General features: G+C 48.3%; 44 protein-coding genes and 1 pseudogene (1 of these 45 running past the window's edge). 29 read left to right on the top strand and 16 right to left on the bottom strand.

Going from position 1 to position 57,671, the window contains the following annotated elements; all coding sequences use genetic code 11:
* Window positions 1-96 precede the first annotated feature (96 nt).
* The gene (locus AC5JBY_RS24980) at window positions 97-690 is read left to right on the top strand and encodes an RNA polymerase sigma-70 factor (protein ID WP_495907397.1); all 594 of its coding nucleotides are present in this window, start codon (window positions 97-99) and stop codon (window positions 688-690) included.
* 336 nt (window positions 691-1,026) lie between these two features.
* Here the strand turns inward: AC5JBY_RS24980 and AC5JBY_RS24975 are convergent, their stop codons facing one another.
* The gene (locus AC5JBY_RS24975; RefSeq protein WP_495907396.1) at window positions 1,027-1,269 is read right to left on the bottom strand and encodes a helix-turn-helix domain-containing protein; all 243 of its coding nucleotides are present in this window, start codon (window positions 1,267-1,269) and stop codon (window positions 1,027-1,029) included.
* 610 nt (window positions 1,270-1,879) lie between these two features.
* On the opposite strand from AC5JBY_RS24975, the gene AC5JBY_RS24970 reads away from it, so the two are divergent.
* Window positions 1,880-2,632 (top strand): hypothetical protein, encoded by a 753-nt coding sequence (locus tag AC5JBY_RS24970; RefSeq protein WP_495907395.1) that lies wholly within the window; start codon window positions 1,880-1,882, stop codon window positions 2,630-2,632.
* A 394-nt stretch (window positions 2,633-3,026) separates the two neighbouring features.
* On the opposite strand, the gene AC5JBY_RS24965 is transcribed toward AC5JBY_RS24970, so the two are convergent.
* Entirely contained in the window at window positions 3,027-5,468 is a 2,442-nt protein-coding gene (locus AC5JBY_RS24965) for a histidine kinase dimerization/phosphoacceptor domain -containing protein (RefSeq protein ID WP_495907394.1), read from the bottom strand.
* Between the two features lie 168 nt (window positions 5,469-5,636).
* Here AC5JBY_RS24965 and AC5JBY_RS24960 point away from each other — a divergent pair, with 168 nt between their 5' ends.
* The 7 genes and pseudogenes from AC5JBY_RS24960 to AC5JBY_RS24930 all read left to right on the top strand — a co-directional run bounded on the left by AC5JBY_RS24960 (window position 5,637) and on the right by AC5JBY_RS24930 (window position 22,362).
* Window positions 5,637-6,356, top strand: coding sequence for an outer membrane beta-barrel protein (locus AC5JBY_RS24960; protein WP_495907393.1), 720 nt, complete (start codon window positions 5,637-5,639; stop codon window positions 6,354-6,356).
* 73 nt (window positions 6,357-6,429) lie between these two features.
* The gene (locus AC5JBY_RS24955; protein WP_495907392.1) at window positions 6,430-8,403 is read left to right on the top strand and encodes a DUF8202 domain-containing protein; all 1,974 of its coding nucleotides are present in this window, start codon (window positions 6,430-6,432) and stop codon (window positions 8,401-8,403) included.
* 12 nt (window positions 8,404-8,415) lie between these two features.
* A complete protein-coding gene (locus tag AC5JBY_RS24950; RefSeq protein ID WP_495907391.1) occupies window positions 8,416-16,950 on the top strand; it encodes a SpvB/TcaC N-terminal domain-containing protein in 8,535 nt (2,844 codons plus the stop codon).
* Window positions 16,951-17,114: 164 nt separating this feature from the next.
* Window positions 17,115-17,315: pseudogene (locus AC5JBY_RS24945) on the top strand (two-component regulator propeller domain-containing protein); the annotation flags it as partial.
* Window positions 17,316-17,327: 12 nt separating this feature from the next.
* Window positions 17,328-20,213, top strand: coding sequence for a sensor histidine kinase (locus AC5JBY_RS24940; protein WP_495907390.1), 2,886 nt, complete (start codon window positions 17,328-17,330; stop codon window positions 20,211-20,213).
* A 60-nt stretch (window positions 20,214-20,273) separates the two neighbouring features.
* Window positions 20,274-20,897: a response regulator gene (locus AC5JBY_RS24935; RefSeq protein WP_495907389.1), complete on the top strand. Its 624-nt coding sequence runs from the start codon at window positions 20,274-20,276 to the stop codon at window positions 20,895-20,897.
* A 61-nt stretch (window positions 20,898-20,958) separates the two neighbouring features.
* Complete coding sequence (locus tag AC5JBY_RS24930; RefSeq protein WP_495907388.1) at window positions 20,959-22,362, top strand: TlpA family protein disulfide reductase; 1,404 nt, start codon at window positions 20,959-20,961, stop codon at window positions 22,360-22,362.
* A 1-nt stretch (window position 22,363) separates the two neighbouring features.
* Here the strand turns inward: AC5JBY_RS24930 and ytxJ are convergent, their stop codons facing one another.
* Both ytxJ and AC5JBY_RS24920 read right to left on the bottom strand, forming a co-directional pair.
* Entirely contained in the window at window positions 22,364-22,699 is a 336-nt protein-coding gene (gene ytxJ, locus AC5JBY_RS24925) for a bacillithiol system redox-active protein YtxJ (protein ID WP_495907387.1), read from the bottom strand.
* A gap of 19 nt (window positions 22,700-22,718) precedes the next feature.
* The gene (locus AC5JBY_RS24920) at window positions 22,719-24,863 is read right to left on the bottom strand and encodes an NHL domain-containing protein (RefSeq protein WP_495907386.1); all 2,145 of its coding nucleotides are present in this window, start codon (window positions 24,861-24,863) and stop codon (window positions 22,719-22,721) included.
* Between the two features lie 116 nt (window positions 24,864-24,979).
* On the opposite strand from AC5JBY_RS24920, the gene AC5JBY_RS24915 reads away from it, so the two are divergent.
* Window positions 24,980-25,600 (top strand): GNAT family N-acetyltransferase, encoded by a 621-nt coding sequence (locus tag AC5JBY_RS24915; protein WP_495907385.1) that lies wholly within the window; start codon window positions 24,980-24,982, stop codon window positions 25,598-25,600.
* Between the two features lie 108 nt (window positions 25,601-25,708).
* Here AC5JBY_RS24915 and AC5JBY_RS24910 read toward each other — a convergent pair whose 3' ends face one another.
* The 3 genes from AC5JBY_RS24910 to AC5JBY_RS24900 form a co-directional block, all read right to left on the bottom strand.
* On the bottom strand, window positions 25,709-26,728 hold the full coding sequence (locus tag AC5JBY_RS24910; protein ID WP_495907384.1) for an alpha/beta fold hydrolase: 1,020 nt from the start codon (window positions 26,726-26,728) through the stop codon (window positions 25,709-25,711).
* Between the two features lie 36 nt (window positions 26,729-26,764).
* Complete coding sequence (locus AC5JBY_RS24905; protein WP_495907383.1) at window positions 26,765-27,160, bottom strand: DoxX family protein; 396 nt, start codon at window positions 27,158-27,160, stop codon at window positions 26,765-26,767.
* A gap of 194 nt (window positions 27,161-27,354) precedes the next feature.
* Complete coding sequence (locus tag AC5JBY_RS24900) at window positions 27,355-28,245, bottom strand: DMT family transporter (RefSeq protein ID WP_495907382.1); 891 nt, start codon at window positions 28,243-28,245, stop codon at window positions 27,355-27,357.
* Window positions 28,246-28,365: 120 nt separating this feature from the next.
* On the opposite strand from AC5JBY_RS24900, the gene AC5JBY_RS24895 reads away from it, so the two are divergent.
* The 4 genes from AC5JBY_RS24895 to AC5JBY_RS24880 all read left to right on the top strand — a co-directional run bounded on the left by AC5JBY_RS24895 (window position 28,366) and on the right by AC5JBY_RS24880 (window position 32,908).
* A complete protein-coding gene (locus AC5JBY_RS24895) occupies window positions 28,366-29,142 on the top strand; it encodes an SDR family NAD(P)-dependent oxidoreductase (RefSeq protein WP_495907381.1) in 777 nt (258 codons plus the stop codon).
* A gap of 29 nt (window positions 29,143-29,171) precedes the next feature.
* Window positions 29,172-30,068: a helix-turn-helix domain-containing protein gene (locus AC5JBY_RS24890; protein ID WP_495907380.1), complete on the top strand. Its 897-nt coding sequence runs from the start codon at window positions 29,172-29,174 to the stop codon at window positions 30,066-30,068.
* A 372-nt stretch (window positions 30,069-30,440) separates the two neighbouring features.
* Window positions 30,441-31,577 carry an erythromycin esterase family protein gene (locus AC5JBY_RS24885; RefSeq protein WP_495907379.1) on the top strand — a complete coding sequence of 379 codons (1,137 nt, stop codon included), beginning with the start codon at window positions 30,441-30,443 and terminating at the stop codon, window positions 31,575-31,577.
* Between the two features lie 146 nt (window positions 31,578-31,723).
* Window positions 31,724-32,908 (top strand): IPT/TIG domain-containing protein, encoded by a 1,185-nt coding sequence (locus AC5JBY_RS24880; protein ID WP_495907378.1) that lies wholly within the window; start codon window positions 31,724-31,726, stop codon window positions 32,906-32,908.
* 81 nt (window positions 32,909-32,989) lie between these two features.
* Here AC5JBY_RS24880 and AC5JBY_RS24875 read toward each other — a convergent pair whose 3' ends face one another.
* Complete coding sequence (locus tag AC5JBY_RS24875) at window positions 32,990-34,240, bottom strand: sensor histidine kinase (protein WP_495907377.1); 1,251 nt, start codon at window positions 34,238-34,240, stop codon at window positions 32,990-32,992.
* Between the two features lie 470 nt (window positions 34,241-34,710).
* On the opposite strand from AC5JBY_RS24875, the gene AC5JBY_RS24870 reads away from it, so the two are divergent.
* The 5 genes from AC5JBY_RS24870 to AC5JBY_RS24850 all read left to right on the top strand — a co-directional run bounded on the left by AC5JBY_RS24870 (window position 34,711) and on the right by AC5JBY_RS24850 (window position 37,485).
* Window positions 34,711-35,151, top strand: a complete 441-nt coding sequence (locus AC5JBY_RS24870) for a response regulator (RefSeq protein WP_495907376.1) — start codon at window positions 34,711-34,713, stop codon at window positions 35,149-35,151.
* A gap of 122 nt (window positions 35,152-35,273) precedes the next feature.
* Window positions 35,274-35,654, top strand: a complete 381-nt coding sequence (locus AC5JBY_RS24865; RefSeq protein WP_495907375.1) for a VOC family protein — start codon at window positions 35,274-35,276, stop codon at window positions 35,652-35,654.
* Between the two features lie 141 nt (window positions 35,655-35,795).
* Window positions 35,796-36,149: an ArsR/SmtB family transcription factor gene (locus tag AC5JBY_RS24860; RefSeq protein WP_495907374.1), complete on the top strand. Its 354-nt coding sequence runs from the start codon at window positions 35,796-35,798 to the stop codon at window positions 36,147-36,149.
* A 58-nt stretch (window positions 36,150-36,207) separates the two neighbouring features.
* Window positions 36,208-37,053 carry an arsenite methyltransferase gene (locus AC5JBY_RS24855; protein ID WP_495907373.1) on the top strand — a complete coding sequence of 282 codons (846 nt, stop codon included), beginning with the start codon at window positions 36,208-36,210 and terminating at the stop codon, window positions 37,051-37,053.
* 18 nt (window positions 37,054-37,071) lie between these two features.
* Window positions 37,072-37,485 carry an arsenate reductase ArsC gene (locus AC5JBY_RS24850; RefSeq protein WP_495907372.1) on the top strand — a complete coding sequence of 138 codons (414 nt, stop codon included), beginning with the start codon at window positions 37,072-37,074 and terminating at the stop codon, window positions 37,483-37,485.
* 330 nt (window positions 37,486-37,815) lie between these two features.
* On the opposite strand, the gene AC5JBY_RS24845 is transcribed toward AC5JBY_RS24850, so the two are convergent.
* Window positions 37,816-38,415: an FMN-dependent NADH-azoreductase gene (locus AC5JBY_RS24845; protein ID WP_495907371.1), complete on the bottom strand. Its 600-nt coding sequence runs from the start codon at window positions 38,413-38,415 to the stop codon at window positions 37,816-37,818.
* A gap of 233 nt (window positions 38,416-38,648) precedes the next feature.
* Window positions 38,649-39,419 carry an exodeoxyribonuclease III gene (gene xth / locus AC5JBY_RS24840; protein ID WP_495907370.1) on the bottom strand — a complete coding sequence of 257 codons (771 nt, stop codon included), beginning with the start codon at window positions 39,417-39,419 and terminating at the stop codon, window positions 38,649-38,651.
* A 142-nt stretch (window positions 39,420-39,561) separates the two neighbouring features.
* On the opposite strand from xth, the gene AC5JBY_RS24835 reads away from it, so the two are divergent.
* From AC5JBY_RS24835 to AC5JBY_RS24825, 3 genes are all read left to right on the top strand, one after another.
* Window positions 39,562-40,086: a hypothetical protein gene (locus AC5JBY_RS24835; protein ID WP_495907369.1), complete on the top strand. Its 525-nt coding sequence runs from the start codon at window positions 39,562-39,564 to the stop codon at window positions 40,084-40,086.
* A gap of 107 nt (window positions 40,087-40,193) precedes the next feature.
* The gene (locus tag AC5JBY_RS24830) at window positions 40,194-40,775 is read left to right on the top strand and encodes a D-glycero-alpha-D-manno-heptose-1,7-bisphosphate 7-phosphatase (RefSeq protein WP_495907368.1); all 582 of its coding nucleotides are present in this window, start codon (window positions 40,194-40,196) and stop codon (window positions 40,773-40,775) included.
* A 240-nt stretch (window positions 40,776-41,015) separates the two neighbouring features.
* Complete coding sequence (locus AC5JBY_RS24825; protein ID WP_495907367.1) at window positions 41,016-41,408, top strand: response regulator; 393 nt, start codon at window positions 41,016-41,018, stop codon at window positions 41,406-41,408.
* Between the two features lie 102 nt (window positions 41,409-41,510).
* On the opposite strand, the gene AC5JBY_RS24820 is transcribed toward AC5JBY_RS24825, so the two are convergent.
* The 4 genes from AC5JBY_RS24820 to AC5JBY_RS24805 form a co-directional block, all read right to left on the bottom strand.
* A complete protein-coding gene (locus AC5JBY_RS24820; RefSeq protein ID WP_495907366.1) occupies window positions 41,511-42,017 on the bottom strand; it encodes a molybdopterin-dependent oxidoreductase in 507 nt (168 codons plus the stop codon).
* Window positions 42,018-42,024: 7 nt separating this feature from the next.
* Window positions 42,025-43,134, bottom strand: coding sequence for a cytochrome-c peroxidase (locus tag AC5JBY_RS24815; RefSeq protein ID WP_495907365.1), 1,110 nt, complete (start codon window positions 43,132-43,134; stop codon window positions 42,025-42,027).
* A 153-nt stretch (window positions 43,135-43,287) separates the two neighbouring features.
* Entirely contained in the window at window positions 43,288-45,315 is a 2,028-nt protein-coding gene (locus tag AC5JBY_RS24810) for a TonB-dependent receptor plug domain-containing protein (protein WP_495907364.1), read from the bottom strand.
* Window positions 45,316-45,363: 48 nt separating this feature from the next.
* Entirely contained in the window at window positions 45,364-45,732 is a 369-nt protein-coding gene (locus AC5JBY_RS24805) for a winged helix-turn-helix domain-containing protein (protein ID WP_495907363.1), read from the bottom strand.
* A 118-nt stretch (window positions 45,733-45,850) separates the two neighbouring features.
* Between AC5JBY_RS24805 and AC5JBY_RS24800 the strand changes: the two genes are divergently transcribed.
* Window positions 45,851-46,798: a sugar phosphate isomerase/epimerase family protein gene (locus tag AC5JBY_RS24800; protein WP_495907362.1), complete on the top strand. Its 948-nt coding sequence runs from the start codon at window positions 45,851-45,853 to the stop codon at window positions 46,796-46,798.
* Here the strand turns inward: AC5JBY_RS24800 and AC5JBY_RS24795 are convergent.
* Both AC5JBY_RS24795 and AC5JBY_RS24790 read right to left on the bottom strand, forming a co-directional pair.
* Window positions 46,779-47,687, bottom strand: coding sequence for a glutamate--tRNA ligase family protein (locus AC5JBY_RS24795; protein ID WP_495907361.1), 909 nt, complete (start codon window positions 47,685-47,687; stop codon window positions 46,779-46,781). The genes AC5JBY_RS24800 and AC5JBY_RS24795 overlap by 20 nt on opposite strands.
* 45 nt (window positions 47,688-47,732) lie before the next feature.
* Complete coding sequence (locus tag AC5JBY_RS24790; protein ID WP_495907360.1) at window positions 47,733-48,218, bottom strand: hypothetical protein; 486 nt, start codon at window positions 48,216-48,218, stop codon at window positions 47,733-47,735.
* Between the two features lie 304 nt (window positions 48,219-48,522).
* Here AC5JBY_RS24790 and AC5JBY_RS24785 point away from each other — a divergent pair, with 304 nt between their 5' ends.
* From AC5JBY_RS24785 to AC5JBY_RS24760, 6 genes are all read left to right on the top strand, one after another.
* Window positions 48,523-48,885 (top strand): BlaI/MecI/CopY family transcriptional regulator, encoded by a 363-nt coding sequence (locus AC5JBY_RS24785; RefSeq protein WP_495907359.1) that lies wholly within the window; start codon window positions 48,523-48,525, stop codon window positions 48,883-48,885.
* Entirely contained in the window at window positions 48,882-51,359 is a 2,478-nt protein-coding gene (locus AC5JBY_RS24780; protein WP_495907358.1) for a M56 family metallopeptidase, read from the top strand. Before AC5JBY_RS24785 ends, AC5JBY_RS24780 begins: the two co-directional genes overlap by 4 nt.
* A gap of 124 nt (window positions 51,360-51,483) precedes the next feature.
* Window positions 51,484-53,955 (top strand): glycoside hydrolase family 95 protein, encoded by a 2,472-nt coding sequence (locus AC5JBY_RS24775; RefSeq protein WP_495907357.1) that lies wholly within the window; start codon window positions 51,484-51,486, stop codon window positions 53,953-53,955.
* Between the two features lie 87 nt (window positions 53,956-54,042).
* A complete protein-coding gene (locus AC5JBY_RS24770) occupies window positions 54,043-55,476 on the top strand; it encodes a polysaccharide lyase 6 family protein (RefSeq protein ID WP_495907356.1) in 1,434 nt (477 codons plus the stop codon).
* A 109-nt stretch (window positions 55,477-55,585) separates the two neighbouring features.
* Window positions 55,586-55,930: a DUF488 domain-containing protein gene (locus AC5JBY_RS24765; RefSeq protein ID WP_495907355.1), complete on the top strand. Its 345-nt coding sequence runs from the start codon at window positions 55,586-55,588 to the stop codon at window positions 55,928-55,930.
* Window positions 55,931-56,089: 159 nt separating this feature from the next.
* Window positions 56,090-57,671 carry the 5' portion of a bifunctional YncE family protein/alkaline phosphatase family protein gene (locus AC5JBY_RS24760; protein WP_495907354.1) on the top strand. Its footprint extends 869 nt past the window's final position, so the window shows 1,582 of its 2,451 coding nt (coding positions 1-1,582); its start codon is at window positions 56,090-56,092; the stop codon falls past the right edge of the window.

Here is a 57,671-nt window from a genome sequence, read left to right as displayed (position 1 = left end):
CTGAAATTTTTTCGCCGGATCAGCACAGGTCAGTACAGGTCAGTAGTTCCTGAAATAGCTTGTAGCTTTAATTGCTATAACGTTTAAGCTATCACAATGGCCCGGTACGATTGCTTGAAAGAGAATGAATTGTTTGCTTTGATTAGATGCGGTGACGAGCCTGCCTTTGCAGCGCTGTACAACCGTTACTTTGGGCTATTGTACATACACGCCTTCCAGCGCCTGAAAGATAAAGACGAAGCCAAAGACCTCGTGCAGGATCTCTTCCTGCGGCTTTGGGACCAGAGAGCATCCCTTCCCGATGATATAAATATTACAGCCTATCTATACACCGCTGTTAAAAACAGGGTCCTCAATAAGCTCGCCCATAAATGCGTCGAAAATAAATTCCTGTTTAGCCTCGAAAAGACAACTAATACGGAAGCGATCACTGATCACCTGGTGCGAGAGCATCAATTGGCTACCATCATTGAGAAACAGATCCGCCAGCTGCCACCAAAAATGCGACAGGTTTTCGAGCTCAGCAGAAAGTCTTACCTCACCTACAGTGAAATAGCAGAACGCCTCAACCTCAGCGAGCAATCCGTGAGAAGCCACGTGAAAGGCGCGCTAAGGTTGTTGCGTACAAAGCTGGGACTTTGGTGTTGTGTGGGTTTGTTGATGGTTACAGTATGGTATCTTGCGTCGTGATATACGTTTCTGCAAACGTATCTTATGGTACAACGATGTCAAAATAAATGAATCTCATCACACCAGCATGACAAGAAGCTTGTAAATAAAAACGAATCTTCCACCTAAAGTGGCTTGCTGTAATAATAAGTAAAGTATGTTACACCTTGGAGAGGCGTTGGCTCGTCAGGCCGCGCGGAGCGATCGGGCCTGACTTGATTTTTCTTTGGTTACTTTCTTTGCATCAAAGCCTGTCCCGCTCTGCGGGAGCAAAGAAAGTGACATCAACGCAGGGTGTTGCAAAAGCTGAAAGCGAGAAAAAAAGTCAGGCATTACTGATAATCAAAATTGTCGTTACTACTTAAACAACGGCGATTTAAAAAAATCTTCTAACGGCACACCGGCCAATTTACAATACCTCTTTATTACATAGACAGACGCGCCGTTGCCGGTTTCATACCTGCTCACAGATTGCGAGTCAACGTTAAGTTCATAAGAGAATTGAGTTTGACTCTTTCCGGTTTTTTCTCTTATCTCCCTAAGTCTTGCTGCAATTTGATTTCTAAACTTGAGATCCTCTTTGCTTAGTTTGTCGGCCATCACACAATATGAGAACACTCCAGAAAAAATATTACATCATTAATGTTGGAATTAGTGAAATATGATATATCTTTATAGCACCAACCAAAACAGGCACTCTTTACAAGTCTTGTTCGCAAGGCTGACAAATTATTCGTCGCAACCGTAAGTCAAGTGCCCAATCTCTATATTCACCTATAAGGTTGGGCCTGCTTATGTTTATCCACTAATTCATTACCTCGTTAATCCTGTTTTTGACAATTACATAGCAGTATGAAAGATAGTGCCTGATAGTAGCATTTCCGGCATCTTGCACTTCCCTGAGTGCAAGTACAATTGAAAGACTTCTCACGCAGGTACCAATGGTTTAAGACAGAGGGGCCTCGATCTGTTTGCTCGATGGTCTTTACCGTATGCCATGCTCAGAGCCGTGGGAGCTTTCAATAACATGATCCGTGCCCTTGCTTGTGTGAGGAATACCCAAAGCCGCAAATTCGTTTGCGGCTTTTTTAACGGAAGTAGTTATACGCATTCAGTCAGAAGACTATGTCATAAACTGTAAACACCGTACTTTCATGCCCAACGAAATTAAGTCTTATCAAGAAAAACTTCGGCCCCACAATAAACCTTTATGAAGCCATTCCTTTATTTATCCCTTTCCTTATGCATGATCATTACCTTATTACCTGGTTGCACAAGCACAGAAAAGGCTCCCTATGTCATTGAAATCAGATCAACAGGCTATTCCGGCGGAAACGATTATTACCGCGCTTACTATAATGGAGACTTGCGCATGTATGAGTACCACTATGCTGTCGACTCAGGAGTCGTCGCATTCGATACCACGAAAACGGAAGCCGTCTCTTCCCCAACAAACCGTACTTTACGCACCCGCTATTTCCTTTTTCATAAAGACAGCACCTATGGATACAAATTTGAACAACAGACGTCCATACGGGAAGAGCCGGAGCGCCTGCGTGTCGACTCGATCGTGAAGACAATCGTCTTACAGTCGGCAGGCCTTGAAGAGGCTTTACAGACCTTGCCCGATACAATAGAATGGAGTGGAGGCAGAACAGTACTCAGAGAAGTATACATAGTGAAAGCGGAGAATGGATATCCCGGTTTTACACGCACCCTCTACTATTCCAAAAAGCTAAACCATGTCGGGGAATCCTTTTCCCCAAAGCTCGACAGTGCCAGACAAATGAAACTCTACAAGGTAGAAGCGAAACTGGCTGAATTATACAACTCAACAACCAGTAGCATTTTACCGCCTTCAATTGCAAATGAAATGATAGTCATCCCGATGCCCGATTCATTAAAGGCCATAGGCTATTTTAATGAATACTATAAAATAACGGCTGAAGGAAAGAAGCAGTAGTAGGCAACAATCCCAGCCTTCTAAAAACGGCGTGGACAATTCGGCCATTTTGGTCAAAACGTCCAATAACGGACAGCCACGTTTCATTACACTGCTTTTATTATCTATGTTTGTCCTGAGCTGACAAAAGGGCGTAAAATAGAGATGTGCGTAGTAGCATTGGTAGTTAGACTTGACAGAATGTCAATGAAGCAGATCAGGTAATGATAGAATAGAGACAGGATAAAGCGGGGTTACTCCATAGATGCTCCGTAGATACTCCATAGATACTCCCAGGATAGTGCATATAAATAGCGTACTTGGAAAAATGAGCAGTTTTCACCAAAAACAGCAGGGCAGCTGGCGCACCTAAGTTAGGTCGTCCTACTTTTCAACCTATCAACCTGTTAACTCGTCAACCCTGCCCTCCATATCCCCTCGACAGCTCCTGCCTCGGCGCAAATCGTATGATCACCGAAGTCCCATCATTCGTCACGATTTGCACAGTCCCATTGATATCTTCGACAAGCCCAAAAATAAGTTCCATGCCCAGACCGCCCGAACCTTGCGTAGAGGCTTTTTCCATAGCATAGCCAATTCCATTATCACCGATGCGAAGCTCCGACATCCCGTCATCCATTAGTGCCAGCGATACCCTGATAACAGGATGAGGTATTTGAGAGGGGAAAGCATGCTTGATGGCATTAGTCACCACCTCGTTTACGATGATACCGATAGGTACGGCCTGCGAGATATCGAGGTCGATGGCGGCGATCGTTGATTCAAAATAGATACGCTGGCGCGTTTCAAAAGCATCTTGCAGGTAGCTGAGCAGCTGCGGCAGGTATACCCCCATATTTACAGAAGAACTGCTTTCATCCTGGTATAGCTGTTGATGCAATAACGAAGTAGCATAGATGCGATGTTGGCTTGCCTGAACAGCTGATAGCGGGTCATGCTGAGGCGAATGCATGGGCATTTCCAATAAGCTCACCACAGTTTGCAGGCTGTTCTTCACCCGGTGGTGCACCTCTTTCAGCAGCCATTGCTTTTCATCCACCAGCTGTTCCAACGCTTTATTCTTTTGAGCGATCAGCTGCGCACTCTTGCGTTTGGCGCGGTACAGGTTATAGAGCAGGGCAGCGATCACTGCCAGCAGCACAAGCCCGCCGATCACGATGTTCCGCGTTAGCCGCGTTTGTCGTAGCGCCGTTTCATTAAGTATACCCTCCTGCTGCAGGAACCGGATATCCTGATCTTTCTGCGCCGTAGCATACCGAACGTTCAGTTCCTGCAGTTGCACACGCTGCGCCAGATTAAGCGCGGAGTCACTGTACATCTTAAACAACTGGTGATGCGCGTAAGCATCCTGGTATCGGCCCTCCAAGGAATCCAGCCTGCTCAACAGCCCGTAAGTTTTTTGATAAAAACGTACACCCCCTTTCCCTGTACTCAATGTCAATCCTTTTTCCAGCAATTGCCGCGCTTTTTTATATTGATGTTGGTTGATATAAAACCTGCCGGTCACGAAGTAAAACGTCAGGATATCATTATGTACATGTTCTGGCGGGAAACTCGCTACAGCATTCAAAGCAAGAGTATAATACTTTTCAGCATCCTGCAGTCGACCCATCTTATCATAACAATAACCAGTATTGAAGTCGACCATGATCTTGTCTAATCCTGCCTGCGGTGGATAACGTGCCACAATATCCTGCATCCAGACCAGCACTTTGTCGGCAGCAGAATCATACGCCAGATAGTTGGTCAGTACCGTAAAATTCTTGTACCAGAACTCACGCGGTTCCAGATCTATTTTCATCACCCCCTTTCGGAGCCAGACATAAGACAACGAATCCTGCCCCAAAAATTCATACACCGTCCCCTGTTGTTGGCAAGTCAGGCTATACAGCAGCGAGTCACCGGTTGCAGCCATAATAGCAACACAACTATCCGCATTGCGCAGTGCCGATAAATAATCCGAACGTACAGCATCTATAAACGAGCGTACATAATAATTATCCATAGTATGTCGGTAGCCGATAGCCTGTTCTAATGCCTGTACCTCTGCGAGTTTAGGTAATGCCCGCTGATAGTCTATGATAAAACAATAAGTCACGATATCCGACATCACCTCGATACCTTGCTCCTTCAATCCCAATTGCTGATAATCCTGGAAAGCCTTTTCAAGGTAGCGAAGCCGCAAGCTATCGGCGAAGGAAAGATGTAATGCCCACTGGTGAAAAGCCATTGCTTTCCGCTGACTGGGCACATCACGGGGGAATCGATTAGCTACATCCGAAAAATAACGTACCCCCTCGGCCCGCTGTCCTTGCTGATACAGCAGCTCGCCCTGCCAGGCATCACATTCCGTTTTCCAGAAGTCGTTGTTAGCTGCTTTCCGTGCAACGCTCAGGTACCGCGCCGCACTGTCCAGTTGAGCAGAGTCCCTGCCCGGTTGGTGCACGTAATAGATCACCAGTTCCAATAGCAGACGTATACGTTGATCGCCGGTAGCCCGCTCCGCTGCTGAAGCCACCCGCAACGGCTGACGTGCTTGCAGCCATTGCACAGCCTCAGCAATACTGGCATCATAGACCATTTCATCATAAGGAAATTGCCGGTTGAAACCATATACTTTGCAGGCATATTGCACGGCACTATCCTGGTCCCACTGCCCTTGAAAAGACATATACAGAAAACGCCCAATGTTCTTTGCCAGCAACCTTTTTTGCGCATCATTATACCCTTGGAGCGTCTTACTCAACCGCGACGACTGCATAGGCTGCGCCACCACCATATAACAGCAGCACAAGCAACACAATAAGATCGTGTAGACAGTCAGATACCTTTTCATACAACCAATTTTAAAAGCGGGCACGCGAAGCATAGAGTAGGATTGCCATAAAGCATGGCAGCTGCGGGGGCGTAAAGGTACGGTTTTTCAATTCTCCCATATTCATGGGATTGCCCCTTCCCGCATTTTGACCAACCTTTACACGCAAACTCCCAAAACCAAATGCGGATGAACAGGATAGTTCTTTGCGGGCTGCTATTGATCGGGTTCCACACCACCACCCGGGGCCAGGAATACGACTTCGGCTTCAAGGCCGGTGTCAACTATTCTAAGATAAGCAACCTGTCCACCATCATCCTCAGCGAACCGTACTTTATTAATTACAGCATTGCAGAAACGGGCCGCACCGGTTGGCACCTGGGTATCTACTATGATTACAACCTCGAAGACAAGCGCCTGGGCTTCCAGTCCGAGATCATGTATGCACGGCATGGCGGCAATGTGGAGTTCAGCAACTACGAGCGCGACTTCCATTACAAGATGGAGTTCGCTTACCAATACATCAACCTGGTAGGGCTCGCAAAATGGTTTCCCTTTGAAAAATCCGTGGCATTAGGTGCCGGGCCATTCCTCGGCATCAATGTTGCCACCAGGAATTTGAAGTATACCTCCTGGGGCGAAGGAAAAGAAGAAGCATTTGGTACCGATCTGCAACAACAGCAGCAGCTCCGTAATGTGCTGCGCGGAAAGAACAATTTCGGACTGGCGGTAGATGCGTCATGGCTGATAAAAGATGCAGTGAAAGTAAACGGACGCTTCTACTGGAGCGCCACCAGTGCAGTAGAGACACAGGCCAATTCCTACAACTTCATCGCCACGAAAAACAACAACACAGTGTTTGAGTTTTCCGTGGGCTTCAATATGTCCTCATTTTTCGAGACTAACTAAGAGCCGCCAGCTGTTAAAGACTGACTAAATCCGCATGAGAAAACAGTAGGAAGTCCTTAGATAAGCTCTAAATATGGGAACCACAAGAATCGCACTCTCGGTAGTGCTGTGCTTCTATTATTGTGTTGCAGCGGCGCAAACGCCCAATCCCGGAGGGGTGGGAGGGGCTGTGCATTGGTACGCAGCAGATACCGCTGTGGCTCGTGACGCCATGGTTCGTGTCCCCACGAACCACATCGCTGGCGGCCTGCGCAGCCGTATACCATCCGATACCACCTGGCTCACATTTGAGAATGCCACACTGCAACAATTGAATTACCATCCGGCATTGAAGCTCGATGGCCGCAACAGCATGCCCCTGAACCTCGCCCTGCGCGATTGGCGCAGCGCCAGCATATTCACAGTGTATCAGACCGCTGATACTGCCCACGAAAACAGCATTTGGTACACCACACGAAACACAACCACCGGCCTGGTGCTTACCACCGATCGTATGGCCGATCTGCCGGCCTATCGCTACATGAACTACAATGATGTTGCCAGGCACCAGCCGAAGGTGAATGTATATGTACAGCAGAAAGACAAAGATTCGGCAATCATCGTTCCGCAGTCATTACACATCGGCGGTCAGCCCCTTACCCCCAAAGTTCCGGTGGTCAATTTCAATGGCCTCATTCCGGAGCTGATCATCTATAACCGCGTGTTGAGCAGTACAGAGCGCTTGCAGGTAGCATCCTGGCTGGCATTGAAATACGGCATCACACTTACAGAGCCCGGCGCCACCTACCTCAACAGCGCGGGCAAGCCGATCTGGAAAGGATACGACTATCCCGAATGGCACAACAACATCGCAGGCATTGGCCGCGATGATACAGCAGGGTTCTGTCAATCTATAGCTACCAGCAGCAACACACCGGGTCTACTCACGATAACAACTGCAGACGTATTAGCCAACAATACCTTTTTATTATGGGGCGATAATGACAAACCGCTGATCCCCGCGCCCAAAACGCCCGGCCAGCCAGTGATGCTGCAACGCTCCTGGCTGATGAAAACAGGAGAGAAACCTTCATACAACACCACACTACAAATAGATACGAAGCAAATAGATGCACGCCTGCCGGTGCAGCCATGCTATTGGCTGGTCATCGATCCGACAGGAGAAGGAAAATTCAATACGAAAGAAGCGGCATACATTCCAATGACCACATTGGATAAAAAAGGCATTGCCACATTTGCCGATGTACAGTGGGATGCAGACGCTTCAGGAAAAGACGTATGGACGCTGATCGCCGGGCCGATACTCTTGTTACAAACAAAGATCGAACAACCTACCTGTACACAGCAGAGCGAAGGAAGCCTGCGCACGCGCATCCTTGGCGGCAAAGCCCCATACCAGTTGATCGTGCAAAACATTACAGGCATTATCGACAGCAGGCGCATCACCAGTACAAATACCCCCATTGAACTTTCATCCCTCCCCACGGGCAAATACAAGATCACGGTTACCGACGCCGGCCGTCACACCTATACCGATTCATTTTATATCAACCATACCGATGTACCCCTGCCCGCGTTGAAGGCAGATCAGTATACGTTGCCGGTAGCAGGTGCGCTCACACTCGATGCAGGAGTGGGCTTGGCATCCAGTCTCAGCTGGGAATGGAAAGGCCCGGACAATTTTCAATCATTGAGCTCACAGGTACGCATCACAAAGCCGGGCGTATACACCATACGCTGCGGCACAGCCGGTTGCTACAACCAGCAAGACATAACAGTAAAAGCAATGCCCAACAACACACTATACGACATCAGCATATTTCCCAATCCATCGACCGGCCGGTTTGCCGCACGCGTCACATTAGATGAACCGGCGCCGGTAACCATGACGATATATTCACCCGAAGGCAAATTGATCACGATGCAAAAAGGAGAACGCCGGGCCAATCACCATTTCACCGGCGAGTTGAAAATAGCAGGCATGTACGAGCTGGTATTTACTTCCGGACTATCCAAAACCAGCAGAAGACTGATCATCGTTAAATGATAAGCGCCACCTATGCAAAAGAAACTCACCATCCTCCTGTATTGTTCCGGCGCAGCGCTGGCAGCTGTTTACTTCGGCTGGCAGCAACCACAAATGCCTCTGTTGATACACGAGCCTGTAAAAGAGCAATTCACAACAGCACAAAAGCCTGTTGTTACCAATACCAGTACACCCACGGGTCACAACGCTATGCTTACCTCTGATCCCGTAAACGATTTCATCGGCCTTCCGGAAGAACCATCTACGCAGGGATACGCACCTACATCCATTAAGGATTTCGAAGCGGCCGATCCCGCTACTGGCATCAACATGATACCAGTACCTGCGGCCAATAGCCTCGGCAACGCCGTACTGAATTTCACCATGAACCTGCCCCAGGGGCGCCAGGGCATGAACCCGGACATCAACATTGCTTACAACAATGAAGGCGGTACCTCCTGGATGGGCACGGGATGGAACCTGTTGACGCCTGCCATAAGCATCGATACACGTTGGGGCGTGCCTCGCTTCGATGCTACACGCGAAACAGAAATGTACCTGTTGAGCGGTGAACAGCTCGCACCGGTCAACAACCGCGATTCCTTCGTGATACGCACAGCTGAGAAACGCTTCTATCCACGTGTGGAAGAAGACTTCAGCAAGATCATTCGCCATGGCGACAGCCCCGCCAGCTATTGGTGGGAAGTGGCCGAAAAGAATGGCCGAAAAAATTACTACGGCGGTCGTCCCGGCTCAGGCGTGGTTGATAGCTCTGTGCTCAAAGACGACAATGGCAACATCGCCTACTGGGGCCTCACAGAAACCCGCGACCTCAACGACAACAACATTCGTTACGAATACCAAACCGCACAACATGCGGGCCTCACAGGCGGCACCCAGCAGGGCAGGCAATTGTACTTGCGCCGCATTTATTATACGGGCCATGGCAATGCCAACGGAGTCTACCAGCTGGAGTTCATGCGCAACAATCATGTAGGCGATGTCACTACACGTAAAGATATCGTCATCGATGCCCGTCTCGGGTTCAAACAAGTGAGCGCAGCCCTCCTGCGTAAAGTGCGCATCTTCTACAACACCACCCTCATACGCAGCTACGAATTTCAATACACGGAAGGAGCATTCTACAAAACACTCCTCAAAAGCGTTCGCGAGCTGGACAATAGAGACAGCGTATTCTACAGCCAGGATTTCGATTATTACGATGATATAAGAGACAACAACACCTATAGATCATCAGCTTCACAAGGCCCGTGGCAAATGCCCCGCGACGGTATCAAGGGCGGTATTATCAATCCCATACCACAGTTCGAAGACCATGGCTCAGCCATCAGCGTCGCAAAAGTGAAAAGCGCTGCAGGTGGTCTCGTCATCACCTTCGGCGGTGTTGCAGGCGGCTTGTGGAGCAAAAAATTGACCGTTGGTGGAGGCTTCACCTATGGGCAGGACAACCAGGAAGAAATACTCAGCCTCATAGATATCAATGGCGATAACTTGCCCGATAAAGTATTTAAGCAGTTCGACCTCGCTACGGGCTTGCACCTCTATTACCGGCCCAACCTCGGCGGCACCCTGCGTCGCTTTGGTGAAAAAAAGATCATCAACGGGGTCGTTGATTTTGGTACCAGCAAAACAGAGAGCGTCGGTGGAGGAGGACAAGCACTTCCTTACAGCGGATTTTTCGGCGTTCAACACATCTCATCCTACACAACCAGCAAAATATTCTTTGCCGATTTCAATGGCGATGGGCTCATCGACATTGCAGATGGCGGAACAGTCTATTTTAACCACCTCAATAGCCAGGGCGATCCGGAGTTCTCCACCAACAGTAAAGAAACACCCAGCCCTGTATACCCGGGCAAGCTCGATCCCGAATTCCTGAAAAAAGATACAGCCCGCCAGGCAAAGCAGGAACGCGATTTTCCCTTGCAGGATGTCATGCGCTTTTGGAAAGCGCCCGCAACAGGCACCGTCAACATCACCGCACCCGTGCAGCTGATCGAAGTACCTAATCCAACAGGCTTCATCAACAACAAAAAAGATGGCGTACGCGTAAGCATACAACACGCAGGCGACACATTGTGGAGCACCACCATCGGTCCCAATGATTATACGGTTAAAGCGCCCACCAACGTAAGTGCCCTGCCAGTCACCAAAGGACAACGCATATATTTTCGCGTCCAGTCGATATACAATGGCGATGACGATCTCGTATCATGGGACCCCATTATACAATACACAACCCCGGTAACGCCCCAGTCGGATCAGCACCATAAGACCAGCAACTACTACCGCGCTTCTGAAGACTTTGTCCTCCATAGCAAGAACGCCATCGGTATGGGCAAGCAAGGCGCCATAGAGATCGATGGACGGTTTAAAAAGCAGATCACTACCGATTCCGTATACCTGCAGGTTACCCATTGGCGAAACAATATCCAGACCATCCTGTTTACACAAGGCTATGCCGGCAACGAGGTGGTCGATGAGCCGGTGAAGGCCCCCGGTCAGATGGCTGTAGATACATCCGATGAACTATACTTCACCCTCCTGTCGAAATCGTACATCGACCGTTCAGCCATGCAATGGTCGCCCCATTACGCCTACGTAGCCATCACCGATGGTACCCCCATTACGTCAGCAGGCGGCAAGCCCACCATGGAAGGATACCCCATACCCGACAATTCCAATTACAACCAATGGTTGCGTGAAGCATCGCCAGTTATCGCAGCGCAAAAAGATACAGTCGTATTGCGGCCGCAGGTAAGTGGAGGCGGTAATGGTGGCAATGGCACCCTGTGGTTTACCATCAAAGGAACCGACACGGTATATGCTCGCAGGCGGATATTCCTCAATGGAGGAACCATGAACCCGGTCGATAGCATCAGGCTCATACGAAATCCGGCAGAACCCCTCTTCCTTGAATATGCTACCGACTCCCTCGAATTGGCAGCCCTCCTTGGGCCAACAGAGGTGCGCCAGTATGCAGATTCATCCTTCCTCGATACGGCAACGGCCACCATGAAAGATACACTGGTGTTGAAAAACACATGGGCCGCCAACCTCTATACAAATCCCCCGGACGATTTCCTCGGCGCACAATTTCGCGGATGGGGGCAGTTTGCATTCAAAGGCGATAAAGGCAATACGCCCATCGACGAGAACAAGCTCAACCTCGATGAACTTACCAACAACACAGCGGTCGATCCCAATGCCTTTACCGACACGGCCGACATGAGCAACATACCCAATCCATCGAAGGCCGAATTCGTTACCCTGTATTCCGATCCTGCCCGCCAGCTATGGCTTGGTTACGATACCAGCGTATTCGTTACTCCCAATACCATGAGCAGCTCACGGTTGTACATGCACGATGTATCCGTCGATAGCTTACCCACCGGGGCCGGGGCTATCTACAAAACGAGCAACACCGAAGTAACCAGCTATTCCTTAGGCGTCACCGTCTCTGGTACAGGGCCCAGCGCCGGATTGTCAAATGCCAAAACGTACATCAGTTCCGACATGATGGACCTCAATGGTGACCGGTATCCCGATGCACTGTGTTACAAGGCCGAAGCCCCTTTCCCCAGCTTGGATATCAGGCATGTCATGCAGTACACCATGCCCCATGGCGGATTGGGGGATCACACCGTTGATAACAACACGGGCCTCGCTGCTACCTACGGGTTTCAAAAAGGCGTTGGTTTGGGAGGAGAATACGAACGCGCATTCACCGGCAATAAAACCACCAAAGCAGCCAGCGGTGCACAAAATACTGCCCGGGCAGCTATGGGCCTCTCAGGTAGTTTGAACTTCAACGACGATTACACCGGCAACACCTGGATGGATATAAATGGCGACGGCCTGCCCGACCGTATCTGGGATAATGGCGACGTAATGCTCAATCTCGGCTACAAGTTTGCCCCGACCGAACGGTGGGACTTCAACGACATCGACAAAGCAAAAAGCCTGTCCTACGGCGGAGGCCTCGGCATCAACCTCGACGGCGGGTCATTCGAAGGCGGCTTCGGCATCTCCCGTACAGAAGGCCGCAATTCATTTATGTTCAACGACCTCAATGGCGATGGCCTGCCCGATCAGATGTCGATGGTAGACGACGTAGTAGACAAAGTATACGTTCGCTTCAACAACGGCGCCGGCTTCGGGCCATGGATAGAGTGGAAAGGATACAGCGATATAGCAGCCGTCATGTCTGTAGGCGAATCCTTCAACATGGCCGTTACCATCACCATTCCGATCTACATCATATTCATGAAGATCTGTATCAACCCCAGTGGCAATGGCGGTCAGGGCGTTTCCCGCCAGGAAAAAGCATTCATGGATATCGATGGCGATGGCTATGCAGATTATGTGGAGTCGAAAGACGATGGAGAGCTCATCGCTTCTGCCTCCGCCATTGGCCGCACGAATATGCTGAGCAGAGTACAAGGCCCATTGGCGAAGTCATACTTCACCATCGATTACGAACGCATGGGCAACACCTTCGACATGCCCCAGAGCAAATGGGTGATGAAGAACATAACCGCCTTCGATGGAGCCCCGGGAGATGGCATAGACACCATTCGCCGCCGCTTTGAATACGAAGGCGGCCGGCAGGATCGCCACGAGCGAGAGTTTTATGGCTTCAGCAAAGTCACCACCCGCGAGCTGAACACCGCCGATCAAAACAAAGTATACCGCAGCTTCGTACAACAATACTCCAATACGAGCTTTTACAACAAAGGGCTCATCGCTGCCGAATGGACGGAAGATGCTACAGGCAATAAGTACACACAAACAAAATACATCTACGACATTAAGCCGGTGCAGGATTCTGTTCGCTTCCCGGCATTGAAACAGACTGAGAACTACTTCTATGAAGGTGCCACTACTACCAACGTTAAAAAGTTAACGAGCTACGAATACGATGCACTGGGCAACATCACACGTATAGAAGATGAAGGAGATGGTTCAGCTGCCGGCAGGAACCAAACCACCATTACCTACCACAACAACGACAACCTCTACCTCAAATCAGCGCCGGCTACCGTAGAAATAGGAGATGCCCAGGGAGTTAAACGAAAACGTACCACCACTTACAATGCAGGAGGAGCCCCCATCAAAATGCAATCCTTCCTGGCAGATGGCACAGCAGCCGTCACCGATCTTGAGTACGACGCGTATGGCAACATCACCACATTGACCAAGCCGGCCAACTACAAGAACCAGCGCATGAGCTATACATACGAGTACGATCCGCAGGTACATACCTACCCAACGAAAATAACAGATGCGTTTGGTTACATCACCACCAGCGAATACGATTACCGTTTCGGCCTAGCCACCCACACCCTCAGCAGGAACAACGAACCCACCCGCTACGAGTTCGATAACTTCGGGCGCCTCATACGATTTACTGGCCCTTATGAGTTGGCGGCTAATAAGCCCTATACAATAGCCATCGATTACCACCACAAAGATCCCGTGCCCTACGCCATTACAAAACATTACGACCCCGAATACGATACCAACAACAACAACAGCAGCATTGACATCCTCAACTTTTCCGACGGATGGGGTAGGTCTATACAATTAAAAAAACAAGTCTCTTTATTTAAAGGAGCATCAGTAGATGACGAGGTAACGATGGTGGTGTCGGGCACCGATGAGTTCGATGCATTTGGTCGTGTGGTAAGGTCCTGGTACCCTGTGCTCGAAAGCATAGGCCCCAATACACAAAAGCTCAACGGCGACCTGGGCAAGTTCAAAACACGCTTGGTCTTTGATGTTACAGATCGACTCACAAAACAAGTATACGCAGATAGCGCCACTACCGCCATTGCATGGACCTCGGGCAACAGTGGCCTCAGCATGATGGTGACCGATCCCCTGGGCAACCGTACCGAAAAACTGAGCGATGTATTTGGCAACTTACGGTTGTATAAAACCTACACGACCGGCGGCGTCCTTACCACCCGCTACGATTACAACGCTGTCGGGGAAATGGTGAAGGTGGTCGACAATGCAGGCAATGCTTTCACCGCCACTTACGACAACCTCGGTCGTAAAATAGCAACACAGCACCCGGATGCAGGACAAACCACTTTCGAATACGACCTCGCCGGCAACCTCTTCAGAAAGATCACCGCAGAGATACGGATGAAGATCAAAAACGGAGGAGCCATACAATACCAGTACGACTACGATCGCCTCACGGAGATCGATTATCCCCATCATTACCAGAACAAAGTAAAATATACTTACGGTGCACCAGGCACAGGCGCGAAAGCAGGCCGCGTCACATTACAGGAAGACGCCAGCGGAGGACAGGAATTCTTCTATAGCACGCAGGGACAGGTAGTAAAAACCATCCGCACGGTCATGACCAGCCCCAACTTTGGCATTACCTATGTTAGCGAACAGGAATTCGATTCCTGGAACCGCCTGAAAAAAATGGTCTATCCCGATGGCGAAGCGATCACGTACCACTACAACAAAAGCGGCGCCCTCAAAAAGATAGACGGCCTTAAAAAAGGAAGCACCTATAAGTTCGTCGAACAGTTAGGATACGATGAGTTCGATCAGCGTGTCTACATGCGCTACAGCAATGGCACCGAAAATACCTATAGCTACGACGACAAACGCAGGCGGCTTGCACAGCTCCGTGCCTTGTCGCCCACCGGACAGCCGATGTTGAGCAACAACTACACGTACGATGCCGTAAGCAACATGACAGGTTTTGTCAACGATGCACAGGCCGGCGCCACCCGGCAGGATTATCGCTACGATGCCCTCTATCGCCTCGACTCCGCTACGGGCGTATACAGCGGCGCAGCACACTTTGGGTTGAAGATGGACTACGACAACATTGGCAACATAGTGCGAAAGTCGTGGACCGGCCCCACCAGCACCGGCAATTACAAACACGATTATGTATACGGAGGCACAGCGCCCCACCAGGCCACACAGATAGGCGCCCATCAATATACCTACGATGCCAATGGCAACCAGTTGGGCAATGAACAGGTCGAAAACTTTTACGACGAAGAGAGCCGCCTCATAGGCGTCATCAACAAAGGCGTACTCCACCAGTTTACCTACGATGCCGATGACAACCGCATCGTAAAAAGCAGTGGCGGCATGCAAAGCCTTTGGGTTAATGGAGCCCCGGCTGGCGCGGTGTACCATGATGAAGAGAACTATTCCATAAACGTGAGCCCCTATGTTGTAGCAAAGAAATCACAGTTCGTCAAGCACTATTACATCGAAGGACAACGCATAGCCAGCAAACCAGGCCATGGCAACTTCACCAATATCAACTTCCCGCAAACAGGCCTCACCGCCGGAGGTGTGGATTATAGCAGAAGAGCCGCCCTCATCGAAAAAGCGCGTACCGAATACTATGCATCCCTCGGCGTAAGCCCCGGCCCGCCCACCGATAAACTGTTTTGGGCAAAGCCCCAGAACACGGGCATTGCAGCACCGGTCATTGTCGATACGGCCGCCGCCAATGTGCCGCCCGGCTGGCCCGGCAATCCCTTACCGCCACCCAATGGTCCGCCCATCTTTGTCAACGGCGTTCCTTCGCGCGATTCAGTCAAAGCCGGTTACGGATTTGAAGAAGCAGGACATTTTCCCGAAACCTACTATTTCTACCATGTCGATAACACTGGTAGTACTAATTATGTCACCAACTTTAATGGCGAAGTGATACAACAGGCAGAATATGCTCCAACCGGTGAAATGTTCTTTTACAGACAAACCGGTTCCTTCGAAACACCCTATCTGTTCAATGGAAAAGGCCTGGATGCAGAAACAGGCTATTACAATTACAACACTGCTTACTACGATCCCGCATTGAGCCAGTGGCTCACGGTGCCCGATCCTTTTGGCGATGGGTATCCCGGTTACGGAAGCGGCGTCTATTGCCTCACAGGCAACAATTCAGTAGGAGATATGGTATCCAACCCATCAGTGTCGAAAGTCGGCTACAGCGGATCGACAGACGCAGAGTCCGACCTCGTAGAAAACAAAGCCGACGAAGGATCAAACGACAAAATATCGAAGGACAAGATCAAAAAACTCAACAACAATCCCAAGCGCAAAATATTGGCCAACAGATATGCAAACATCTTGTTGGAAAACAGGTACAACAGGAAGCTGGAAGACAAGGATGATCCGGCAAACGAACTGCGCACAAAACGGATCGTCATGCCCAAACAAACCCTGTTACGGACATTCGATGATGGTGAGGACGATGATGGCATGTGGAGTAACCCGGGAACCTACAAGCGGGATAACAATCCGGTGAGACCGGCAGGCCAAAATCAGGTAGCCGGTAGGCCGGTGCTGGACCGCGGACGCGGGCGGGCCGGTTCACAGATACATCAAAACACAATATCGAATGCGGCGAGGATCCCGGCACGACGATTAGCCATTAGCGGTAACCTGCCCGCAGCCATGCAGATCAAACCACCATTACTCAGGAACACCGGCTTCAGAGGCAGGCTCAACAGCATCAGAACCACCATGCCTCCTTTAAAACGACGATAGAATTTTCCTTGTCAGCCTGAGCTTGTCGAAGGCTTCAAAAGGTGGGTCGCTCTGCAGCGCTGCCAGTGCTGCGTGGCAAGAGCGGCTCACCTTTATCTACGGCTTAGTCAGGCCGCTCAAAGCGGCCAGACAGCCTTTCAAACTCCTCGAAGGCAATTCTGTAAATTGCAGTAATTTTCCACAACCAACCTAACCCCCAGCTGCTGAAAAACATCGCCTTAATAGTATTCCTCCTAATATGGTTCCCGCTATCCATAGCGGCACAAACCAGCTTACAATACACCCGCCTCACAGTAGAAGACGGCCTCAGCAACAATTCCGTCCAGTGCATTCTGCAGGACAAAGCGGGCATACTCTGGTTAGGCACCAACGGTGGCTTGAACCGCTACGACGGCACCTTCTTTATCCAATACAGCATACTAAGCCAACCTGCCCTCAGCAACAGCTCAGTCACTACCATCATGCAGGATGCAAAAGGGTTGATTTGGATCGGCACAGAGAATGGTCTCAACATCCTCGACCCTTGCACCAATACGATCCGCCAATACATTCACCGTGATACAGTTCCTTCATCATTACCCGCAGGCCCCATCCGCTCGATACAAACATTACGAAATGGCCATATCTATGTAATGAGTGAAAAGTGGCTTGTTGAGTTTACAGATGCTCAAAACTTCAGCCCCGTACACATCGACAGCAGCTTGGTACAGGAAAACAATGTAATGGTGGCCATCACCGAAATAAACGACCAGCAGTTGTGGTTATCCTACCTGGATCATCCAACAATACTGGTAAAAAGGAATTCACAGAATGGCCGTTCACAAATCGGCGATCCGGCGCTGAAGCTGAACGACTACTCCAAAATGTACATTGATCCACAACAACATACCTGGGGCATTTCCAGTTACGGCATCGGCAGTTGGAACAATACATCACAACAATATGAAAGCTGGTTAAAAAACCCTTATACGGTCAGCGGCCCAAACCTTCACCTGCGCGCCGCCCACTGCGTAGATGCCACTGGAAACGTATGGCAGGGCAATGACAGAGGAGGACTGGTGAAATACAACATACAGCAACGGCAGGTCACCGATTACAGCAGCCTGCTCACAATGATAAAAGCCTCGATTGTTTTTTGCCTCTACAAGGATAACAACAATACGATCTGGGCAGGCACCGATAATGGCATTATCAAACTGGCAAACCGGGAAGCACCATTCACCAACCTCTCATTCAGTCTGCAGGGCAGTGAACTGAAGAACGTCCGTTGCCGCCGCATCATTGCCGATCGCTACAATAACCTCTATGCCGGCACAGAGAATTACGGATTCCTGAAGCACACGCGCACAGCCACGGGCAGGGACACTACTATTGCCTTGTCCGTTTTCGGTGCTCCTGCAGTCGATGCGCTGCCAGTGGTCAACAACGCCACCCACCTTCGCCTCGATGGTCGCTACGATATTGGATACATCTATGATATGTGGTACGATGGACAGGACTATTTGTGGATGGTAGGATATGGCATCAGCCGCTACAACATACAAACCGGCATGCTCGATATTTACTTCGCGCCGGGCGGAGAAAAAGAAAGACTCAAAAGCATTAACCAGTTCACCATTGCCAATGATGGCCATTTGTTCTGGACGGCCGGGCTGCACAATCTCTACACTTTCGATCCGGCTATCGGCGCCATGCAGCCGTTTCGTGATCCATCCGGCAACATGCCCTTCGATGAACTGCCATGCTGGAGCATCGCCATAAAAGGTGGCTACCTCTGGACAGGAACAGCCAATGGGTTATACAAAGTGAATACACGCACGAGAGAAGTGAAGAAAGAGTCCGTGCATCGCGTACTTGATTTTGGCATCAACGATATCACCTTCGATGACGACAGCACATGCTGGATCAGTACAGCCGGGGGAGGAGTGATCCGGTACAATATATACACCAGGGAAGTAAAACAATATACCAACAAAGACGGACTGAGCAATAACACGGTGTGCGGATTACTGTTCGATAACAAACACAATTGCTGGATCACTACCTACGCAGGATTGAGCTACCTGAACCGGCAAACGGGACAGTTCACGAACTTCTATGCAAAAGATGGATTGAACACCGACGAGTTCAACCGCAAAGCCCTCTGCAAATTGTCCAACGGAAAAATGATCGTCGGTGGCCTGAACGGCTACATGCAGTTCGATCCCGCAAAAGTATTCACGACAGTTCGTCCGGTTACGATGGCCCTCACCCGTTTCAGCAAGATCGACCGGGACGGGATCACCATCGATTCCATCTTCAACCTGCAATCATTTACCAATGCGGTAATAGCCCCCGGCGATAAATACTTCTCCTTCCATTTCATGCTGTCCGATCAATACGATCCGGCGGGCAACCGCTACTTCTATCAACTTCACGGAGTAGACGATGTATGGCATCCCCTCGGCAACCAGCACTTTGTTTCCTTCAGCGGCCTGTCACCCGGTAAGTATACATTGAAGATAAAAGGCAACACAGGCGGCGGATCAGGTAGCATCAACGAACTGACGATCTACATACAGGTGAAGCAGGTATTTTACAGAACGATTTGGTTCATGGCATTACTGATAATGGCCATTGCTGTCATTGCCTGGCTGGTCGTACGCTACCGCATCCGCCAGGTAAAAAAGATACAATACCTGCGTACCCGCATAGCCAGCGATCTCCATGATGATGTAGGTAGCTCCCTCGTGCGCATCACGGTGCTGGCCGATGCAGGCAAGCGCGATGCGGCTGCCACGAACATGGCAGAACAATTGGGCGCCATCTCAGGCATCAGCCGCGGGGCCATCTCCACCATGAAAGATGTGGTCTGGAGCATCGATGCCCGCAACGATACGATGGGCGGCATGATCCAGTACATGCAGGAACACCTGCACAACATGCTCACCCCCGCCAATATCGACTTCGAGCTGAACCATACAGGCATTTCCGACAACGAAAAGCTGCCCATGGAGTTCCGTCAGAACGTATACCTGATATTTAAAGAAGCTATCAACAACGTGGTCAAGCACGCCGGCGCCACCCGTGTGCAGGTAGACATACAAAAAGAAAGCGGGTATTTCGTCATGCAGATAAAAGACGATGGCATAGGGCTGAAAGAAAAGAAGTTCAACAACGGCCACGGCCTCTACAACATGCAGTTACGCGCCGACCGCTTGAAAGCTACCTTTGACATTGTTTCAGACAAAGGAGTGACTATCCTGTTGAAAGTGCCTGTATAATTATCCCCCTTGTATGGGATAGGAGATGTGAAACAGTAACAGTATCTTTAAAATACTACAATGATCAACCTGGCAATAATAGAAGATGATGAATTGGTGCGCCGCCACCTCGCCGCATTCTTTGCCGGTTGCGAAGACATACAATGCAATATTGTCGCCGCCTCCGTAGAAGACTTCTTCAACCAGGCACAACAGGTAGAACAGTTGGACATAGTGCTCACCGACATTGGCCTGCCCGGCCAGTCAGGTATCGAAGGCATACCAGGCATCAAACGCAAATACCCGGATGCATCGGTCGTCATACTTTCCGTATACATGGACAACGAACGCATCTTCAAAGCCCTCTGCGCCGGTGCAGTTGGTTACCTCCAAAAAGATACGGCCCTCGAAGAAATACTGAACTGTATTCAGATCATCCACAAAGGCGGCTCGGTCATGTCGCCCATCATTGCCCGTAAGGTGGTTGATTACTTTGCACCCAAAAGAACTTATAACGAACCCCTCACCGCCAAAGAACAGCAGGTCATCACCGCCATGGTCGATGGGCTCAGCTATAAAATGATTGCCGTTCGCCTCGGCATCACCCTCGAAACTGTCCGTCAGCACATCAAAAACATCTACCGCAAACTACAGGTCAACAGCAAAAGCGAAGTGATAGTCAAGTCTTTGAAAGGCGAAATATAGCCAGGAAATAATATTTATTGATAGCCGTTATGGAAATTAGCCATTCCTGTATCTTACGCGCATGAAATGGTCATTCCTCCTGCTGCTTGCTGCTCTCCGCGTTTCTGCGCAAACGCCTGAACCACCCAAAACAGTAATAGCTGTCCGGTTCAACGGAATCAGCGAAATAATATTCAACGCGATCGACGAAGACCAGGCTTATACCCCTGTTTCTTTCCGCAGCCCCGCCCGCACGGACACCACTGTTAAAAAGCGATTTGCCATAAAAAAGCCCTGGCATATACATTACGCCAATGCCCATTTCAACGACGATACAAAAACATTCACCACCACGGTAGGTAGCCTCCTCGTCCTGCCCGGCGATAGCGTGGTACTCGATCAGAATGGCCGGCATTTTGTATATGGCAGTCACAACCTCGGCTACCTCGATTCTGTCCTGGACCTGACCAATCTGTACTTTCCGGGTTTCCCAGCCATCAACAAAGAACTACAAACCAAAGGGCTGGCAGGAATGATAAAGGAGATACAACAACGGTACGAAGACAATGGACGAAAGATCGTTAAGTTGCAGAAAAATAAACAGTTGACGGAAGCCTTGCACAACTTCAATTACCTCATGAAAGCAAGAGGTGTAATGGATATACCCAAAGAACAGGCAGCTATCCCTGCCGGTAAAAAAATACTTGATAGCTGCTATACGGAGTTTGAGAATAATCTTGCAAAATTTGCAGCCCTGCAATCTTCATTTACCTACCCTTGCGTGTATGATATCATTACCTATCGTACATACGGAGCAGAAAAGCCCGCTAAGAACATTTGGGATTATTGTCTCAAAGCAGATCAGAAAATAGCACAGACAGAGTTATACCGTTCCTATCTGCTCAACAGGTTACATGCCAGTTACAAGGGAGATCTCGATCAGTTGAAGGGCTATATAACACAAATAAAAAAGACCGGCATCGAAGACCCTCGGTATGACTCCTTGTTAAAATCAAAAATAGCGTTGCGCGAAAACAAAGTACTGCAGGCTGTGGCCGATATGAAAGATGTTAAAGGAACAACCATTAACTATTTCGATTTTATAAAGTCACAGAAAGGCAGTTACCTTTTTGTCGACTTTTGGGCAAGCTGGTGCGGCCCTTGCCGTTTGCAAATGCCATATTTGAAAAAGCTCTTGCCCGATTTCGCTGGCAAGAATATCAAATTTATATCCGTCAGCATCGATGAGAACGATAAAGTAGATGACTGGGTTGCAGCCAGTAAAGACGAAGGTGTATACAACAATCCCTACAATTTCCGCCTTGAACAAGGCCCCGGCAATAAGCTGTTGAAAATACTGGAAATAAGTTCCGTACCGAGATATCTATTGTATGATCCCGCCGGAAAATTGATCTCCACCCAGTTCATAACACCCAATAAAAAAGAATTTAAAGAGCAGTTATTGAAGGAGATCAAAACAGAATAACCTACAAATGCTGCGCAATCACCGCAGGGTTGATCGCATGATGCGAAGTAGTATACACAGCCTTTTTATCCTTCACCACAATGATCTGCGGCGACTGATGCGTCACATGCAGCTCCTGCGCGATCAGGTTCGAAATAGGCCGGTAAGTCAGTAGGTCGAGATAATGAAAATCAGCTTTCCCTTGAAGCAAAGAGTAACCCTCTTGCAACCTGTGCTTGGCATGCGCACTGATGCCACAGGTAAGGCTGTCTTTAAATATGATCTGAGTCTTTTCAGTAGAGTCTTCCAGGAGCGAGAAAAAGTCTTCTTTTCTGGTAACGGTTATCCAATCGGTCATCCTGCAAAAATAAGCAATTCTACCTCACCAGCAGAAAGCTGCCTTTATAAGCTACAGACTTACCCTCTTCAGTTCCTGTGATCATGTACACATAATTGCCCGATGGATAATCGCCTCCGTCCCACCCCTTTGTGATGTCGGTGGTCGAGAATATTTTATTGCCCCAGCGGCCATACACCACAAACTCTTTCAATACGAGCGTTACATCAGGCGGAATACGGAAAACATCGTTTTTGTGATCCCGGTTCGGAGAAAAAGCATTCGGCATAGCCAGTTTCTTGATTACCTTGATCTTGGCCTCAGCCATAACAGAGCAGCCATCAATGGTAGTCAGCGTAATACCGAAATCGGAAGAAGAGAACAGCGGCTTGGTGCTTACAGCCAATGCACTATTACCGTTGAGTAAAGAAGCAGGTGTCCAGGATATATTGGTATAGTTGCCTGTAACCTGCGCCGCCAGTCCAACGATCGTACCGGGCGATACCGCCGTATCGGTAGCACGTATACTCACCCGTGGAACCGGGAAAGGTTGTATCTCCAGCGTGTCCGAGCGGAACGGGCCGGGATTGCAGGTTTGATTAGTGGTCACGGCACAGTAGATACGATCGGTCGTTGAACCAATCCTGTATTGATAAATGGTTGTATGATTATCTACAGGCTCACCATTCCGGAACCAGCTGTATTGCATGGCGCCTGTGTAGACAGATTGAGCGGTGATTTCAATCGGTTCCCCCGGGCAGGCCCTGAGCGGTTCAGCAGACAGCGTGATCACCGGAACTTGGCTGTTTGAAAGTGCCACAGTGATAGTATTGCTGGTAGCAGTGGTACTGTTGCCGGCACAGGTCTGCGAAGTGTAAGTACACATGACGATATCACCGTTGCGCAACGAGCTCGATGAAAAGCTACTGGCATGAACAGACTGCTCTACACCGTTCACATACCAGCGATAGACCTCATTTGTGCCGGCACTGGTAACCTGGGCCGTAAAAACGATGTTAGTCCCCACGCAGGGATTAGCAGTAGGCGTCGAGATGGTGACCTTCGGAGCAGAAGGAGGAGCAGGCGGAGCCCCTGTTGAGAGCTTTCTGACGCGATGATTAAAGTTGTCTGCAAAATAGATGTTACCATTCGCATCGATGGTTATTTGCATGGGGTTATATCCACTGGCGCTCAGTGCAGGACCGCCATCACCGGAAAACCCACTCATGCCATTCAGCCCGATCGTATTGATGATGCCGGTTGCCGCATCGATTCGCCGGATCCTCGCCTGATCATATTCGACAAGAATGATATTCCCGTTCTTGTCGATCGTGAGAGAAGACGGATCAAAAAGATTGGCATTCACAGCAGGACCGCCATCACCACTATACCCATACACATTACTCCCGGCAATGGTGGAAATAATACCGGTAACGGCATCTACTTTTCTTATCCTTGAAGTAACGCCACCCCACACTTCAATGAAATAAACATTCCGGGCCTGGTCCACGGCCACTGCCGCCGGGTAGGCAACACGGGCGCTGGTAGCCGGTCCGCCATCACCACTATGTCCCGCAGTTCCATTGCCGGCAATAGTTTTGATAATGCCGGTAGCAGCATCTACTTTTCTCACCACCGAGTTGTAATGGTCAGCGATATAAATATTCCCGTCGTCATCAAGCGTCAATCCCCAGGGAGTATATAAATTGGCACTGGTAGCCGGTCCACCATCACCACTGTAGCCATTGGTACCGTTACCGGCAACGGTGGTGATGATACCCGCTGTATTTATTTTTCGTACGCGCGATCCACTATATTCAGTAAAAAAGATATTATCATTTTTGTCTACACAAATGGCAAAGGGAAACTTCAGCACAGCATCCTTTGCGGGAATATTATCGCCATTATAACCCGAGGCGTCCGAACCCGCTATAGTGGTAATGGTGCCATTGATATCGATCTTCCGGATACGGTTAGAGGAAGCGATATACACATTGCCTTTGCTGTCGACACCCACACCGGAGGGATAGGGGATACCGGCACACACGGCTATGCCTCCATCACCCGTACTGCCATTATACCCACTGCCTGCAATGGTATTGATATAATATTGCGAAAACGAATACCCGCACTTCGTTAACAGGAGGAAGAGAAGACAAAGAAAACGCAGCAGTCTAAGGTTCATACGTCCGGGTATAGATAGTAATAGCGAAATATAAGAAATTATAGGTAGAGTGTAAAATACGGGGACGCTTACACCCCATTTTCCCGGATTAAATAACTTTTTAGTAAAGTTGCAAAGTGGAATTCATACAAATAACAGATATTGAACAGGCACCATTCAAAGCCGCCCTGGATATTTATGAATGTGCCTTCCCAGCCAACGAGCGCCACCCGCTGGAGGTGATTACTGCGCGCGTGGCAGCAGGTCATAACCAGCTCTACGTAGCACACAACGAAAACGAAGTAGTTTTCATGGCCTTGTTATGGCCGTTACAGAATACCCGTTTTATCCTGCTCGATTACATGGCCACCAGTGCTGCCAGCAGAGGGCAGAACATCGGCTCCCGCTTTTTACAACACCTGCAGGCCATGGCCCGGAAGCAGGGAAAATACTATATCATAGAAGCAGAACATCCCGGTTACGGAGACAACAAAGAAGAGAGACAAAGACGTATTATCTTTTACAAAAAGAATGGCGCCAAAGAATTAAAGAACGTTAGATATATACTGCCTGCTTTGCAGGGAGACGCTACAACAGAAATGATCCTGATGATCCTGCCCGCTTACCCCGGCGGAAAAATAGACGCTATAACAGTAAACAACCTTATCCGGCAGATATACAAAGAACTCTACAACCGCGATGCTACAGACGTAGCAACACAAAACCTCAACCCCAACGAACAAATTGAACTGATCTGATGCCTCAATGCCTTTGCCTCATTACCTTCCCTTCAAAAGCAAAAGCCTCTTACAACAAGAGGCTCGCAGCTCACAACTTGTCCCGCCAATGCGGGAGTTCGAAGCTTGCTATTTCGCAAACCCAGCAGCTTCAACAATCGCCTCCGCAAATGCCTTCGGCGCTTCCTGCGGAAGATTATGACCAATGCCACCGGTAAGCGTATGATGCACATACTTGCCCTTGAACCTGGCGGCATAATCAGCAGGTGCAGGGTGCGGCGCACCATTGGCATCGCCCTCCAGCGTTACAGCGGGCACTGTAATAACCGGACCGGTAGCTAACTTCTTTTCAAGCTCATCATATTTGGCTTCACCGGTAGAAAGCCCCAGGCGCCAGCGGTAATTATCGATAGTGATGGCCACATGATCAGGGTTGTCGAAAGCTGCGGCAGATTGTGCAAACACAGCATCCGTAAACTTCCATTCAGGAGAAGCCGTTTGCCAGATGAGTTTCGCAAAGTCACGGCGGTTAGCTTCATAACCCGCTGCACCCCGTTCGGTAGCAAAGTAAAACTGGTACCACCAGGACAACTCCGCTTTGGGAGGCAGCGGCTTTTTGTTCGCTTGCTGACTTCCGATCAGGTAGCCGCTCACACTTACCAGTGCAACAACACGCTCTGGCCACAGTGCAGCAACAATATCAGCAGTACGCGCACCCCAGTCGAAGCCGCCAATAATAGCCTTCTCGATCTTCAAAGCATTCATGAAATCGATCACGTCCACCGCAAGCGCCGATTGTTGACCGTTGCGTGGCGTGGCAGCTTCAAGGAAGCGCGTCGTACCATAACCGCGCAGATAAGGAGCCAGCACCCGGTAGCCCTTCGCCGCAAGTAACAATGAAGATTCTTTATAGCTATTGATATCATACGGCCAGCCATGCAGCAGGATAACAGGCTTGCCATTGGCCGGACCAACCTCGGCATACCCAATGTCGAGTACACCCGCTTTTACTTGTTTAATTTGATCGAAAGAAGAAGACATGTTAGTAGATTGAGCATTTACAGAATACACATTACCAAGTAACGCCGCAGCAAGTATGAAAAGGGTGAATAAAAGACGACGACTGATGATAGCAATATTGAGCGACATAATATTTTAGTTAAGTAGTTGGAGGATGATTGTTTCTTACGCGGTAGCCAAAGCATGAGTAGGGGCCGTATAGAGCTTCCTGAACATGACATACGTTACAGATACCATGATAAAAGCAACGATGGCGTCGGTGGTGGCTGCAAAGCCAAGCACACTCAGTTTGGAGAAGAAGGCGAAAATGATATCGAAAAATACACCGGCGAAAACCCATTCCTTCAACCTCAGCAACCTGTTAGGCGTCAGCAGCACGGCTACGCCGGCCAGCTTTGCAACCCCAAGGATATAAATGAAGTGAGCAGGATAGCCCAGTTGTAAAGTGATGTCCCATACCAGCGCATTTTTGGTCAGTTCACAAACACCGCTGGTTCCGAACCATAAAGAAGTTAAAACAATGCCTGCCCAGTAGATGATCTTTGCTGTTCTTAAGTTCATGATTGTGTTTTTTGAGTGATTTGATACAGCAAAGATGGCGGCTGCTAGGCCGCCCCGTAAACACAATCCCGTGAATTGGACGAATTAACACCCCGGTTAGACAATCGGGCCAGTGAGTACAAAGCTAAAGCCTTCCAATCGGGCAGATGTATATCTATTAGGGAATTACTTGTACATTTCACCTTTTCAACCTATCAACTTTTCAACCTGTCAACCTCTCTCTCCATACTCAACCATATCCCCCCAATCACCAGCACAGCGCCGGCAATTTGCCAGTTCGTAATATGGTCCTTCAGGAAGATCACCGCAATAGTAGCCCCGATCACAGGATCGAGATTGAGGAAGTTCCCAACCTGTGTGGCAGATAATTTTTTCAAAGCGATATTATACAGGATATAACTCAGCGCCGAAGAAAAAGCACCGAGATAAATAATAGCAGCCCATGCCTTGCCGGGAATAGTGGGAAAAGGCTGTCCCCACAATTCAACAATAGGAAGGGGTAGTAGAAAAATAGTTCCGGCGATAGTACTGAGTGCAGGCACTACCAACGGGTCGGCATGATGAACACTTTTGGCAAGCACTGTATAACCCGCCCACGCAAAAACAGATAAGACCATGAGGAAGTTACCTAAAATAGGATTACCAGAGTTGGAAGGCGTATGGATAAAGCCGATCAGGAACACACCAGCTACCGATAAGATGATGCCTGCAATCATTCGCTTGCTTAGCTTCTCTTTAAGGAAAAATACAGCTGGCAGCGCAACAGCCACAGGCATGATCCCCTGGATCAGCGCCCCTGCCGCAGCAGATGTATAGACCAATGCCCAGTTGAAGAAAGTATAAAATAACGTGACACCGGTAAGCCCCAACAAGATGATTTTGGAGAAAGGTACACCCGCCTGCGGTCGCTTTTTTCTGCGCAACAAATACATCGGCAATAAGATGAGAGAAGCCACAAGATTACGGAGGAAAGCCAGCAGGAAAGGAGGAACCACATCTACGGCCACCTTGGTGATCGAAAAAGCACTGCCCCAGATCAACAATACAATGCCAATACAAACCAAGCCAGTCGTTTTGTTACTCATGCCCATGCCTTGAAAATAGGCCCTTTTTTCCATTATCAGAGAAATGTATAATTCTTGTCGTGAAAGGTATAAATGCGACCGCTCTGTCCGGTAGTAGCTTTGAGTTATAAAATAAATGATATGAATACACAAGCACAACAAACAAAGATCGCACTGGTAACCGGCGGCAGCCGCGGACTCGGAAAAGATATGGTGATAAGGCTTGCACAAAAAGGCAGCGACATCATCTTCACCTATAAGACCAGCGAAGAAGAAGCCAAAAATGTAGTAGCAGCAATCGAAGCTCTTGGTCAAAAAGCAGCAGCCCTGAAACTGGACACAGGCAATGTATCATCTTTCCCTGCATTTGTAACTGAATTAAGCAACGTGTTGAAAAGTCATTTCAATGCAGACAAGTTCGATTACCTGGTCAATAATGCCGGCTTCAACTATGTGATCCCATCCTTCGAAGCAACCACCGAAGAAATGTTCGACGACCTGATGAATGTACACTACAAAGGCGTATTCTTCCTTACCCAAAAGCTATTACGCCTCATCAATAATGGCGGCTCCATCGTCAACCTTTCTACAGGGCTCACGCGTTTTGTACACGCAGGCAGCGGCACCTATGCCAGCATGAAAGCAGCTGTACAAACCCTCACCCGCTACCTCGCTCAGGAATTAGGCAGCCGTGGCATCAGAGCCAACGTAGTAGCACCCGGTGCTATCGCTACCGACTTCAGTGGCGGACGTTTGAAAGCAAGCCCCCAAATACAGGAACACATCAAATCTGTAACAGCCCTCGCAAGAGTAGGACAGCCGGATGACATCGGTGGAGTAGTGGCCTTCCTTTGTTCTGATGATGCCCAATGGGTAACAGCCCAGGTAATAGAAGCATCCGGAGGAATGTACCTGTAAACATGTTAACTTAACAGTAAAATGCACCCATGGAATACATGGATATAAAGTCGATTACCGCATTACATGAATTCTTCCGGTACGAGAAACCAAAGCACCCGCTGATATCGGTGGTCGATCTGGCGAAGGTCGATCGCTCTCACCGGAAAGCGGGTGTTCAATATAGATTGGATATGTATACGGCGTCGTGCAAAATACTCAAAGGTATTTTCGGGTATGGACGAACTACCTACGACTTTTCCGAAGGCTCATTGATGTTGACTGCGCCCCACCAGGTATTAGTCCCCGACATAAACAGCCAGATCATTGAAGGGTGGGGGCTTTACATCCATCCTGATTTTCTCAACGCAAGTACTAAGGGACGCAAATTGAAGGAGTTCTCCTTTTTTGGATATGATAACAACGAAGCACTGCACATTTCAGACGATGAGAAAAATACCCTCGAAGACTGCTTGCGCAATATCCAGCGCGAGATCGGCAACAATATCGACACCCATTCCTACAACCTGATCCTTAGTAACCTCGAACTATTCTTTGCCTATTGTGAGCGCTTCTATGGCCGGCAGTTCCTTACAAGAGTAAAAGCCAGCAACGATATTGTGCAGGAGTTTGACAAACTGCTAAGCGATTATTTCAACCAGGAAACTCTGATCGAAGCACGCCTTCCCGACGTAAAATACTTTGCTTCCCGGCTCAACCTGTCAGGCAATTACCTGTCTGATCTCCTCAACAAATATACCGGTAAAACCACCCAGGAGCACATCCATCTAAAGCTGGTCGACAAAGCCAAGGCCATGCTATGGAGCACTGAAAAATCAATCAGCGAGATCGCTTACGATCTCGGCTTCGAGCACCCTTCCCACTTCACCAAACTATTTAAGAACCGCACCGGCGTCTCTCCCAAAGAATACCGCAACCAACATTGAGTATTGGGAATTGAACATGGAGCATTTCAAAAAAAGCATGTCGTTACACCTGAGAGATCGGGTGCTTGTAACAAGTAAAGGATGTTATACTTAATGTGTCTTGCTGTTCGTAATCAGTAATGCATGTTGTGCAATGGAGAGGCGTTGGCCTGTCAGGCCGCGCGGAGCGATCGGGCCTGACTTGATTTTTCTTTGGTTACTTTCTTTGCATCAAGGCAAAGAAAGTGACTACATCGCAGGGCGATGAAAAAGGCCAAAGCCATTGCCAAAAAAGAAGTGATAAAAGTCCAGCGTGCCACGCAAAAAAGTAAGCTTGTATCCCAACCATTTTTTCCCGAGCAACGTATTAACTTGCTAACCCATCAACCCATTATGCGCTTAACCCTCATATTAATCACATTCATAATCCACTTTACAGCAACCGCACAAGATAATCTCTCCACCACCATACAACAACACGCCAAAGAAATAAACACAACAGCCCCCGACTTCAAAGGTTTCTCCTTCCTCGATACCATGCTGCAAAACAAACGCATTGTCCTGCTCGGCGAAAGCAGCCACGGCACCGAAGAATACAGCCAAACAAAGCTACAGCTCATACAATACCTGCATGAAAAACTCGGCTTCAAAGTCCTTCTGTTCGAAAGCCCTATGACAAATACAGCTTATGGGAACCTCGCAACCAATACGCCAGCCAATGAAGTTGTCCGCAACAGCCTCCAATCCTTCTGGAACACCGCCACGGTAGCCCGCTTATTCGATTATAGTAGAAAGAACAACATGCAGCTGGGTGGTTTCGATCCACAATATGTGAGATCGCCGTATCCGGCTTTACTTTATACCCAGGCATTCAGCGACCAGCCTGCCATTAAAAATACCCTGCTGAAACTTGACAGTCGCATAGCTGAAAACCTTACACAACCCCGCCTGTTCCTTTCACTGAAAGATAGCCTCTCTACAGCCTTTGCAACATTGAACAACCAACTGGCAACCTTACAGCTATCCCCATTGCAGCAGTGGATAAAACAAATGGTAACTACCAACATCAGCTATTACGCACGTATCGAAGAAGGCGACCAGCGCGATTCATGCATGGCAAAAAATATTATCTGGCTGGCAGAAAACCTGTATGCCAACGAAAAAATAATCATCTGGGCACACAATACTCATATCGATAAAAAACCTAATCATAAGAAGATGATGGGTAAACTCCTCGCCGCACATTTTAAAGACCAGCTATACGCAGTAGGATTATATATGATCAATGGAACAACCGCTTTAAACAACGGCAAGCCAATAATAGTAAAAGAACCAGGCAAAGGGTCACTGGAAGCGGCGTTGGCGGCAATAGGATTTAAATCCACCTTCATCGAAACAAAACACGCAGTCTTCGATCGCCGCATACCCACTCTCCACATGGGCAAAGACAAACAAGTCCTCAACCCTCAAAAAAGCTTCGACGCCATCATCCTCATCAACGGCGTCCACGCCGCCATCTTTGAACATTGAGAATTTTAGCCTGTCAACATAACAATAATCCCTAATGCAATTAGAGTTGGATTAAAAACTCAGCCACAGGCAATAAGCCATTCTCCATCACCGTTACTGGGCACATTTACTGTCCAAATCCCTATTATTTCATTCAATACCCCTGTATGAACCGCAAACCCTTATTGATTTTTCTCGTATCCCTTTCCCTGTTTGCAGCCTGTAAAAAAGATGAAGCCGGCACACCGCCGCCACCACCCACCACTGAGCCCCTTGCTATAGCAGCAGCCAAACCTGGTGACACATTATTCATCAAAGGAGAAAACTTTAGCGACGTAATAGCCAACAACACAGTAAAGATTAACGGCGTTACAGCAACAGTAGTAGTAGCGAGTAATACCGAATTAAAAGTATTGATACCGGCCAATGCCACTTCAGGACCAATTACCGTTACAGTCAACAACCAAACCATAGAAGTAGGTTCCATTATCATTGCTCCATTCAGATTGTATGCAGTAAAAAATAACTATCAGAATATAGACGCCATACGACAGGTAATAAGCATCGATCCCGCCAATGGCAGTGAAACAGTGATTGCCACACTGGATGATCCGCAGGATTATAAAATGGAGGATATGGTCTACGTCTCGGCCACCAATGAGCTGATAGGCGTGAACCTGAAGCGAGGGCTATTGAAGATCGATGTAGCTACCAAACAAAAGATACGCATCTCGTTAACGGTCAGTGAGAACATCGACTTTGGAGAACTGGTAGTAGATAGATATGGCAACCTCTATGCCGTGAAGCGCGATTTTACCGACCTCAATCATTACAAACATGCACTGGTAAAGATCGATCCCAAAACCGGAACTTATATTGCCATCAAAACATTTGAATACAATCCCTATTGGGAAAGCCTGGTATACCTCGCAGCTACTAATGAAGTGGTAGGATTAGGCAATAGCTCACAGGCATTATTTAAGCTAAATCTCACGACCAAAGACACGGCTACTGTTAAGTTGCAGGGAGCCCTCGATATCGAATACAGAGAACTGGTAATAGACAACCAGTCGAATCTGTATAGCTACAAAGGCAACTATTCCGATCCCAATAACTACATCGGGCAGATCGTAAAGCTGAATCCTGCTACTGGTCAGGAGACACTCGTAAGTACATTGACCGAATACGGAAAGCTCCATGATAACCTGATATTTGTACCCCAGCGCAATGAGCTGACAGGCATCTGGGATCAAACCGGTCTGTACCGCTTGAACCTCGGTACAAAAATAAGCTCCATCTTGCCGCTCACCACGCAGCAAAGCATCACCTACAACGAAATAACAAGCAACTGATAAATATCGACGCAAACGGAATTGCCCGGCTCTAAAGAGCCGGGTTTCTTTATGCACTAACATCTCTGGGCTTTAGCCCAATTATTTTTCTAAAGGAAACACCAGCGAGAAAGTAGAGCCCTGTCCGGGTTCCGAATCCACAAGGATCGTTCCCCCATGTTGCCGCATAATACGTTTGGCCTGCGATAAACCTACACCCAGGCCGGGGTAGTCATCCTTGGGGTGCAGACGCACAAACAGATCGAAGATCTTTTCCTGGTGCGCAGCAGCAATGCCCAGCCCATTATCTTCAAAACAGATGGCGCAATAACTGCCATTATTAAGCGTAACAGGCAGTCGGGTAATCTCATCGACTGTCAGCTCCTTGGAATAGACCCGCACTACAGGAGATACACCGGGACGGCTAAACCGGAGTGCATTATTCAATAAGTTATAAAATACACGGGTGATCTGGCCACGTACGCCCCGCACCTGGTGCAAAGGCTCTACAAGGACCTCCGCATGCTTCTCCTGCAGCAGCAAACGCAATTTGCTCGCTGCCTCCGCCATGATCCAGTTTGTATCTACAATTTCAAAAGCCACAGCAGCATGCAGCTCCGTTGAAAAATCAGTCAATCCGTAGATCATATTACTGAAATCGGTAGCAAGCCCATTGATCTTTTGGGCAATCTGCCGCACCTTGTCATCATTAGGAAGCGTAGCCTCGTGTGCCAGCAGATCAGAAAACACACGCAGCTTGCGTAGCGGCTCCTGTAAGGTGTGCTGACTGATATAAGAAAATTGCCGGATATCATCCAGCGATGAGCTAAGTTGTAATTGCGTCTTGGTCAGCAGGTCTTTTTGCTGCAGTGTCGCTTCCCTCGACTGAAGATGATAAGCGATGAGATCCGCAAAAAGCTTGAATAGGGTGACCATCTTCGACGCCTTCAACGAAAGCGGCTTGGGATCGATGGCGCACAACGTGCCGAAGAACTGACCGTTCTTTAAGAAAATGGGAATGGAAATATAACTCTGAAACCCATATAGCTTAGGCGTAGGGTGATTACAATAAGCTTCATCCGAGCGTACCTCGTCGATCACTACGGGTTGCCCATGTCCGCGGATCTCGTTGCAGATAGTTGTCTCGATCGCCAGTTCGCCACCTGGCGCCAGCCCAAAGTTGAGCTCGTCATGCACTGCGCAGGCAATCCATCGTTGCTCGGTCACGCGGGCAACTGCCGAAAAACCCATACCCGTGGTACGGCAGATTAATTCAAGGATCGAAGGCACAATATCCAGCTGTTGAATATTCTCTACATCCGCAGCAAAAGCAGGCTCCAACTGATGATTCATCGATTGTTACAGAGTGGTGTTTTCCCTTACGAACAAATGTATGCTAATAACACATTTCCGGAACAAACAAATGAAACTAAACTTCTTTACTGTTTGGTGTAGATATTCTGCCTCACTTGAATCGTACTATCCACCCGGATATCATCCTTCTTACAGTGTTTTGCTTATTATTTGCCATAACAATTAGTTAAAGCAGATAAATAGAACATGCATGATTTTCGGCATTATTTTTTAAAGTATCATAGTATGGGCCAGCAAACAGATAAAAGATCAATTGCATACAGGAGTTTTTGCTTCTGTGCAGGTATCATTTCTGTTTCGACAGATTACTGCATCAACCTTTTTGCAATATTCCCGTTATTGATTTGTCTGCAGGGATGGCTGAAACAAAAGACCATACATACATTGAACTGGCATGGTATTTTGAAATAGATTAAAAAGCAAACAAATCAACCGCAATTACTTTTCACATGAATACACTACAGCATGTATTACTGGCAGACGATGATGCCGATGACCGAATGCTATTCCGCGATATTGTTAAAGACCTGGGGCTCAAATTGACCCTGCACACCGTAAATGATGGGGTCGAATTAATGGACTTTCTGAAGGCGGCAAAGCAATTGCCCGATGCATTGTTCCTCGATATCAATATGCCCAAAAAAGATGGCCTCACCTGCCTTCGGGAAATAAAGGCCAGCGAGCAATTACAATCCCTGCCGGTGATCGTCTTTTCCAATTCAGAAAACATTATCCTCGTCGAAAAAATGCTCAATGAAGGCGCAGCCTACTTTGTGCGCAAGCAACACGGCTACAACAAAATGCTGAAACTGGTCAACAAGTTGTTTGCATTCGATAAAAAGTCGCTCCAGCAAAAAAGACAACTAACCGAGTTTGTAGTAGCCGTTTAAAAATGCCAAAAACGCTGGTTCCGGAACTCCCTTGAATAGAAGATTTGTTAACACATAAGGTTATATCCAAAAATAATTGGATATTGGTCTTATCACTTTCTTAATCCTCTAACACGGTAAACATGAAAAAAGTAACGGGACTCGGCGGCGTATTCTTCAAATGCGACAATCCAAAAGAAATGAACGACTGGTACGCCAAAAACCTGGGTATAGCTACCAGCGAATACGGCGCAACCTTTGAATGGCGGCAGGCCGATGACCCGGAGAAAAAAGGCTCCACAGCTTGGTGCACGTTCCCGTCAACCACCAAATACTTCAATCCTTCCACCAAGCCATTTATGGTCAATTACCGGGTAGAGAACATCGTCGCCCTGGTAGAGGAACTAAAACAGAACAACGTCACTATTGTGGATGAGATTTCAGAATACGACTACGGTAAATTCGTGCACATCCTTGATCCCGAAGGAAACATCATTGAGTTGTGGGAACCCAAAGGCGAGTAAGAAAAGGGCAATGCTCCATAAATAATGTATTGCGAATAAACGCTTTAACGCTCTGCGAGGCTGCAAGCCTCGCAGTTCTATTTCCGGGCCTTTGGCCCGAACTACAAGCCGTCTACAGAAAATAATTTTTGAAGTTTCATAATGTATCGTAATATTGCGATAGATATGGGCCTCACGAAATCGGAAATATTTACAGATAAGCAGAACAAGCTCGCACAAATGATGAAGGCATTGGCGCATCCCGCCCGCATTGCCATCATCCAGCACCTCGTCAAGTCACAGGCGTGCGTTTGTGGTGATCTGGTAGAAGAGCTGGGCCTTGCTCAGGCCACCATCAGCCAGCACCTGAAAGAACTTAAAACGGCCGGACTGATACAAGGAACCATTGAGGGAACAAGTGTTTGCTATTGCATAGATCCTAAAGTTTGGAATCAATACCGCACAGCCTTCGATACCTTTTTTGTATCCTACGTAAACAAAGACAAATGCTGCTGAGCATTTTTTTTGCACTAATTGATCGCAATATTGCGATAATACAATAAATAGTAAAGCCATGCAAACAACAGAACAAATCAAAGAAATGGTAAGGCAGAAATACAGTGACATTGCCTTACAAGACAAAACCGAAAATGCAGCCTCTTGCTGTGGCTCCGGTTGCTGTTCTATTGAAACAGCCAACATTATGACGGATGATTACACCACGTTGGAGGGCTACAATCCCGATGCTGATCTGGGGCTGGGTTGCGGCTTGCCTACCCAGTTTGCTAAGATCAAAAAAGGCGATGTGGTCATTGATCTGGGTTCGGGTGCCGGCAACGACGCCTTTATCGCAAGAGCAGAAACCGGTGAGATGGGAAAAGTAATTGGGATAGACTTCACGCCAGCCATGATCACCAAAGCCCGGGAGAATGCAGAGAAATTAGGCTTCCACAATGTAGAGTTCCGGCAGGGAGATATAGAGAACATGCCGGTATCAGCCAACGTGGCTGATGTTATTGTAAGTAACTGCGTATTGAACCTGGTGCCCAATAAAGACGGCGTAATCAAAGACATCTACCGCGTGCTCAAACCCGGTGCCCATTTCAGTATCTCCGATATTGTGCTGGAAGGCAACCTGCCTGCCACTATCCAAAAGGCCGCTGAAATGTATGCCGGTTGCGTATCCGGCGCCATACAAAAGCAAGTCTACCTCGAACTGATCGAAACAAACGGGTTCACCAACATCACCATTCAGAAAGAAAAAGCGATCAACATCCCCGATGATATTTTATCAGGCTACCTCTCGAAGGAAGAAATAACCCAATTCAGGAATGGCAACACGGGCATCTATAGCATTACCGTCTATGCAGAAAAACCAACCAAAGAAACAAGCTGTTGTGGCACTGATTGCTGCAATTAATAAGAAGTATTAAAATAAATGAAAAAGATATTAGTACTCTGCACAGGAAACAGTTGCCGCAGCCAAATGGCCGAAGGCTATTTAAAACATTTTGCTGAAGGTAATGCAGAAATATACAGTGCGGGAGTCGAAGCTCACGGAGTTAACCCAAAGGCGATAGAGATCATGAAGGAAGATGGCATCGATATATCAGCACATACTTCCAACATCATCAACGAATACCGGGATATTGATTTCGACTTTGTGATTACGGTATGTGATAATGCAAAAGAGCGCTGCCCTTACTTTCCCGCCAGGGCTGAAAAATTTCACCACAATTTCACCGATCCGGCCAAAGCTTCAGGTACAGCTCCGGCCATCATGCAGCAGTTTAGAGAAGTGCGTGATGAGATCAAAGCATATTGTCAGGCATTTATTAATCTTCATACCTGAGCTCAATCTCTATAGCCATGTGTGCTGGCTGTTAGCTGGCGCAAGCATGCGGCGCAGATTCGTGTAGAGCGTGCTTGTGCCCTTTAATAAACAAAGCCCCGTATAGAAATACGGGGCTTAACTAATCAAATTCGTTAACCATTAAACCTTATCCTTTTTATTATAACAGGTAAATCGGCTTTTTGTACCAAAGCTTCTACAACTTTTTTCAAAAAACAGGCAATTGCTTGATCCCCGTCAACCGCCTACAGGGATCTTCCCTTCTCAACTAATTCGACTCAACAGTGTATTCCCTTTTAAACCTATCAACTTGTTAACCCATCAACCAGCTTACACCGCCACACTCTCCAATCCCTTTTCCAGCGAATGCTCCATAATGCCGGGAATACCAGCCCCTTCTACACGGTAAGTAGTAATATCAGTAATTCCCATAAAACCAAGAATGAAACGCAGGTAAGGCTCACCAAAGTCAAAAGGCTTCATTGGCCCGTCTGAATACACACCGCTGGAAGCGATGGCGAGGTACACTTTTTTGTTCTGCAGCAACCCTTCCGGTTTACCGGTGGCATAACTGAACGTTTTGCCGGCGCGCACCACGTGGTCCACCCATGCTTTCAGGGCAGAAGGAATGTTAAAATTATACATAGCGATACTGATCACGATGATATCGGCATCCATCAGTTCACGCACAGCCAGGTCACTGCTATACAGTGTGTCCCGTTGCTTGGGCGTTTGCTCTGTGTCCGGCAGCCGGTAGGCAACAGGATGGATCTCATTCAGATGGATATAATTTCTTTCAACAGTATTGTTGATGCTCAGAGAGCTGTCTGGGTAACGCACCTGCAGCTGATCGATGATACGATTAGCCAGCTTGATGCTGTTTGACTCCTCGCCCCTGGGGCTCGAAGTAACATGCAATATCTTCTTCACTATATTTGAGGTAAAGTAGTTAATAAATAATTTTACAGCGTTGAAACTCCTGCGCAGGAATCGTAATGCAAGCTATACAGAATTATGAATGGATTGTCGCTGCTATACTAAAGGTAATCGGTATACAACGGTATAGTGGTATACTCGATGATAGCGCATGCTGTATTCCTTTTCAACCAATTACCTAAACGGTGTATCCCCTTTTAACTTGTCAACTTATTAACTTATCAACATCACTTCACCTCTATCCACACCGGTGCATGATCGCTCGTCTTCTCCCATCCGCGCACATGCTTGTCCACTCCAGCAGCCTTCAGACGGCCTTCAATTTGTGGGCTCAGTAAAAAGTGGTCGATCCGCAGGCCGGCATCACGGCCATAAGCATTGCGGAAATAATCCCAGAACGTATAGATCTTCTCGTTAGGATACAAAGTGCGTAACGCATCTGTCCAGCCCTGCTTGGCCAGCTTGGCAAAAGCAGCGCGCGTTTCCGGACGGAACAATGCATCATCCACCCAGCGTTCGGGTTTATAGACGTCCAGCTCCGTAGGCATTACGTTGAAATCGCCCGCAAGGATCACGGGTTGCTTTTTAGCCAGTAAAGATTTGGCATGAACGGTCAGTCGCTCAAACCAGCCCAGCTTATAATCGAACTTGGGTCCCGGTGCCGGATTGCCATTGGGTAAATAAAGACAGCCGATCAGGATGCCATCGATCGTTGCCTCGATGTACCGGCTATGTGTATCCTCCTCATCACCCGGCAGGGCGCGGCGTACCTCTTGCGGAGGCTCGTGACGGGAGAGAATGGCTACTCCATTCCAGCTCTTCTGTCCATGCCAGATGGCATGATAACCAGCCTCGCGAATAGCTTCCTCGGGGAATTTCTCCTGCGGCGCCTTCAGTTCCTGCAGGCACACCACATCAGGAGCCGACTCTTCCAGCCAGCGAAGCAATACAGGCAGCCGCCCGTTTACACCATTCACGTTATAAGTAGCAATCTTCATAATAATCACTAATTTAAACCAAAATAACGCAACTGCAGGCCGCCACCCCGAATTGTACAACGGCTACACGCATTTAGCCATCGGAATAAACCAGCCCGCACGATAACTTTACAATACACAATACCCCATCCAACAACCCGCCATGCCCACGACTACCATCGATACGATCTTGCATACCTACCAGCCCTACCTTGGCGCCCACTACGAAAAATACAGGAACCATGTGTGCCGCGTCTTCCACAATTGCCGCCACATCGACCCCGATCACAACAACGAAGAAAAGTATGCCATCGTGGCCGTATTCCACGATATCGGCATCTGGACCAACAACACCATCGATTACCTCGAGCCATCCATCGTCCAGCTCGATATCTACCTCAAAAAAACGGGTAGGGGGCAGTGGCTGGACGAATGCAACGCGATGATCAACTGGCACCATAAGACCAGCCCCTATACAGGACCGTTTCAGCAAACGGTCGAAACCTTTCGCAAGTCCGACTGGATAGATGTGTCACTCGGCTTCCGCACCTTTGGGGTCAATAAGCAACACATCAGCCACAACCGGCAACAATATCCCAACCGTGGCTTTCACTGGTTTCTTATGAAAAAACTATTAAAAAATCTATTCATACACCCCCTACGCCCTTTACCCATGTTCAAGAAGTAAACCAGTCAGGCCGCTCAAGGCGGCCAGACCACTGCCTTTCCTTTTCAACCTGTCAACCCATCAACCTTCCAACTTCTCCTGGCACAGCTTTTACAGACAGCACACCTATGAACAGAGCAGTATTTCTTGGTAAGGACGGAACATACAAAAATGTTCCTTGTGAGATAGAGCCATCGATCATTACCCTCGACGACTACACGATCCAGGCTTTGCAGCTATTGCACCAGCAGGATTACACGATGTTTATGATCACCAACCAGCCCGGCATTGCTTTTCGCTGCTTTTCAGAAGCCGATCTCCATACCGTATTTATACAAACCAACAAACAATTAAAGGAACATGGCACCCGGTTACAGGGCTTGTACTATTGTCCCCATCACCCACAGGGGAAACAATGGCCCTACAACACCACCTGTACCTGTCGCAAGCCCCGGCCTGATATGATATGGCGGGCATCGGAGGAATACAATATCCACTTGCCTCAATCCTGGATGATTGGAGAATCCCTGGATGATGTGGAAGCTGGGAACCTGGCAGGTTGCAAAACCATCCTCCTTGACAGTGGAAAAGAGATAATATGGAATGGCGAAGAACTACGTAAACCCGATCATACAGCTGCAAATCTGCTCGAAGCAGCCGAGTTCATTGCAAGACGAACCAGGTATAGCAGGTTTGTAGAACAATTATAAAACATATCTCCTTCATATACAGCCACAGCTCGAACGCGGAGTGCATTCCCCAACTTGGGGAATAAATGCTTTTTGGCCATCTCCCTCTAAAAGCATAGATTTAGTATGCTTTCCGTGATACATGACATTGTCGGTCAACACAATTCTCTCAACAACAGCCATACCTTAGTTCCTTTTTATTAATATGAACGATTAATAAAGCTTGCCCCGTGCCCAATAACCATTCAAACGCCTTATTATATGCAAAAGATGATCATGCTGATAGACGATGATGAAGAAGAGCTATTGATACTGGATCAGGCACTCCAGTTGGCTGGATTGCCCTACAGTTGTGTTTGGGCAAGTACCCTCGATCGGGCCCGTCAATTACTGCAAGAAGTATTGCCCGATTATATTTTCATAGATTACAACATGCCGAAGATAAACGGCATCGAATGCCTCGAACAAGTGAGGAATGAACCAGGCATCGACAAAGTACCCATCATCATGTACTCCAGTGATTTTTCAGAAACGACCCGCCTGCAGGCATTATCGAAAGGGGCCACCGGTTGCCTGCAAAAAACAGCCTCTTTGAAAACGTTGACCCAACACCTCATGAAGATCGTGGGGGAGGCTGATTTGCTACCGGTTTAAGAGCGGTTTTGAAACAAAACTACTGCGTAGCCTCACATTTTGTCATTTCGAACGAAGCGATAGCGAAGTGAGAAATCTGCTGTCGAAGCAAAGGGCTTTCTGTTAATCTTTCGCAAATCGTATCACGAATTCCACTACCTGGTGACAACTCCGCGCCGGTCTGTGCTCTCCCGGTACTACCAGCCTGAAAGGCCCTTTACCGGCAGGCAATGGTTTCCCTTCCAGATCGTCAGCCAGTATCACGCGCCTGTCAGTAAAAGCAGAATCAAGCTCTGCCAGAGAAAACAACACTTCATAACCATCGGCACAACGAACCAGCATATACTTGGAAAGATTTTCTCCACGCAGCTGTCCGCCGGTAGTAACACCCGCCAGGTTCAAAATATCCTGCACATCCACACCCGTATAAGCATGATCCTTACCATCACGGTCCTTTAGCTGAACAGTAGCACGTTTCATCTTGGCGAGGTCGGCAACGGTAAGCTGCAAAGGTTTGGTTACTTCACCGGTTACTTTCACATAAGTTGGCGCTTCCTTTACCTGCGCCTGTGATACGCAAAAAGAAAAACAGGCCAGCAGCAACACACCATAAAAGCGGGATATCGACATAAACAAACTATTTAATAAAAGGATTGGAAAAGCGTTTATCCGTAATAAAAGATGAATCAGTCAACAAATGCAGAAAAGCTACGAGGTCTTTCTTTTCAGCAACCGTTAAACCCAGTTTTGTACCATCCATACCCGGTTGATTATTTTGCAAAAAAGTACTGAGCGTAGCACTGGGTTGAATATGCTCGTTATAATGATCCACCACCTGCTCCAGCGAAGAAAAGCGGCCATCATGCATATAAGGAGCAGTCAGTGCAATATTGCGCAAAGTAGCCACCCGGAACCGCCCCCGGTCGATCGACTGACCGGTGATCTTTTCCCGTCCGGCATCTGTAGCCACACTGTCCAGCCCGTTATTATGAAACAATTCACTGAACGTTTTAGGGCCGCCATGACAATGACCACAAGAGGCGCCTCGCACGTTCCGGGTCATATCCGGGTTGCCAAAGAACAGTGCCATACCATTCAATTCCGAAGCATTGGGTTTATAGGCGCCACGCAGGTATTGATCATATTTGGAATTAGCAGAGATCAGCGTTCTTTCAAACTGCGCCAGCGCCTTCACAATCAGATCGCCGGATACAGTAGCCGTACCGAAAGCTTTATTGAACAGGGGAGGATACAAAGCTGTTTGCTGTAGCTTGCGTGCAGAGGCGACCAGCGCCTGACCCATCTCATGCGGATCGGTGAGCGGCACTTGCGCCTGCGCTTCAAGGCCATTCACCCGGCCATCCCAAAAGAAATTACGTATCCACAGCAGGTTGGCCAGCGACATGGAGTTGCGTGGCGTAGGCGTTCCATCGACTCCCTTGCTGAAAGTCAGCCCATCCGTAAAAGCACGTTCCTGTTGATGGCAGTGCGCACAGGAGATCTGATTATTCGCCGATAATTTCGTTTCATAAAACAGCATTCTGCCCAGCTGCACACCCTCTTCCGTTGTTGGATTATCCGCCGGAATAAATATCCTGTTGCCGAAATACGTTGGATATTCCAGCTTAAAAGGAGTACCTGCCCGCTTGTTGTCAATTGTTGGCCGTAGATCACTATCAACACTTGTAGCTCCCAGGCACACAAGCACTGCAATCACCACAACAATATTGACAAACCGATACTGCATCACTTAGATATTAATCGAAGCAAGAGACTACTGCGTCGCTCTGCGAGGTTCTGTTAGTCAGGCCGCTCAAAGCGGCCAGACTGGTTGCCCCTATCGAAGTAAACGCCTCAACGCAAAAGGTTTTCCGCTCGAAGCTCGTCGCTCACAGCTTTTTTAAAACCTATAAACCACATTCGCGAAATAATTCCTTCCCGCCTCAGGATAACCTTCCGCCAGCGAGTAATTCACGTCAGTAATATTATTGATTCCTCCCTCAACAGAAAAATATTTCCACACCAGCACCTGCGCCCGGGCATTCAGCAAATTAAACGATCCGGCCTTTGCGCCATAACTGGTGCTGAACCGGCTGGAGTTATATTCATAATTCGCTTGTACCGAAACCCACTGCTTCCACTGATATTGCAGAAAAGCAAACACCTTATGCTCAGGCACATCGATAAAGCGGACGTTGGGATTAGTAAGGTTATTGCGTTTTACATACGTATAGTTGGCGCCCCCTTTAAGCGCAGGCACAAACAGGTATTCCACGCCAGCTTCTCCACCCATGTATTCAGACTTCCCGGTATTTTGCAGCTGGCTCAGCCACACCTTTCTTACCGAATCATACTTCACGTTATTGACCATCAGTATGGTGTTGTTGATCTTGCTGTAAAACAGGGCAGCCTGCACCTGCAGGCGGTTGTTGAAATTACCCTTATAGCCCAACTCATAATTCACGGCAAACTCCGCAGCGAGGTCTGGGTTCGGGATGGCCGTGCCAAGACGATAAGAATAGCGGTCCTTGGTAGTAGCAAAGCGTGTTTTGCGTGAAACAGATGCATTGAAAGTATTGCTGGCATCCGGCCTGAACTCCAGACCACCCTGTATATTGAAAGCGTCATTATCGTTCGAAGGATAGTCAGACACCACTTTGGTAGTACTGTTATAGTCCTGCGCTTTAATACTTGTCCGGTTGTTATAGCTGAGGCCGGTCAACAACAATAGTTTCGGAGATACCTTAAACTCATTCTCGATGCCAGCAGTAAAAGTCTTGTCCGACATGGTCCTTATAGGCTCACCCGCGTTATTCTCCCGGTGTACATCCTGCTTGTATTGCACAGTGGCCTTAATGATATCCCTTTGCTGCCACAGACTGCGGCCATACTCTACAATGCCACCAAAAGAATAATCATTATAAAAACTCCTGAAAGCATAAGGACGTGAAATATTGGTATACGTGGCGTCGTCATACGAGTTTAGCTGGTTCTTGAACTTATCGTAATACAAGCGCGTCTTCACATATTGCAGACTGTCGATAGCAGTATTGGAAATGAAATAAAGACTTTGCTTGTCCCAATAAGGCCACTGCCAGAAGCGCGGGTTCCTGAACTGCGCATTCAGCGTATCGGCGCCGGTATATACGGGCGTGCCCTTCTTGCCATGCTGGTAGATGTAGCTCAACGCATACTCTGACTTCTTATTCGGTGTAAAGCCTACTTTGATACTGTATTTCTCATCCGTGCTGTACGAATTGTTGCGCCAGTCGCCATTCTCGGTTTTGCTGGCTTTGAAGTCATTTGCCAGCGGGAAAGAGTCGCGGCTCAGTTTCGAAGCGCCTGCCTGGATATAAAACTTGCCAAGGTTGCTTCCCACATTCACGTTCATGCGATAGCCGCCGGAAAGCCAGCCACTGGAGCCGTACACTTCTAACTTTTTAACAGGCCGGCTGCTCACGAGATTGATGGCTCCACCCATGGCATTGGGACCATAGATCACTGAAGTATATCCTTTGGAAATATGAACAGCTGCAAGATCGAAAGTCGTGAAGCGCGCCAGATCCACATAACCATCATAAGGCACATATACCGGTATGCCATCAATCAGGATAGGCACCTGCCGCAGATCAAACCCTCTTACATACACCATCGCCTCATTGCGCGGGCCAACGGCAGACACATTCACGCCCGGCAGCAGGTTCAGCGCTTTGGAAACATCGTTCCGTGCAAACTCCTGCAGCTTACGCGCACCGATATAATTATTGATGGAACCTTTCTTTTCAGTAATTACCACTTCACCCAAAGTAAAAATAGGTGCAGGTGTAGTGTCTTTCAGGTTGGAAACAACAGGCTGGTCAGTCGATTGACCCTGCGCCCAATTACAAATGCTAACAATGCACAAAGCAGCCAACAGTCTTTTGGTCATAAAGGAGCCGATTTTAAGCGTTATATCTTCAAAGATATAACGATCGGGTCACTTCCCCAATCTCTTCGTTTCCTCCTCCAAAAACTGCTTGAACCGCTCCCGCAGCTCCTTATGATAAGTGATCATCTCCTTCGCCTCAGCAGAAATAGAAGACCCGCCGCCTTTCTCACCACCGGTTGCGGTGATCACCATAGGGTTGGTAGCCATGCCATTCAATCTGTTCACGATCTCCCACGCCTTCTTGTAAGACATGCCCATTTTCTGCGCAGCCTGGTTGATAGACCCGGTAGCATCGATATGGCCCAGCAGCTCCACCGGCCCCGGCCCCCAGAAGCGCGTGCCATCACCCTCGATCCACAGGCTGCCATTGACCTTATACTTGCCCTTCTTTAAAATATGCTTCACCGTTTTTTTCATGATACAAAAGTTGAAACCGTCTATACTGAAAGTAATACAAAATCAATACAACAGATACTATAAACAATAATTCATGGAAGATTAGTAAATTACCGCAACACTAACCAACTACAGTACTATGAAACGGAAGGAGTTCCTTTCCCTCACAACGATGGCTGGCCTTGTGGCCGCAACACCGGCAGTAACATTGGCCGCACAAAACGAAACACCACAACAGGGAAAGCGCTACCAGAAAGGCGTGAGCCCCTGGCCCATATGCCTGGACACGGCTACTATCCGTCCTGCATCCTTAGATGACAAAGTAAAAATAGCCGCCAAAGTAGGCTATGATGCCATAGAACCCTGGGACGGCGAGCTGGAAAAATACGAAGCTGATGGTGGTAACCTTAAAGACCTCGGCAAAAAGATCAAAGACCTTGGGCTGTTTGTGCCCAGCGTGATCGGCTTATGGAATGCTTTACCTCCCGGCAAGGAAGCATTCGAAGCCTCCCTGAAAGATACACGGCGCAGGATGCGCATGGCGGCAGACGTAGGCGCCAAACATATACAAACCATTCCCAATACAGTAGGTGATAATTACGATCAAAAGTATGTTGCCGCCCGCTACCGCGATATCATCGAAATTGGCTTGAAAGAATTTAACATACATCCTGCGTTGGTATTCGTAAAATACTTTCCCCTCAAAACAATGGGTCAGGCGATGGGCATTGCTCTCGATGCCAACCATCCCGGCGCCATGATCATTCCCGATACCTACCACATGTACATTTCTGAAGGAGGATTCGACGGCCTGCCGCTGATCAGTGGCAAGTCCATCGCCATCTTTCAGTTTGGTGATGCACCGGCCACGCCAGCCATCGCGCAGTTGGAAGACAAACACCGTGTGTATCCCGGTGATGGCATTTTACCATTACCGAAGATATTGAAAGACCTCAAGAGCACTGGCTTCACCGGTTGTGTCTCACTGGAATTGTACAACAACGATTATTGGAAAGAAGATTTGCAGAAAGTTGCTGAAACCGGCCTCCGCAAAACACTCGACACCATCAGGAAGGCAGGTGTGTAGCAGGCAACAGGTCTGGTAACCGTTCCGCAAGCGAAGACCAATCGCTAACGGGCTCAGCTATGCCAAGCTGTGCACCGAGCAGGCCGTAAATCGCTGCACGCGAATAACCTTCTTTACGGAGATATTGAATAGAAGTATCGCCCGCAGACTTAGACAGCTTGCTGCCATTGGCGCCGGTGAGCAAAGCATGATGAAAGAAAGCAATGTTATGAAAGTTATTAGCAGGTAACTGCGCAGCCAGATAAAGCTGCGCAATAGTAGAAGGCAGCAGATCAGCACCCCTTACGATGAGGTCTACCCCAAAATGCAAATCATCGACAATAGAACTTAATTGATAAGCTGGAAATCCATCTTTTTTACGCACCACAAAATCCTGCATCGAAGCAGGTAGGGTAGTAGAGATAGTTTCGGAAGGCACCCCTTTAATATTAATAGCTGTAGTAGGATCAGCATACAACCGCCAGTTCACCTGCGCCGCATCCAATGGATAATGTTTGTCACGACAAGTACCGGGATAAGCAACTGTATTTTGCAAAGAGGACCGTGAACAGGTGCAGGCGAAAATCCGGCCGGCTTGTGCCAATGCCTGCAAGGCTTCTTGATACAGCGGCATTCTATGCACTTGGCTATACTGCTGTTCAAATTCGGATACATTACGCGGACCCTCATCCCAGGGCAGCTCCAGGAAGTTGAGCGTATCAAAGATATCCTGCACATACGCTGGCTGATACCGCTCCCGGTCAAGATCATCGATCCGCAGCAGCACCTTCGCTCCTGTACGCCGCGCCCACGCCACCGTGATCACAAACGACAATACATTGCCCAAATGCAAATAACCGCTGGGTGTTGGTGCTATCCGCGTTCTGCCAAAGGAAAGAGACTCACTCATTGGCGCAATAATAAGGCACTTTTCACATAGTCGGGCTGCTCAACTTTACGGGCCACCCAAATTGAGGTCAGTATAAAGATGGTGAGAAGACTTGTCGGGAATTGTTTTATGCTGCCGGCGGGTGCCTCTTTTCGGATGTTGTGTTGCAGGTTGCGCAGAAGCTTTTGCGGTAACCGTTGCACTTTTAGTTACGGTTATCGCGGAGACAGTATACAGCTTAAGCAAAAAATCCAGCACATCTTCTGTTGTCCAGTTATGCTTGAGCCAATACATGGCTGCGCCCGTAATTTTTCGATACAGCGTATGTTGCTTTTTATTTGCCGGAACAGCACTATATACTACAGACCCGATGCGCGATGCTTTGGCCAGCAGGTTGGCATACTCCATGGTCTTCCGGAAGACCGGGTCTTGCAAAACCCGGTCACGGGTGAGCGGATTGCTGGCGCGCATAAAGTACCGGCCATGCATTTGGTAAATGCAGAAGGAACCAAAGGTGCCCGTAAAAGCAGGTATGCCGTCGAATCTCGCCATATTATGAATTGCCTGAAATTACTACATATTGAAAGCGAAGTCAATACCGTAAACCGGGTATTATAGCAGGGATGTCTCAGCCATGTGTCATCCTTGCAGGTTAAAGCGCACTTCAGGCATGGCTGACACATGGATCGGGCCACTTTTGAGCATATCAATCAGTTAATTGACCGTCCCAAAACATCCCGCTCACAGCGCGTAGCCCGCCGTTCGAAGTTATTCCGCCACCGCTCCTCCCAATATTCTCCTAATAAATTAGTTGAACTCCGAATTAATTAGTAGTATTGTTCCATAAAGCAGTACAATGGTAAAACTCGCCAAAAGAGAAGAGCAGATCATGATCGCGTTTTGGGAATTGGAAAAGGCATTCATCCGGGACATCATCCCCCACCTGCCCGATCCCAAGCCACACTATAATAGTGTAGCCACGATGGTAAAGATCCTCGAAGAAAAAGGTTTCCTGAGCCATGAAGCAGTAGGCAACATGTACCGGTATTTCCCCGTCATTAAAAGAGAAGACTACCAGAAACACGCCATCAAAGACATCGTAAGCCAGTACTTCGACAACTCGTACCCACGAATGCTGGCTTTCTTTGCCAAAGAACAAAACCTGTCAGAAGAAGAGCTCAACGAAATCGTCAACATCATTAAAAAGAAGAACAAATGATGCAGTACATCACCAATGCAGGGATCATCCTCGCAGGCAGCCTCATCTTTTACAAGATACTCCTGCAAAAAGAAACCTTCTTCCGCGCCAACCGCTGGATACTGCTGCTATGCCTGGCATTCTCCTTCGGATTGCCACTGGTGCAGGTGCCACAACAATGGTCGTTCCGCAAGGCCCGCACCATCCTGGTACAGCCCCCGGCAGAAACGCCTGCATTGGAAAATGTAACCATCACGCCCCAGGAGCCGGTACCTGCTGTTAATACAACACCTGCCACCACCACGACCAACAATACCCGCGAAATGAAAACGCCCCTCATCACCTGGGAGCGCGCACTACAATGGGCCGGTTGGTTATATTGGTTTGGTGTCATCGTCTTTGCCATCAACTTTCTGGTACAGCTTATTACACTATTATACAGAGCCTACACAAGACCGGTAATACGCGATGGTCGCTTCCGTATAGTTGAGCTCACGGGCGATAAAGCCCCTTGCTCATTCTGGAACAATATATTTATCAATCCTGAAAAGTATGATTGGGAAACCTACAGCCAGATCATCGAACACGAGAAAATACATATACAGCAACGCCATAGTTTCGACCTGCTGCTGGCTGAGCTGGTGATCGTGTTCCAATGGTTCAACCCCTTCGCGTGGCAGTACCGCAAAGCGTTGGAGAATAACCTCGAATACCTTACCGACGATCAACTGGTAAACCACAGCCGGGTAGAAAAAGAAGCTTACCAGATGAGCCTGCTCAAAGTATCGGCGCCCCATTTCCCATTGAACCTGACAACAAACTATAATCAATCGCTCCTTAAAAAAAGAATAGCCATGATGAACGTAAAAAAATCAAACCTCCACACAGCCTGGAAGTATTGCTTCCTGCTACCCATGCTCGTATTCCTCGTTTGCCTGTTGAACGAACCGGTAGTCTATGCCAACGCACCCGTTACCGAAAAGAAATTGCCTATTCACAATCCAGACCAGTTGAATATGGAAACAGAAGGCGTTTGGTTTGCCACCATCAAAGAAGGCAAAGTATCTATCCAGTTCAGGAATGATGAAGACGAAAACTCTTATTCCAACATGTCCAGTTTTAACCTGAGCGATCTGGGAGAACTGCCCAGGGACAAAGCGGGTGTATTCACACTAACACGCGAAGCCGGCAGCATGCAGTTTTCCGGTCGCTTCGAAGGTGATCAGGGAATGGGCCGTTACAAGTTTACCCCCAACAACGACTATGCTGAATCCATGAAGAAAGAAGGCATCGAGATCAGGCACGACAAAGATGTAATGACCTTCTTCCTGGTCAACGTAACGAAGGCCTATGTAAAAATGCTGAAGGACAACGGCTACACAGAGCTGAGAAGAAACGACGTGATCCCAATGGCTTCCCTGAAGGTGGACGAAGCCTACATAAAGGCCATCAAAAGCAGCGGTATCAAAGAAGTGACCCTACGCAACCTGATCCCTTTCAAATCCCTGAAGATCGACGGAGCCTATATAGCAGAGATCCGCAAAGCCGGTTACCCCGATGTAACAGCCAACCAACTGATCTCCTTCAAATCACAAGGTATCGATGCCAAATACATTGCTGACGTACGCAGCGCTACAGCGGTTCCCACAAAACCAGCAGCGTCAAAGGACGGCAAGGGCCAATCAGATAATAAAGGTGAAGTAAGCGTTAGCACCAATTCCAACGTCAATGTTAATTCCAATGTCAACGTTAATGTATCTCCCAATGACATTGTAGCCATCAAGTCACTGAACATAAATCCCGAGTACATCCGGTCATTGAAAGAAGCAGGATTGGACGACCTCTCCAACAGCCAGCTGATCTCCATGAAATCACAGAACATCACTGCCGAATACGTGAAAGAACTGAAAGCGGCAGGATTTCAGGATCTTAAACCCAATCAGATCATCTCCTTTAAATCCCTGAACGTAACCCCTGAATATGCCAGTTCATTGAAGTCTACAGGAGTTGAAGACCTGTCTCCCAATAAGATCATATCGATGAAATCACAAGGCGTTACGGCTGAGTACATCAAAAGCCTGCAGACATCCGGCTTTAAAGACATATCAGCCAATGATATCATCTCTATAAAGTCGCAAAACATAACACCCGAGTATGTAAAATCATTTGAGTCACTTGGTTACAAGGACCTTAAACCACGGCAGGTGATCCCGCTGAAGTCAATGAATATAACGCCCGACTATATCAAAAGCTTCCAGGAAATGGGCTACAAAGACTTTAGCCTGAACCAGGCAGTGTCACTCAAATCACAAAACATCACCCCTGCATTGATCAAAGAATATACAGCATTGGGATTTGAGAACGTATCCATCAATGAAGTGATCAGTGCAAAAAGCACCGGCACCACGCCCGCCTTTATCAACTCCATGAAACAAAAAGGCCATAACCTGAAAAGCATTCAAAAATATATCCAACTGAAAACGATCGTCGATTAGAGTCTTTGACTGCAAATAGCCGTGATAACAAAATAGGGGAGACCTTACAGGCTTCGTTTACGTCGCAAACGAAACCGGTAAGGTCTTTCCTGCTTCACTTCTACATTTCACGTATCTTGGGATCATGATACGGTTAACCATCCTGACGATCCTTGCACACGTATGCATTGCACAAGGCATACAGGCACAACAACCACAGAAACTCTGGTATACGAAGCCCGCCAAAGTGTGGACAGAAGCGCTCCCCGTAGGCAATGGCCGCCTTGGCGCCATGATCTTCGGCGGCGTGGGAGAAGAGCTCATACAGCTCAATGAGTCCACGCTGTGGAATGGCGGCCCGGTAAGGACCAATGTAAATCCCGGTGCTTACGACCAGCTGAAGCTGGTACGCGAAGCACTCTTCAAAGAAGAGAACTATACCAAAGCCTGGGAGCTCACCAAAAAAATGCAGGGCTACTATTCCGAATCATTCCTGCCCATGGGCGACCTCTACATCAGGCAGCTGCTGAAAGATGCTCAACCCACAGACTATTATCGCGACCTGGATATCGCCAATGCCATTGCCACAACACGTTATAAAATAGACGGCATCACTTTCACTCGCCAGGTCATCAGCTCGGCACCCGATCAGGTGATCGTAATACGCCTCACCACCAGCAAACCACGCAGCCTCAATATAGCGCTGGGAACCAACTCACAGATCAAACACCAGAAAGCAGTCATCAGCAACAGTGAAATAGCGATACAGGGCAAAGCCGCTTCCCACATCGATCCCAACTATGTACGCAGCGATAAACCGATCACGCAGGACGATCCCGCCGGTTGCAGAGGCATGCGCTTCGACTGGCGTGTTAAAGCCACCAGTAAGGATGGCGCCATTGTATCCGACACCAGCGGTATTGCTATTACGGACGCCTCAGAAATACTGATATACGTATCCGCCGCCACCAGCTTCAATGGATTTGATAAATGCCCCGACTCACAGGGAAAAGATGAGAAGAAGATCGCCACGCAATACCTGCAGGCAGCACTCAAAAAGAATTGGGTGGCGCTATTGAGCGCTCACGAGGCCGACTACCACAAATACTTCAACCGCGTATCATTTACATTGGCAGCACCGGTAGATAATAAGAATGCAGCCCTGCCCACCGATCAGCGGTTGATCGGATACACCGAAGGTGCCAAAGACCCCGCATTGGAAACATTATATTTTCAATACGGCAGGTACCTGCTGATCTCTTCCTCGCGCACACCGGGCGTGCCAGCTAATCTGCAGGGGATATGGAACAAAGAAATGCGGCCACCATGGAGTGCCAACTATACCACCAACATCAACGTGCAGATGAACTACTGGCCTGCCGAAGCTGTCAACCTGAGTGAAATGCACAAGCCGATGTTGGAGTTTGTAAAAAATGCATCCGTTACCGGCGCAGTAACAGCGCAGGAATTTTACCGCGCACGTGGCTGGGCCGTTCACCACAACAGCGATATATGGGCATTGTCCAACCCTGTGGGAGATATCGGCAATGGCGACCCGATGTGGGCCAACTGGACGATGGGATCACCCTGGCTGTCACAACACCTGTGGTGGCATTATGAATATACCAAAGACAAAAAGTTCCTGCAGCAAACTGCGTATCCCATCATGAAAGGAGCTGCGGCATTTTGTCTCGATTTCCTGGTAGAAGATAAGAACGGATACCTCGTCACAGCACCATCCCTGTCGCCGGAAAATACATTCTTTGATGACAACGGTAAGAAAGGCAGCGTTTCCATTGCCACTACCATGGATATGTCGATCATCTGGGACCTGTTCACCAACCTCATAGAAGCTTCTACCGAATTAGGCATCGACAAAGCCTACCGTGATACCCTTCTTGCTAAAAGGAAGCAATTATATCCCCTGCACATTGGCAAAAAAGGCAACCTGCAGGAATGGTACAAAGATTGGGAAGACCCCGATCCACACCACCGCCACGTGTCACACCTCTTTGCTTTGCATCCCGGCCGGCAGATATCACCCACCAAAACGCCGGACATGGCAGCAGCAGCACGCAAAACACTGGAGCTGCGCGGCGATGAAGGCACCGGCTGGAGCCTGGCCTGGAAGATCAACTTCTGGGCGCGACTGCTCGATGGTGACCATGCCTATAAAATGATCCGCGATCTCCTGCGCATCACGGGCCAGGAAGGAACCAACTATGCACGCGGCGGTGGTTCCTATGCCAACCTCTTCGATGCACATCCACCCTTCCAGATCGATGGCAACTTTGGCGGTGTGGCCGGTATGACAGAAATGTTGTTACAATCACACCTCGATGAGCTGCACCTGCTCGCGGCCCTGCCCGAAGCCTGGGCCACAGGCTCCATAAAAGGATTGAAAGCAAGAGGCAATTTTGAAGTATCGATGAGCTGGAAAGACGGTCGCCTCACAAAAGCCACCATCACTTCATTGGCAGGCGGCCCCTGCACCATACGTACAAACATGCCGGTAACTGTAAACGGGAAAAGTACCAAAACCCTGAAGGGTAAAGGTTACGATATTGCTTTCTTTGAAACAGAAAAAGGAAAAACATATACCATCCTGCCACGATAACAACTGCCAATATCCTTGCATAAAAAGCAAATAAGGCAGATAACACAAACGGCTATTTTCTCGTACTTGTGCCTGGAAAATAGGACCATGAAACAAGCAACATTGTTCTTAAGCATACCAGCAATCTTACTACACTACTGGCGCAATCATGCGGCATGGGCAAGCGCGGTTGCGTGCTTGTGCCTGATGCAAAGCGCTTCCGCCAAAGATATTCTCGTTAAAACATTACCCGCCCTGCAAGCTGCTATCAATAGCGCTGTGCCCGGCGATGTGATCACCGTAGCCAATGGCGTATACACTACGACTGAGCCCATCAAAATTAAGAACAGCGGAACACCCTTTCAGCCGATCACCATCACTGCACAAAAAACAGGCGGCGTGGAGATCAAAGGAGTGGCAGGATTTAGCATAGAAGGCCCATCAGCTTACATCGTTATACAAGGATTCTTCTTTACCCATGCTTCAGACAAAGCTATCATGCAGCCTGGCTCACGCTTTTGCCGGTGGACACGCAACATATTCCAGACAAACGGCGAAGGCAACTACCTCTCCATCATGGGCAGCGATCATCAGGTAGATTACAACACCTTCCAACATAAGAACGCATTGGGAAAATTCATCGGCGTAAGAGGCGAGGGCAACCAGATAGCAGAACGCCTTTGGATACACCACAACTACTTTTTCGACTTCCTGCCGCAAACAGGCAACGGAGCGGAAGCCTTTCAGTTTGGCCTTAGTGGATACAGCCTCTCCTCCAGCCACAGTCTGGTTGAATACAATGTATTTGAAAAATGCGCTGGAGAAAACGAACTCATATCGGTGAAAGCCTCCTTTGTAACCATACGCTACAACACCATCCGCGATTGCAAAGCCCAATTCACCCTGCGGCATGGCAACCACTGCGAAGTCTATGGCAACTACTTCACCCGCACACCGGGACTGCGCATCTTCGGTGATGACCACATCGTACACAGCAACTACTTTGAAAACTGTAAGCCTGCTATCAACATTGGAAATGGAGGCGCAGAAGTGGCCGACGGAGCAGACCTGCGCTCACACGATCGCCCCGACAGGGTGTTGATCGTATTCAATACACTGGTCAACAATGAAGAGAACATCACCCGCACAGAACGACCCAATGGAATCGGTTCTACATACATCACCATTGCTTACAACATCATACAAGGTGGAGGAGAAGCAGTAAGCATCAAAGGTCCTTATTACAATCCTGTCTGGAAAGGCAACATCCTCTTCAATACCAAAAGCGCTGGTCAGCTCCCGGATACAGCTTACACACAAGCCGATCCTTTATTAGTTAAAAACGCAGACGGCGTTTATCACCTGCAAAAAGGAAGTCCTGCCATTGGCGCAGCCAAAAGCGATTACCGTGGTATTACCCTCGATATGGATGGACAGCTGCGCAAAGCTCCGCTCGATGCCGGCGCCGATCAATTCAGCACCTCACCCGTAAAAGTAGTGATGCTTCTGTCCAATGAAGTCGGCCACGAAGCCCGGCCCTAATTGCCCGGCCCTTCAGGGCCGGGGTAAAGTAGGCCCCTCTTTGGGCTTTAGCCCAATTATTTCTCAATACCTTTGAACTGTAGTAAGCTTATTGAATAAAACGATCAATATGAAACTGCAGCTTAAAAGAGCATTCGAAAAGCCTTCAAAGGAAGACGGCCTGCGCATCCTGGTCGACAGGCTGTGGCCACGCGGCCTTACCAAAGACAAAGCTGCTATAGATGTATGGCTGAAAGAAATTGCGCCCAGTACGGAACTACGCAAATGGTTTGACCACGATCCTGCAAAGTGGACTGAATTTAAAAAGCGCTACAAAGCCGAACTGAAGAATAACAAAGAACAGGTAGCCATCCTCAAAGCCCATGTAAAAAGCGGGCCCGTCACCCTCATCTACGCCGCCAAAGACGAAACCCACAACGACGCTGTGGTGCTCAAGGAACTGTTGACTCAATAAACTTCACCTGAAAGAGCAATAGTCAATTCTAAAGACAATCTAAAGCTGCTAATCACTACGCGCACATACTGATGTTAAGCAATTGTAAACCCCTACATTTACAAACCCATCAACCTAATTTAGCGCCGCTAAAACCTACGCCTCCAAAATTATCATACCATGAAGCTAATTGCACAATTGGTCATTTGCACCCTGCTGACAATCACTGCTGCTGCACAGAAAAACGATAACCTCGAAGAACAGCTCAACAGCAAAAGAGTACGCCTGCCCAACGGCTGGCACCTCTCACCGGCAGGAACGTCATTACCATTGGGCGATCTGCCACTGAACCTGGCACTGTCACGTTCACAGAAGTGGATGGCTGCTACCAACAATGGCCAAAGCGTACAGAGCATACAGCTCATCAACGTGAAGAAAGAACAGGTGGCCGACAATGTAGTGATTCCAAAATCATGGTATGGACTCAAATTCAGTGCCGACGAAAAATACCTGTATGCATCGGCTGGTAATGACAACCGTATCCTGAAATATGCTCTCATCAATGAGAAGCTCATACTGCAGGACAGCATCGTGCTTGGCAAACCCTGGCCGGCATTGATCTCTCCGGCAGGTATTGAAATAGACGATGCAGCACAGATGATGTATGTGGTCACCAAAGAGAACAATAGCCTTTATATCATCAACCTCACCAGCAAAGCCATTGTGAAGCAGATCGAACTGGGCAGCGAAGCATACTCCTGCCTGCTCTCGCCCGATAAAAAAGAGTTGTACATCTCCGTATGGGGTGGCGATAAAGTAGCAGTGCTGGATACAAAAGAACAAAAGATCACGGCCACTATACCCGTAGGTGATAATCCAAACGAGTTGTTGCTTACCCGCAAAGGAACCCATTTATATGTTGCCAATGCCAACGACAACAGCGTATCTGTTATCGATATCAAACAACGCAAAGTGCTGGAAGTATTGAACGCTGCGATGTATCCCGCCGCACCGGCAGGTACAACGTCTAACGGATTAGCATTATCGGCCAATGAAAAAACATTGTATGTAGCCAATGCCGACAACAATTGCCTCGCCGTGTTCGATGTAGCCAAACCCGGTTTTACGAAATCAAAAGGATTTATACCGGCAGGATGGTACCCTACCAATATAAAAGTGATTGGCAAGAAACTATTCGTGGCCAATGGTAAAGGTTTCTCCTCATTTGCCAACCCCAACGGTCCCAGTCCTATTCAGCCAAGAGGCTCGGTCATCAGGCACGAGGGCTCGGCACCCAAAGAAGTGGAATACATAGGTGGGTTGATGAAGGGCACCCTGTCCATTATCAAAGAGCCCAGTGATGCAGAACTGGAGATCTATTCAAAAGCAGTGTATAAGAATACGCCCTATTCAAAAGACGGTGAGCTGTCGACACAGGGCGAACAGGGAAATCCCATTCCCATGAAAGTGGGAGAGGCTTCGCCCATCAAACACGTGTTCTACATCATCAAGGAAAACAGGACATATGATCAGGTGTTGAGCGATGTAGCCGGTGGTAACGGTGATACCAGCCTTCTGTTGTTTGGCAGGTACGTGACGCCCAACCAGCACAAACTGGTAGAAGAGTTTGTAGTGCTGGATAACTTTTATGCTGACGGCGAAGTAAGTGCCGACGGGCACAACTGGAGCACATCGGCCCATGCTACCGATTTTCTCGAAAAGAACTGGCCCACCAGCTACGGAGGCCGCGGTGGCACCTATC

The organism is Paraflavitalea sp. (genome assembly GCF_059502485.1).
The sequence above is the reverse complement of the archived record's forward strand: the minus strand, read 5'-3'. Positions and strand labels throughout refer to the sequence as shown.

Bases quoted from the DNA above. Each gene is read 5' to 3' on its own strand.
- AC5JBY_RS24980 (WP_495907397.1), top strand. From the start codon at position 97: ATGGCCCGGTACGATTGCTTGAAAGAGAATGAATTGTTTGCTTTGATT.
- AC5JBY_RS24975 (WP_495907396.1), bottom strand. From the start codon at position 1,269: ATGGCCGACAAACTAAGCAAAGAGGATCTCAAGTTTAGAAATCAAATT.
- AC5JBY_RS24970 (WP_495907395.1), top strand. From the start codon at position 1,880: ATGAAGCCATTCCTTTATTTATCCCTTTCCTTATGCATGATCATTACC.
- AC5JBY_RS24965 (WP_495907394.1), bottom strand. From the start codon at position 5,468: ATGAAAAGGTATCTGACTGTCTACACGATCTTATTGTGTTGCTTGTGC.
- AC5JBY_RS24960 (WP_495907393.1), top strand. From the start codon at position 5,637: ATGAACAGGATAGTTCTTTGCGGGCTGCTATTGATCGGGTTCCACACC.
- AC5JBY_RS24955 (WP_495907392.1), top strand. From the start codon at position 6,430: ATGGGAACCACAAGAATCGCACTCTCGGTAGTGCTGTGCTTCTATTAT.
- AC5JBY_RS24950 (WP_495907391.1), top strand. From the start codon at position 8,416: ATGCAAAAGAAACTCACCATCCTCCTGTATTGTTCCGGCGCAGCGCTG.
- AC5JBY_RS24935 (WP_495907389.1), top strand. From the start codon at position 20,274: ATGATCAACCTGGCAATAATAGAAGATGATGAATTGGTGCGCCGCCAC.
- AC5JBY_RS24930 (WP_495907388.1), top strand. From the start codon at position 20,959: ATGAAATGGTCATTCCTCCTGCTGCTTGCTGCTCTCCGCGTTTCTGCG.
- ytxJ (WP_495907387.1), bottom strand. From the start codon at position 22,699: ATGACCGATTGGATAACCGTTACCAGAAAAGAAGACTTTTTCTCGCTC.
- AC5JBY_RS24920 (WP_495907386.1), bottom strand. From the start codon at position 24,863: ATGAACCTTAGACTGCTGCGTTTTCTTTGTCTTCTCTTCCTCCTGTTA.
- AC5JBY_RS24910 (WP_495907384.1), bottom strand. From the start codon at position 26,728: ATGTCGCTCAATATTGCTATCATCAGTCGTCGTCTTTTATTCACCCTT.
- AC5JBY_RS24905 (WP_495907383.1), bottom strand. From the start codon at position 27,160: ATGAACTTAAGAACAGCAAAGATCATCTACTGGGCAGGCATTGTTTTA.
- AC5JBY_RS24900 (WP_495907382.1), bottom strand. From the start codon at position 28,245: ATGAGTAACAAAACGACTGGCTTGGTTTGTATTGGCATTGTATTGTTG.
- AC5JBY_RS24895 (WP_495907381.1), top strand. From the start codon at position 28,366: ATGAATACACAAGCACAACAAACAAAGATCGCACTGGTAACCGGCGGC.
- AC5JBY_RS24890 (WP_495907380.1), top strand. From the start codon at position 29,172: ATGGAATACATGGATATAAAGTCGATTACCGCATTACATGAATTCTTC.
- AC5JBY_RS24885 (WP_495907379.1), top strand. From the start codon at position 30,441: ATGCGCTTAACCCTCATATTAATCACATTCATAATCCACTTTACAGCA.
- AC5JBY_RS24880 (WP_495907378.1), top strand. From the start codon at position 31,724: ATGAACCGCAAACCCTTATTGATTTTTCTCGTATCCCTTTCCCTGTTT.
- AC5JBY_RS24875 (WP_495907377.1), bottom strand. From the start codon at position 34,240: ATGAATCATCAGTTGGAGCCTGCTTTTGCTGCGGATGTAGAGAATATT.
- AC5JBY_RS24870 (WP_495907376.1), top strand. From the start codon at position 34,711: ATGAATACACTACAGCATGTATTACTGGCAGACGATGATGCCGATGAC.
- AC5JBY_RS24865 (WP_495907375.1), top strand. From the start codon at position 35,274: ATGAAAAAAGTAACGGGACTCGGCGGCGTATTCTTCAAATGCGACAAT.
- AC5JBY_RS24860 (WP_495907374.1), top strand. From the start codon at position 35,796: ATGTATCGTAATATTGCGATAGATATGGGCCTCACGAAATCGGAAATA.
- AC5JBY_RS24855 (WP_495907373.1), top strand. From the start codon at position 36,208: ATGCAAACAACAGAACAAATCAAAGAAATGGTAAGGCAGAAATACAGT.
- AC5JBY_RS24850 (WP_495907372.1), top strand. From the start codon at position 37,072: ATGAAAAAGATATTAGTACTCTGCACAGGAAACAGTTGCCGCAGCCAA.
- xth (WP_495907370.1), bottom strand. From the start codon at position 39,419: ATGAAGATTGCTACTTATAACGTGAATGGTGTAAACGGGCGGCTGCCT.
- AC5JBY_RS24835 (WP_495907369.1), top strand. From the start codon at position 39,562: ATGCCCACGACTACCATCGATACGATCTTGCATACCTACCAGCCCTAC.
- AC5JBY_RS24830 (WP_495907368.1), top strand. From the start codon at position 40,194: ATGAACAGAGCAGTATTTCTTGGTAAGGACGGAACATACAAAAATGTT.
- AC5JBY_RS24825 (WP_495907367.1), top strand. From the start codon at position 41,016: ATGCAAAAGATGATCATGCTGATAGACGATGATGAAGAAGAGCTATTG.
- AC5JBY_RS24820 (WP_495907366.1), bottom strand. From the start codon at position 42,017: ATGTCGATATCCCGCTTTTATGGTGTGTTGCTGCTGGCCTGTTTTTCT.
- AC5JBY_RS24815 (WP_495907365.1), bottom strand. From the start codon at position 43,134: ATGCAGTATCGGTTTGTCAATATTGTTGTGGTGATTGCAGTGCTTGTG.
- AC5JBY_RS24810 (WP_495907364.1), bottom strand. From the start codon at position 45,315: ATGACCAAAAGACTGTTGGCTGCTTTGTGCATTGTTAGCATTTGTAAT.
- AC5JBY_RS24805 (WP_495907363.1), bottom strand. From the start codon at position 45,732: ATGAAAAAAACGGTGAAGCATATTTTAAAGAAGGGCAAGTATAAGGTC.
- AC5JBY_RS24800 (WP_495907362.1), top strand. From the start codon at position 45,851: ATGAAACGGAAGGAGTTCCTTTCCCTCACAACGATGGCTGGCCTTGTG.
- AC5JBY_RS24795 (WP_495907361.1), bottom strand. From the start codon at position 47,687: ATGAGTGAGTCTCTTTCCTTTGGCAGAACGCGGATAGCACCAACACCC.
- AC5JBY_RS24790 (WP_495907360.1), bottom strand. From the start codon at position 48,218: ATGGCGAGATTCGACGGCATACCTGCTTTTACGGGCACCTTTGGTTCC.
- AC5JBY_RS24785 (WP_495907359.1), top strand. From the start codon at position 48,523: ATGGTAAAACTCGCCAAAAGAGAAGAGCAGATCATGATCGCGTTTTGG.
- AC5JBY_RS24780 (WP_495907358.1), top strand. From the start codon at position 48,882: ATGATGCAGTACATCACCAATGCAGGGATCATCCTCGCAGGCAGCCTC.
- AC5JBY_RS24775 (WP_495907357.1), top strand. From the start codon at position 51,484: ATGATACGGTTAACCATCCTGACGATCCTTGCACACGTATGCATTGCA.
- AC5JBY_RS24770 (WP_495907356.1), top strand. From the start codon at position 54,043: ATGAAACAAGCAACATTGTTCTTAAGCATACCAGCAATCTTACTACAC.
- AC5JBY_RS24765 (WP_495907355.1), top strand. From the start codon at position 55,586: ATGAAACTGCAGCTTAAAAGAGCATTCGAAAAGCCTTCAAAGGAAGAC.